The organism is Anaerostipes sp. MSJ-23 (assembly GCF_018918155.1).
GTDB lineage: Bacteria > Bacillota > Clostridia > Lachnospirales > Lachnospiraceae > Anaerostipes.
In genome coordinates this window covers 1-57671 of the sequence record NZ_JAHLPY010000015.1, presented here as the reverse complement: position 1 = coordinate 57671, position 57671 = coordinate 1, and the positions used below count along the sequence as shown (strand labels likewise).

The window sequence follows — 57671 nt, the reverse complement described above, 5'->3', positions numbered from 1 at the left end:
GATAAGATGACACATATCTCAACAGGTGGTGGAGCATCTCTTGAATTCTTAGAAGGAAAAGACCTTCCAGGTGTTGTAGCAGCCAACGATAAATAAGAAATATCACACAAAATATATGTGTAATAGAAATGAATTTAAGAAAGAAGGATAAGTCTTATGCGTAAAACAATCGTAGCAGGAAACTGGAAAATGAATAAAACTCCTAGCGAGGCAAAAGCACTGATCGAAGAATTAAAACCATTAGTAGTAAGTGAAACTTCTGATGTTGTATTTTGCGTACCAGCAATTGATATTCCTGTAGCCATCGAAGCAACAAAAGGAACAAACATTGCAATTGGTGCTGAAAATATGTATTTTGAAGAAAGTGGAGCTTATACAGGAGAAATCGCTCCAAACATGTTAACAGATTTAGGTGTAAAATATGTTATTCTTGGACATTCTGAAAGAAGAGAATACTTTGCTGAAACAGATGAAACTGTAAACAAAAAAGTATTAAAAGCTTTTGAACATGGAATTACACCAATTGTATGCTGTGGAGAGACTCTTGCACAGAGAGAACAGGGAGTTACTATTGATTTCGTTCGCCAGCAGATTAAAATCGCATTCCAGGGTGTAACAGCAGATCAGGCAAAAACAGCAGTGATCGCTTACGAACCAATCTGGGCAATCGGAACAGGAAAAGTTGCTACAACAGAACAGGCTCAGGAAGTATGTGCAGCAATTCGTGCATGCATCGCTGAAGTTTATGATGAAGCAACAGCAGAAGCAATTCGTATCCAGTATGGTGGATCTGTATCTGCAGCAAGTGCTCCAGAATTATTTGCACAGCCAGATATCGACGGAGGATTAGTTGGTGGAGCATCCTTAAAACCAGACTTTGGAAAAATCGTAAATTATAAATAATTTTTTTAAGAAATAAAACCCCTTCAGGATTTTTTCCTGAAGGGGTTTTTTATATAATAGATATTTTTTAAGATAGAATGCTTTATATTTGTTTGCGAAAGGGAAGAAATATTGGTACAATAAGGAAAAATTATGGAATAGTACAGTCAGGAGGAGTATTTTGACGCTTCAACAATTAAAATATGTTCTTACCGTAGCTCAGGAAGGTACAATGAGCGGTGCAGCTAGAAAGTTGTTTATTTCTCAGCCAAGCCTTACGAAAGCAATTAAAGAACTAGAAAAAGAAATGAATATTACAATTTTTGATCGAACGAATAAAGGTGTGATTATCTCAAAGGAAGGAGAAATTTTTCTTGGATATGCCAGACAGGTTTTGGAACAGGCTTCTCTTTTAGAAGAAAAGTATAAGCAACAGCCTGGTGGTAAACAACAGTTTTGTGTTTCTACACAGCATTATTCATTTGCAGTAAATGCATTTGTGGATCTAATCAAAGAATATGGAAATGAGCAATATGATTTTAGCTTGAGAGAAACACAGACATATGAAATCATTGATGATGTAGCAAGGATGAAAAGTGAGCTTGGAATTTTATACTTAAATGATTTCAATAAGGTAGCCCTAAAAAAGATTTTAAAAGCAAATCATTTGGTTTTTCAGGAACTTTTTGTAGCGAAACCGCATATTTTTATTAGCTCTGCTCATCCGTTGGCTCATAAAAAAACAGTAACGATGGAAGAATTAGAAGAATACCCATACCTTTCTTTCGAACAAGGGGATCATAATTCGTTTTATTATTCAGAAGAAATTTTTAGCACTATTGAACGTCCAAAAAATATTCGTGTCAGAGATAGAGCGACACTTTTTAATCTTTTGATTGGATTGAATGGATATACCGTATGTAGTGGTGTTATCGATGAAGAATTAAATGGTGAAAATATCATTGCGGTTCCCTTAGATCATGAAGGAGATATGCATATTGGTATTATTAAACATGATAAGGTAAAATTTAGTCGTCTTGGTGCAATTTATATGAAAGCATTGGAAAAATACGCTGGAAAATAATGAATGATTTTGACGATTTGGTATAGATATAAATTATGACAAACTATGTTTTTTGGATATTTTACAGAAAAATAAAAATTCCATATAATGAATGAAAGTAGACAAAAAAGTTAAAAACTCATGATTTATGGAGGAAAAAATAGATGAGCAAGAAAAATGCACCATTTCGTTTTGATATTGTTGGAAGTTTTTTAAGACCACAGGCTTTAAAAGAAGCAAGAGCACAGTTTAAAGAAGGAAAGATTACAAGAGATGATCTTACTAAGGTAGAAAATGAAGAAATTTGTAAATTGGTAGAGAAACAGAAGGCTGCAGGTCTTCCTGTAATTACAGATGGAGAATTTCGAAGAAGCTACTGGCATCTTGATTTTATGTGGGGATTCCAGGGAATTAAAGAAGTTGAATTAAGTCATGGATATTTTTTCCATGGAGAAGAGACAACTCCTGGTTCTATTGAAGTAACAGGAAAGATTAGCGGAGAAAATCATCCATTTGTAGAACATTATAAATTTGTAAAACAGCTGGAAGATGAAAATACAATTGCAAGACAGACAATGCCAGCACCGGCACAGCTTCTTGCAGAATTATACAGAGAAGATAATGGAAAAATTACAGATAAAATCTATCCAGATCAGGAAGAACTGTTAAAAGATATTGCCAATGCATATCGTCAGGTAATCAAAGATTTGTATGATGCAGGATGTCGTAACGTCCAGTTTGATGACTGTACATGGGGAATGTTCTGTGATACAAAATATTGGGAAGCAAGACAGAAAGATAGCAGTGTTACGGTAGAAGAAGAGGCAAAAAAATATCTTCGTTTAAATAATATGGCAATTGAAGGTAAACCAGATGATCTTGTCTTGACAACGCATGTATGTCGTGGAAATTATCATTCTACATGGGCTTCTTCTGGTGGATATGCACCAGTTGCACCATTTTTATTTGCAGATGAAAATGTGGATGCATATTATTTAGAATTTGATGATGAACGTTCTGGAGGTTTTGAACCATTAAAATATGTTTCTGACAATAAGAAGGTTGTGCTTGGATTAGTTACAACAAAATCTGCAAAATTAGAAGATAAAGAAGCAGTGATAAAAAGAATTCATGAGGCTGAAAAATATGTACCATTGGATCGTTTGTGCTTAAGCCCACAGTGTGGTTTTGCATCTTGTGAGATTGGAAATAAATTAACAGAAGAAGAACAGTGGGCAAAACTTGCACTTGTAAAAGAAATTGCAGAAGAAGTTTGGGGATAAAAATGAAAAAAGAAGGCTGCCGCAATCTCACTGGATTTAGACAATGAGTAGGTAGTTCACATATTTCACTAAAGATCGCAAGAAAATGTGAAAATAACTGATAAAAATAGCATATTGAATTTATATTTGAAAATCGTTATAATATTAACAGGCAAATAGGCCATAAATATAACAAGGTGAAGGAGATAATGATGAGTAAAAGACCAACCGTTCTTATGATTTTAGATGGATATGGATTGAATGAGAACAAGGAAGCAAATGCAGTAGCAGAAGCAAAAACTCCTGTTATGGATAAATTAATGAAAGAATGCCCATTTGTAAAAGGAAATGCATCTGGTATGGCAGTTGGACTTCCAGAAGGACAGATGGGAAATTCTGAAGTTGGGCATATGAATATGGGTGCCGGACGTATTGTATATCAGGAACTGACAAGAATCACAAAAGAAATCCAAGATGGAGATTTCTTTAAAAATGAAGCAATGCTGGAAGCAATGGAAAATTGTAAGAAAAACAATACAGCGCTTCATTGTTTTGGATTATTATCAGATGGTGGTGTGCACAGCCATAATACACATTTGTACGGTGTTCTTGAAATGGCAAAGAGAAATGGTTTAGAAAATGTTTATGTGCATCTGTTTCTTGATGGACGTGACACAGCTCCAACTTCAGGAAAAGGATTTATCGAAGAACTGATCCAGAAGATGGATGAAATTGGAGTTGGAAAGATCGCTTCTATTTCAGGACGTTACTATGCAATGGATCGTGATAACCGTTGGGATCGTGTACAGAAAGCTTATAATGCGATTGTTTTAGGTCAGGGAAATACAGCAGATAATGCCATTGATGCCATTGATGCTTCTTACAAAGAAGACGTAACAGACGAATTTGTAGTACCAACTGTTATTATGGAAAATGGTGCACCAGTTGCAACATTAAAAGAAAATGATTCTGTAATTTTCTATAACTTTAGACCAGACCGTGCAAGAGAAATTACACGTTCAATCTGCGATGATAAATTTGATAGTTTTGATCGTCCAAACGGATACTTCAAAACAACATTTGTATGCTTCACAGAATATGATGTAACAATCCCTAACAAATTAGTGGCATTCCACAAAGTAGAGATCAAGAATACATTTGGAGAATTCCTTGCGAAACATGGATTAAAACAGTTACGTTTAGCAGAAACAGAAAAATACGCTCATGTAACATTTTTCTTTAATGGTGGAGTTGAAGAACCAAATGAAGGAGAGGACAGAATTTTAGTAAAATCTCCAGCAGTTGCAACATATGATCTTCAGCCAGAAATGAGTGCCCCTGAAGTCGGAAAGAAATTAGTAGAGGCAATTAAATCAGACAAATATGATGTTATCATTATAAACTTTGCAAATAGTGATATGGTAGGTCATACAGGAATCGAAGAAGCTGCAATCAAAGCAGTGGAAGCTGTTGATAAGTGTGTCGGAGACGCAGTAGAGGCAATCAAAGAAGTAAACGGACAGATGTTCATTTGTGCTGACCACGGAAATGCAGAACAGTTAAAAGATTATAAAACTGGTGCACCATTTACAGCACATACAACAAATCCAGTACCATTTATTCTTGTAAATTATGATGATGGTGTAAAATTAAGAGAAGGCGGATGCCTCGCAGACATTGTTCCAACACTGATCGAAATGATGGGAATGGAACAGCCAGCAGAAATGACAGGAAAATCTCTTCTGGTAAAATAAGATTGTCAAAGAACGATATCTTGAAAAAGTCTGGTAAAAACTATATAATAATAGTAACAGCAAAGGCGCTTATGCAACAATGCATGAGCGCTTTTTTTCAAAGGAGGGATTTTTCATGGATGTATACGAAATGCTGGAAGAATTGCAAGAAAAAGCATTGCATGATGAAACGATCAAGCAAGCATTATTAGAAACAAGAAAAGAAAAAGAACCAATTATCGCTTTCTGTAAACAATGTCAGGAATTAGGATATGAAATCTATCCGATGGAACTGATCAATGCCGGAGAAGAATTTTATGCAACTATGCGAAGAAGCACCAATGGCGGAGGCGAAAATTCACCAAAACTTAGCGGTGAAGATGATATGTATGAATTATTTATGACAGCAATTGAAAGAGGACATGAGTTTTAATAACAATATATAGGAAGAACTTGACGCAAGAAATAAACTTTGTTAAAATACCACTCAGTGAGAAAATCAAATAAGATAGGGCATTGTATTCACAGTGCTACGGTTGGACATCCATAATCCATTGCAAACAGGGATTATGGATGTTTTTTAAACTATGACAATTTTATTCAGAAAGGAGTTTTATGGAAAACTATTTATTTGAGAAAATGGATGTGCCAAAAGCCTATATGAAACTGGCATTGCCAGTGGTATTAAGCATGATTGTATCCCTTGTTTATAATATGGTAGATACATATTTTATTGCATTAACAGGTGTACAGGAACTGGTGGCAGGTGTATCCTTGGTTGCACCAATGTTTACTTTGATGATTGCATTTGGAGATATTTTCGGACTTGGGGGAAGTTCCGTGATTTCAAGATTACTTGGAGAGAAGAAAGACAAAGAGGCGAAAAAGACATGTGCATTCTGTATCTGGATTTCGATTGTATTTGGAATAAGCATCAGTGTCCTTTTATTACTGTTTCGTACACAAATTTTAGGAATTCTTGGAGTAAGTAAGGAAACATATCCATATGCAAATGACTATTACACATGGATCGCGATCGGAGCATTTGCAGTGATTTTCAGCATGGTACCAAGTAATATTTTACGAACAGAAGGGCTGGCAGTTCAGTCTATGGCTGGATCAATCATAGGATCGATTGTAAATATTATTTTTGACCCGATCTTCATTTTTGGATTCCACCAAGGGGCAGCAGGAGCTGCTATGGCAACGGTCCTTGGGAATATTATTGCAGATATTTACTATGTATATGCAATAATTAAAAAGTCAAAAAGATTATCTTGTTCACCTTCTAACATGAAGGTTACAGGAAGAAGAATCAAAGATATCCTGATGATCGGAATTCCAGCATCTATCACAAATATCATGCAGACCTTTATGATGATCATGACAAATCATTTTCTTCTGCCATATGGAACAGATAAGGTCGCAGCGATGGGAATCGCTTTAAAAGTTAATATGATCACAGCCCTTATTTTAGTCGGATTTGCGTTTGGAGGACAACCATTGGTCGGATATAATTATGGTGCAAAAAATGAAAAAAGACTCAAAGAAATCTTGAAATTCGCATATTTGTTTGAAATAGGACTTGGGTTATTATTTACGATCATCATGTGTGTATTTGCACCACAAATTATAAAAGTATTTATGGACAAACCGGACATCATAACCAATGGAGCCATGATGTTAAGATTTCAACAGATGGGAATGACATTTATGTCTGTTATCTTAATTTCAACCTGTGTCTGCCAGGCAGTTGGAAATGCAGGAGGAGCCTTTGTACTATCCATTAGCCGACAGGGAGTGTTATATGTAGTGGTACTTCTGATCATGTCAAATCTATTTGGATATACAGGAGTTTTGATATCACAGGCATGTTCTGATGTAGTTACTGCATTGATCGCAGCAGGCATTATGCTAAAGATAATGAAAAAAATTACAAATAAATAAACAAAAAGCTGACTCTTATTTTATCTCTATGTTTTTTCCATATCGATAAAATAAGAGTTTTTCTATATGTTAAAAATTTATAAGAAAAGCATTGACAAGTTACCAATCGTTAACTATAATAAAGCTACCAAGTGGTAATCAGGCAGAAAGGGAAGGCAGATATGAGAAGAAAAGAAAGAGAAGTGAAAGATACAAAAGAGATCAAAGCAATCTTAGAAAGGGCAGATGTGTTAAGGCTTGCATTGAACAACGGAGTTTACCCATATGTGATTCCAGTTAATTTCGGATTTACAATGGAAGCTGATCAACTGATTTTATTTTTTCATGGAGCAAAAGAAGGAACAAAGAATCAGCTAATCGAGAAAGATCCGCATGTGACCTTTGAGGTTGATGGTGGACATCAGCTGATACAGCCCGAAGGGGAAGAATCCTGTACGGCAAGTTTTGCATATGAAAGCGTGATCGGTCATGGAATTGTAGAGGAAGCAGCGGAAGAAGAAAAGGAAAAATTACTGACATTGCTTCTTGCACACTATGGAATAGATTTAAAGAAGTTTCATTCGGGACTTTTCGCCAGCACGGCTGTATATAAGATTAAAGTTGAAAGCTATACAGCAAAACACAGAATCTAAGTTTGTTCATTGACAGAAGGAAAGATATATGAATACAAAGGAACGAATTCTGCAGGAAGCCTTAAAACTTTTTGCACAGAAAGGTTATATGGCGACTTCTATGAATGATATTGCGAAGCAGTTAGGGATCACAAAACCAGCATTATATAAACATTATACAAACAAACAAGCAATTTTTGATAGTATTATCAAACGAATGAATCAGTTAGACGAAGAACGGGCCAAAGAATATGAGATGCCAGAAGGTACGATAGACGAGGTGGCACAAAAATATGCACAGACATCACTTGAGAAGATTAAGATATACAGTGAAGCTCAGTTTTTACACTGGACGGAAGATCCATTTGCAAGTGCATTCAGAAGAATGCTGACCTTAGAACAGTACCGAAGTCAAGAGATGCAGCAGTTATATCATCAGTATTTATGTGGTGGACCGGTGATATATATGGCAGATCTATTCCGTTCTATGACGGGAAGAGACGAGGACGCAATGGAACTGGCTTTGGATTTTTATTCTCCGATGTTTTTGTTATACAACATGTATGATGCAGCAGATTCAGCAAAGAAGAAAAAAGAAATTATGGATTGGCTGAAAAAACATATTGATCGCTTTTCAGAAGATCTGAAGAAAACAATGAAATTATAAAGTCAGAGAAAGAAGGTTCAGACATGATATTTCATGAAAATGATCAGCATAAACCACTTTTATGTCCATTGTGCGGCAAAAAGACAAGGCTAAAGTTAAGACAAGATACGGAATTAAAAAATTTCTTATTATTCTGCTCGAAATGTAAACAAGAAACATTAGTCGATGTTAAAGACTTTCAGATTACAGAAATTTTATAAAAAAAGGTAAGAAACAGCGAGACGCAAAGACGCAGTACTGAAGATAGCAAAATCAGATACTGCGTTTTTATTTTTTATAATGTTAGGAGGAAAATAAGTATGATAAAAGCAATTGTATATACATCAAATACAGGAACAACAAAAGAATATGCCAGATTATTAGGAGAAACAACAGCACTTCCATATTACTCACTGGATGAAGCAGGTAAAAAATTAAAAAAGCAAACAGAGATCATTTATCTAGGGTGGTTGATGGCGGGGACGATCAAAGGATATAAGAAAGCAAAGAAAAACTATAAAATCTGTGCAGTCTATGGTGTTGGAATGGGAAGAGCAGGAACACAGGTAGAAGAAATCACGAAGAAAGCAAAGATACCAAAAGGAATCAAAGTCTTTACGTTACAAGGTGGATTTGATCTTAAGAAACTTACAGGGGCATATAAATTTGCGATGAATGCAATGGTGAAAGTGTCAGGAAAGGCATTACAAAAGAAAGTGGATAAAACAGAAGAGGAAGAAGAAATGTTAGATATGATGCTGCATGGTGGAAACAAGGTTTGTATTCAAAATTTAAAAGAAATATTGGATTGGTATAAAGAATAAAATCAAGTAAATGGAGGAAAGAGATCTTTGTTTTTATTTACATATGGATTATTGATTTGCTGTTTTTTGACAACTAGAGATGGATTGGATAAAACAATTCAGTATACAATGGATGGCAGTGGTGCATCAGGAATTTTTCAGTTGGTAAGTGTGCCCAATATTGTTGGATGTATTGGTGCAGCAATGATTCTAATTTCAGGAATTGCCGTCATTTTCGCTAAAAGACAGCATATCAAAGAAATCTTGTTTTTTGCAATGTCATCTGGAGCTATGCTTAAGATGATCACGATAGAAGAAAAAATTAAAACTTCCAGGATAGTTAGTTTAAGTTGACAGATAAATACAAACGGAATAAAATAAATGTGTTTATTGATAAACGCATTTATTTTATTTGAAAAGGAAGGAAGATGAAATATGCCAGCAAAAAAACGGATTACAAAAGATATGATTTTGCAGACAGCGATGAAGATTCTGAAAAAAGATGGTATGGATGCTGTAAATATTAAGAACTTAGCAAAAGAATTGCATTGCTCTACACAGCCTGTCTATTTATCATTTAATGGAATGGATGAATTACGCGGTGAGCTTACAATACAGGCAGTGCATGAATTTGAAGATATCATGAAAGTAGAAAGTAAAGAAAATGAGGTTTGCCTTTATGGAATGGAATATATTTATTTTGCAAAGAAAGAACCGGCGTTGTTCTGTTTTTTGTTTATGAGATCAAATGCATATAATGAAATGAAAAAGATGCTGTCACCGATCATAGAACATTCCATTGACAAACTAATGAAAGAATATAAGATCCATCACGAAGAAGCGGATCAGCTCCATGATCATTTATGGATGCACACTCACGGAATCGCAGCGATGATCGCAACTAGTTTTTGTGACTGGAATCTTGAGAAAGTACAACTTATGCTTGTACAGAGCAAGGAAGCTTTCACGAAGAAATATGAGGTATAGATGATGTTTTCAAATAAAGATTTAAGGAATCTTATATTTCCTCTGTTTGTCGAACAGTTCCTTTTGATGTTTGTAGGAATCGCAGATACGTTTGTTGTCAGTTTTTCGAGTGAAGCAGATGTATCTGGTGTTTTATTAGTAACTTCATTTAATACAGTTTTAATTTTTTTGTTTACAGCACTATCTTCTGGTGGGGCGGTTATTATCAGTCAATATATCGGAAGTAAAAAAGAAAAGGAAGCATCACAGACAGCAAGTCAGCTGTTACTTATTTCGATTGTGATCTCTGTTGTTCTTTGCACATTGATCTTAATCTTTCGACATTCATTATTAAGCTTACTGTTTGGAAAGATTGAACCAAAAGTTATGGATGCCTGCGAGATTTATCTGGTGATTACAACATTTTCACTGCCCTTTCTTGCAATCTATGATGCGGGGGCAGCTTTGTGTAGGAGCATGGGAAAGACAAATATAACCATGTATATTTCCACAGTGACAAATGTGATCAATGTGATTGGAAATTGTATCGGAGTTTTCGTGTTACATCTTGGGGCAGCAGGACCTATCCATCACTGATCACAAGGCTTTTATCAGCGTTGATCGTTACATGGTATTGTTTTAGCAAAAAGTTATCGGTTCATTATCATGTAAAAGATATTTGGAAATGGAATGGAGATCTACAAAAGAAGATCATGGGGATTGCGTTGCCAAATGGAGTTGAAAACGGAGTTCATCAGCTGGTAAAAGTAGCATTATCCAGCATGGTAGCACTCTTTGGAACTTACCAGATTGCAGCCAATGGGGTAGCGCAAAGTATCTGGTCACTAGCATCAATCATGGGACTTGCAATGGCGCCGGTTTATACGACCGTCATCGGACAATGCATGGGAGCAAGAGATATTGATGCACCGAATTTCTATTTTAAGAAATTAAATAAGATTACACTTGTATTGTCTATCTTATGGAATGCCTTGATCTTTGTGATTACACCATTGATCGTTCGTTATTCTGCAATCTCAGCACAGGCAAAATCATTGGTCATCTGGCCGGTATTGATCAATAATATCTTTAATGGAATCGCCTATCCATTTGCAGGGTCTCTTGGAAATGGATAGGCGATGTCAAGTTCACCATGATCGCATCCATTTCACTGACGATTGCGGCAAGATTATTTTTCTCAGTACTCTTTGGTTTGGCCTTTGGATGGGGAGTGATTGGAGTTGCGATTGGTATGAGTATGGATCTGGTTTTTCGAGGAATACTTTTTATTTGGAGATACCGTTCTCAGAAATGGACAGAGTTTCATTTAATTTAGGAAAATTTTATAAAATCTTGACTTTTTATATTTACTATGATATTGTGACATTAATATCCCATCTTTGACAGTTGGAAAGGAATAAAGCACCCAAAAAGCTCGTAAATCAGGGTTTTCTGGATGCTTTTTATTTTGCAGCGATTTGTGCTGTTTTACTTGTTTTCTTTCTTAATTGCTTTTGTCTGTTTGATGATATTTCTCATGGATGCTTTTGTGATAAATTCATAGTCTGTTCGAAATCCAAAAGTTTTATGGAGATCATCCGTTAGTTCAGTTCTTGTATAAGATGGGATGTAACCGCTGGCTGTATTTAATAACGTCATATTCATAGAATGGAGAGTTTCTATGATCTGGTTGGAAGTATAGGTATTTCCTAGTTTCTTCTCTAAAAGGCGGTAGAGCAGAAGGCTTATATAGCATGTCATAAAATGTGCTTTGATACGATCTTCTCTTCTTACATACACAGGATGAGCTTCAAAATCTGTTTTCATGATCCTGAAATTCTCTTCAATCTCCCATCGCTGTTTATTGATATTTATGATCTCACGGATATCACCTTCCAGATTTGTGATCACAGCATAAAATCCATCATACATTTCTTCTTTTTTGATCTGTTCCAGATCGATATCATATACTTTTTTCTCTGCGATCTCGCCATCCGGTGTTACGGATGTTTTTTTGACAAAACGCATGGGATCATTCTGATTTTTCCCTTTATGTTTTCGGCCAGGTGTTTCAATGATCTTTTTTGCACGTTCGATCTGACGGGAACGGATCTTTCGCTGATAAGCTTTATATTTCGGAGAATAAGTGATGATCAGATTTTCATCCATGTTTCCAGTGACAACAGGGATTTCTTTATAGTAGATGGAATTGAACACATCATCATCTTCTTCGTCAAGTGTCCGGAAAAGTGAAAGAAAAGAAAAACGTATGGAATCAGGATGTAAAAAAGAAAGAAACCTATGCAATGTTTATTTCTAAGAAACATGGAGTGAAAATGACAATATTTACAATTCATCGTATTCATGGAATGATTTCTGAGGAAGAAATGGATCAAAAGATTCCAATGATGCAATATGTGGGATATTATGGAGGATGTACTTACGGAATTGAATATGGAGAAATTCAAAATAAAGGTAAAAATCGTGAATTTTCAGATATTTTAAATAAAGATATGAAGAATCTAAAATTTTACTTTGAATATGTAAAATAGTAAAGAAATGAAACTTCTGGTGCAACATAAAAGAAAGCGAGAAAAGGCGTATGATTACCGAAAATAGAAAAAAGTATATTAACAGATTAGAAATATCGAAGGGAAATTGTATGCGGGGACAATATCTTTTAAGACTTCAGATACCGATAAAATTTCAGTCGAAAATGTAGGAACATATGAGAAGTTGGGATTGGACAGATCAACATAGATTATGTGGCAGAAGTGTAAAAGCCAACGTATAAAATCATATTTTTCAGGAAATAATACCATTATTATTTTCATAAGAAGGATGTGACAAAAATTGAAAAATCGTTTATGCATTGAGAACGTCATCGGAAGGGAAATCTTAGACTCCAGAGGAAATCCAACGGTAGAAGTTGATGTACTTTTAGAAAATGGGGCCTTAGGAAGAGCCATTGTTCCTTCCGGTGCTTCCACAGGAAAATACGAGGCATTAGAACTAAGAGACCGAGAAAAAAGATACAGAGGATTAGGGGTTGAAACAGCGGTTAACCATGTCAATCACAAGATTGCAGATCGCCTCATCGGGAAAAATGCACTCAATCAAATTGAAATCGATCAGATTATGATAGAGGCAGATGGGACATCAAATAAAGAACGATTTGGGGCGAATGCGATTCTTGGAGCTTCTCTTGCGACAGCGAGGGCAGCGGCCAATGGCCTTAATCTGCCATTATACCAATATCTTGGAGGCAGTTTTGCATCAAAACTCCCCATTCCAATGATGAACATATTAAATGGAGGAAAACACGCAGATAATACTGTCGATTTTCAGGAATTTATGATTGCACCAGTAGGAGCAGATTCCTTCAAAGACGCCTTAATGATGGGAACCGACGTGTATCATACATTAAAAGATATTCTGAAAAAAGATCATTTCAGTACTGGAGTTGGAGATGAAGGAGGTTTCGCACCGAACCTTGAAAGCCCTGAGCAAGCATTGGATCTCTTGGTTCGAGCAATCGAAATGGCAGGATATAAGACCAAAGAAGAGATTGCGATTGCTATGGATTGTGCAGCTTCTGAAATTTATAATGAAGATGAGGATATTTATTATTTTACTGGTGAAAGTCGGATGAGTGGCAAAGAAATTCGAAGAAATTCAGAAGAAATGATTCAGTATTATGAGAAATTAGTAGAACAGTATCCGATTTTTTCTATTGAAGATGGGCTGAATGAAGAAGATATTCCGGGATGGAAGGTGCTTACGTATCGGTTAGGAAAGAAAATATTCTTGGTTGGGGATGACCTTTTTGTTACCAATGTAAAGAGGTTAAGAGAAGGGATCAAAGAAGAGATCGCTAATACGATTTTAATTAAACCGAATCAGATTGGAACATTAACGGAAACATTAGATACGATTGAAACGGCAAAAAATGCCGGATATCATACAATTATTTCACATCGTTCTGGAGAAACAGAAGATACAACAATTGCGGATCTTGCAGTTGGAGTAAACAGCGGATTAATCAAAACAGGAGCGCCTTGCCGTTCAGACCGGGTGGCAAAATATAATCAGTTGCTTCGAATAGAAGAAGAGCTTGGAAACTGTAGACGTTATGGATTGTATGAATCATGAAAAATCATTGTAAAGCTTTTTGAGTTTCCCTTGCATCCATTGACATTGTATGATAAAATGTTTCACAGTGAGTAGAAAAAATTAGGAGGCATATCGTGAAAACGGCATTAACTGTAGTATTTATCATAGCGTCAATTTTATTAATTATATTAGTATTAATGCAAGAGGGAAAAGAAGCAGGATTAGGTTCTCTGACAGGGGCAACTGAATCTGGAACTTACTGGAGCAAGAACAAAGGTCGTTCGAAAGAAGGAACATTGATTCGTATTACAACAGTACTTACAATTATTTTCTTTGTAACAGCAGCAATTCTTTGTTCCAAATTTATTTAATGAAGGAAAAGGAGACACTTCTTAAAACTTGTTTTTAAGGAGTGTCTTATTTATTAGGAGAGAAAAATGGCAGATAAAAAGAGATTAGAGAGAAAAAAGAAAATTCGGGCGCTGATTTATGATAAACATTATCAGCCAATGAAACAAAAAGAAATTGGATACCTAATGCAGGTAGATCCAGATGAAAGAGAAGAATTTGTAAGCATTTTAAATGAATTAGTTGATGAGGGAAGCATTGAAGTAACCAAACGAGGAAAATACAAACCGATGGAAAAAGAAGTGCTGAAAGGAACGTTTACATGTACACAAAAAGGGTTCGGTTTTGTTAGTGTAGAAGGGAAAAGTGAGGATTATTATATTCATGAGCGAAATATGAATGGTGCTTTCCATGAAGATACCGTTTTAATGGAAGTTCTTGATGAATCTCCAGGAAATGGTCGAAGAAAAGAAGGAAAGATTATTAAAATTTTGGAAAGAGGGATGACAACCATTGTTGGAACTCTTGATAAAAACCAAAACTTTGGATTTGTTATACCAGATAATCAGCGGTTTGATAGTGATATTTTTGTACCAAAAGAACAGTGTAATCATTTAACTAGTGGATTTAAGGTATTAGTAAAAATTACAAATTACGGAGATGAGCGTCATAGTCCGGAAGGAAAAATTGTGGAAGTTCTTGGGCATAAAGACGATCCAAGAGTAGATATTCTTTCTATTGTGAAAGCATATAATATTCCAACACAATTTGATGAAAAAGTAAAAAATCAGGTAGATACAATTCCTTCCGAAGTAGATGCTTCATTATATAGTCAAAGAAAAGACATTAGAGATTGGCCAATGGTTACCATTGATGGAGAGGATGCAAAAGATCTTGATGATGCAATTACGTTGACAAGAAAGGGAGATCATTATCTATTGGGCGTTCATATTGCAGATGTATCGGAATATGTAACTGAGTATTCACCATTAGATAAAGAAGCATTAAAAAGAGGAACAAGTGTATATCTCGTTGATCGTGTCATTCCAATGTTGCCACATCAGTTATCCAATGGAATTTGTTCATTAAATGCAGGATATGATCGTCTGGCTTTAAGTTGTATTATGGAAATTGATGCACAAGGAAAGGTTTTGGATCATGAAATTGCAGAAACCTTAATTCGCGTAAACGAGAGAATGACCTACACCAGTGTTGCAAAAATTTTAGATGGAGATGAAGAAGAAAGAAATCGTTATGAAACACTTGTACCGATGTTTGAACTTATGAGAGAATTATCTGATATTTTGAGAAAACGTCGTTATGCCAGAGGAAGTATTGATTTTGATTTTCCAGAATCTAAAATTATCTTAGATGAAAAAGGAAGACCAATAGATGTTTTCCCGCAGGTAAGAAATGCAGCAACAAAGATCATCGAAGATTTTATGTTATGTGCCAATGAAACAATTGCAGAAGACTTTTATTGGAGAGAAGTTCCATTTCTTTATCGTACGCATGATAATCCAGATGGGGAAAAAGTAGATAAACTGCAGGCATTTTTGCAAAACTTTGGTATTTATTTAAAAATCAATCGTGATGAACTTCATCCAAAGGAAGTGCAGAAACTTTTGACAAAAGTGGAAGGAACACCGGAAGAATCTTTGATTAGCCGTCTGACACTTCGTTCTATGAAGCAGGCTAAATATACGGTACAATGTTCGATGCATTTTGGATTATCTACCAGATATTATTGCCATTTCACATCACCGATTCGCCGTTATCCGGATCTTCAGATTCATCGAATTATTAAGGAAAATTTGCATGGAAAATTCACAACAAAACGGGCAGAACATTATGATGCAATTTTACCGAAAGTAGCAGAACAGACATCAAAAACTGAGCGGCGTGCGGATGAAGTAGAACGAGAAGTAGAAAAATTAAAAAAAGCAGAATATATGAAACGCCGAATTGGAGAAATTCATGAAGGAATTATTTCAAGCATTACAAGCTGGGGTGTTTATGTAGAACTTCCGAACACAGTAGAAGGAATGATCCATGTGTCCAAACTTCCTGGAGATTACTATTATTATGATGAAGAAACATATTCCATGATTGGGGAACATACAAATCGTCAATTAAAACTTGGAGAACATGTAAAAATAAAAGTAGCAGGTGTTGATATGCTATTAAAAACAATAGATTTTGATTTGGTAGAAGGTGAGGAGGATTACGATGGCCAAGATGAGTGGAACAAAACTGATAGCAAATAATAAAAAAGCAAGGCATGATTACTTTGTAGAAGATTCTTTTGAAGCAGGGATTGTCCTTCATGGAACGGAGGTAAAATCTTTAAGACAGGGGCATTGTAGTATCAAAGAAGCCTTTATTGATATTGAAAATGGAGAAGTAATGGTTCATCAGATGCACATCAGTCCGTATGAAAAAGGAAATATTTTTAATAAGGATCCATTGCGTGTCCGTAAACTTCTGCTTCATAAATCTGAAATTTCAAGAATTGTTGGACAAGTAAAACAAAAAGGATATACATTAATTCCTCTGAAAGTTTATTTCAAAGGAAGTCTTGTAAAAGTGCAGATTGGTCTGTGTCGTGGAAAGAAATTATATGATAAGAGACAAGATATCTCTAAGAGAGATCAATTAAGAGAAGCACAAAGAGATTTTAAAGTAAGAAATTTCGGATAATTCAAAAAATATCTTGACAACTATCAGAAAAAACAGTATAATAAGTTTTTGAGACTGGGAGAAGTTTCGGTCTCGAAAACCTATATCTGGGCTAGTACTGGTTTCGACAGGGATTTTGAAGCTTGAGGAGCCATTGGGAGGGACCACCTTACGGTACAAACTTAAATATAAACGCAGATAATAATAAATTAGCGTACGCTGCCTAGTTTTGCAGCAGTCAGCTCTGGGTCACCTACAGCCTGGAATCCTGGCTTCAAACATGTAGGACACTCGTTTGTCTAAGCTTTGCGACAGATGAAGTATTTATGAAGCTACTAAAGCAGTGATCCTGTCGGTCGGAGCATTGTAGAGGGAATGTCAAAAGATTGACTGTAATGGGAGAGCCTCAGGTGAATGGATTTTTGGACGCGGGTTCGACTCCCGCCTAGTCCATTTTTAAACCTCACGTATTTGCGTGGGGTTTTTGTTGTATATAGAGAAAGAATCAAAGAAAAAGGATAATAAGATGAAGTTAGATTTATATTCCATCTGCCGCCTAAATTCATAAAATCCCTGTTGTTGAACTGCTTTGGATAAATGTCTATTTTTCATCATTCCCTTTACATTTAGATCTTCGATACAGATAAAACTTGGTTCTCGTTTTACGATCTCTGATGTTATATGATGTAAATGATCATGACGGATATTGGTTAGTCTATGATTTAATATCAATAAAAGTTTTTCCTTTTTGATCACATTCTTCGTTTTACAGTATTCCTTTCCTTGTTTATTGTTCTCGTATGAACGAGAGATGCTACGCTGTAATCTGCGTTTTTGTTTCTCTAGTTTCTTAACTTTTTTCGTTTTATTGATGTTCTTATATTTATTGCCATCAGAACATATCGCTAAATCTTTAATCCCTAGATCAATTCCTATCCCATCATTGGAGGGAACGGTAACAGAGTCTTCGTATTCAATGCCTACTGTGATCCACCAGTTGATCCCATCATATCTAATACGGGGATTACTATAGTTACAATCCGTAGGTATCCGATTCTTTTCCGCAAGTCTGATCCAGTTTATCTTTTGCTTATTCTTCTTTTTGGAAGCAGCAAAACCCTCAATTTTTACATGCGTATCTGAAAATTGGATCTTTACATTATCTTGATAAAAAGATGGTATAGAAAATTTTCGGCTTTTGAATTTAGGAAACTTTGAACATCCTTTGAAAAATCTCTTATATGCATGACAAGCATCTTTGATCGCTTGTTTTGTTACATTATTTGAAACTTCATTTAACCAGGAATATTCCTCTGTTTTCTTTAATTGTGTGAATTCTTTTCTCAGATCACTATCCGATAGGAACTTACCACCATTTTTATAGTTTTCTTTTTCTCTTCCTAACGCCCAGTTATAAGCGAATCTGGCAGTATTGGTATATCGAAAAAGTTTTGTATTCTGTTTATTATTTGGGATCAGCATGACTCGCATTGTTTTTATCATCTTCTTCACCACCATCATCTATCAGTTCTTTTACAAGTTTTCTTGCTTTATTGGCACGTTTACCTTGTAATTTACAACTAAATACAGTTATTATCTGAACTAAATCTTCAACAAGTTCTTGTTGCTCTGTTTTTTCAGTATGATCGATGATCTCAATATCACAATCATATAGACTTGCAATATATTCAACTAATTCAAATCCAAATCGTAACAATCTGTCTTTATAAAAAACAACCACCTTGTCCACTTTATTTTGAGATATTCGTTTCATAAGTTCTTTTCTATCTAAATTAGGTTTTACATTCATAACTTGATTTAATTGCTCATGCGAATAATATCTATATCCATTGCTGGAAGTGTGATGTGGATGAAGTTTACCCTTTTTATCCCAATTCCTTAATGTTTGAGCCGATACACCTAATATTTTTGAAAATTTATTGATAGAATAATATTTACTCATAAACAAATCCTCCATATAATATTTATAATTTATTCTACCAATAAAAATTTATAAAATCCAACATATATTTATAATTTTTTATAAGATTATTTTAACAGTTAAACACCTCCAGAATACAAAAAATAATGAAAATTACATCTGTCCAAACAAAGTTTTCGAAGAATCTTCTACAGTGACTTCAGATTGAAAATTAAAATCATCAAATAAAGAAAGTTGCCGATAAGTCTGCGGATGATCGATCTCCCAGTTCTGCTTTCCATCTTCACCGATCAGCTGGCGTGTAATAAAATCTTCCTCGATCGGTATCCGGTGCATCATCTTCCCGCTGCAAGTAATAAAATACTTCGCACGTTTTAGAACAACCACCATCTTTTTTAAATGTTCAAAATTAAGAGTTCCATGTTTGCGTGCCTTCACAATACGAAACGCAGACTTTGTCCCGATTCCAGGAACACGAAGCAACACATCATAAGAAGCCCGGTTGATCTCAACCGGATAAATATCCAGATGACGAAGTGCCCAGTCACACTTTGGATCAAGCATCGTATTAAAATTCGGCCGGTCTACAGAAAGTAATTCATCTGCCTTAAATCCGTAAAACCGTAGCAGCCAGTCTGCCTGATACAGACGGTGTTCCCGAAGAAGCGGCGGTGCGGTTCCAAGAGCTGGCAGATTAGAATCCTCATTCAAAGGAACATAAGCAGAATAAAACACACGTTTCAAGTCATACTGTTGATATAATTTCTGCGTTGTCGATAAAAGCTGCAGATCACTCTCCCCAGTTGCGCCAATGATCATCTGTGTACTCTGACCGGCAGGAACAAAAGAAGCTGGTTTCCCATTATTTTGCAAACGTAAAGTATTCTTAAGAGAAGGATCTGCAAGTGTTAACGGGGAAGAACCAGTCTGAATCCGCTGATAAGGATTCTCTTGAAAGATCGTATGCTTCAAATACTTATTACTTTGAGAACGTTCCATAGAGGCATCTTTTCCGATCATCAACCGATGATCCACGATTCCATTCTGAATCTGACGAATTGGAGCAACAAGTTTCTTCGGATTCTTATGAGGAGCCAGTCTCTTAAGCCCGTCAATTGTAGGAAGTTCTAGATTCACACTCATACGATCGACAAGATATCCCATATTCGTGATCAATTCATCCGAAGTGCCAGGAATCGCTTTCACATGGATATATCCATTAAAATGGTACTTTGTACGAAGCAGATAAATCGCTTGATACATCAATTCCATCGTATAAGTCGGACTCTTCACGATCCCAGAGCTTAAAAACAATCCCTCAATATAATTTCTTCGATAAAATTCCACAACAAGTGTACAGATCTCGTCCGGAGTAAATGTTGTACGAACCCTGTCATTACTTACTCGGTTTAGACAATACTTACAATCATAAATACATTCATTGCTAAGTAAGATCTTAAGCAAAGACACACAGCGCCCATCCGAAGAAAAACTATGACAGATTCCAGCAGCCTCTGTATTCCCGAGCATTCCTTTCTTTCCACGGCGGGAAGAACCACTGGAAGTACAGGCGACATCGTATTTTGCTGCATCAGCTAAAATCTTCAATTTTTCATTTAAAGATAAATCTTTTGATGAGATTTCCATATCAGACAGTTCCTTTCGAATATATGTTCTAGTTTAACATAAATAAACGTAATTTACAAATTATATTTTGATCTGATCATCATCACATATATTTGAAAAAAACCACCACATTAGTGACTATTAAGATCATAAATGTGATGGCTTTTTTCTAGCCAAGAATCTTCTTATTCGATACAGTTGCATCCTGATAAGAATAGGACTTGGTTGTCAGAGATTCTAAAATCTGTTCAGGATGAACAATGGCATCTTCTAAAGATGTGACATAAAGCTTTTTATTACCGAAGCGGGAAGCTTCGTCGATCGCAACATCAGCAGCGATCACAATATAATCAGCTTCGTCGATCTGTTCAGGGGAAAACTTATTTTGAATTCCCATAGCTCCCTGTGTTTCCACAGAAAGATCAACACCAAGTTTCTCACCTGCCTGTTCTAGTTTCTCTGCCGCAACATAGGTTTGAACCATTCCAGTCGGGCATTTTGTTACACACAAAATTTTCATGAAATCCTCCAATCGTATGTTACTCCTTCTTGATAGTCAGTATAGCATGAGATAGTAGAAAAGGAAAAGCAGAATGATAGAAAAAATAGTTTTTGTTAAAAGTGCATAGAAATAAAGTGAAAATATTGTTAATACCGACCATAAACAACAACTTGTAAAGAGGACCATACAAGTTTTAAAATGAGAACCATAAGGAAGGAGGATGTCAAACATGGGAAAGAACAAAGGAGAAATGAAATATCACACATTAAAGGAATCACTGAAGAATGATATTTTATCTGGTGTCTATCAACCGGGAGATAAGATGCCGTCAGAGAATCAACTGGTACAGGAATATGATCTTAGCCGCCATACCGTACGTAAAGCGCTGTCAATTCTGGAAGAAGAAGGTTATATCATTGCAGTTCATGGAAAGGGAACGTTTTGTACAGAACGGGCACTTCATAAAAAGGAATCAAAGAACATTGCAGTGGTTACAACCTATATTTCTGATTATATATTCCCTAGATTGATCCAGGGAATCAACAGTGTTCTTTCCAAAGATGGATACAGCATTATTTTTAAGACAACAGAAAATAGCAGACGAGGAGAGACAGCATGTCTTGAAGATATTCTTACAAAAGATATTGATGGCTTGATCATTGAGCCAAGTAAAAGTGAGATTGTATGCAGACATCCAAAACTTTATGAGAACCTTGATAAATATGAAATTCCCTACATTTTCATTCATGGAGTCTATGAGGAGATGAAAGACAAACCCCACATTCTTATGGACGACTGTAAAGGAGGTTATCTGCTTACAAAATATCTGATCGATATGGGACATCAACATATCGCAGGAGTTTTTAAAGCAGATGATCATCAAGGAAGAGAACGACATAAAGGTTATGTGAGGGCACTTCAGGAAGCAGGATATCAATATGATCCAGATATGGTTGTCTGGTTTCATACAGAAGATCGTCAGACGAAACCAGTAACATCAGTTGTTCAGATGATAAAGGATCAAAGAAAGATGGATGCAGTTGTCTGTTACAATGACCAGATCGCATTTTCGATCATTGGAGGATTGCATCAGATTGGTGTTTCAATTCCAGAAGACTTGTCGATTACAGGATATGATAATTCAATGCTTGCACATCAGCATCCACTTTCTCTAACGACCATTGCTCATCCACAGGAAAAACTTGGCAAGATGGCAGGACAGTTGTTGCTAGAAAAGATACAAGGTGGATCAGACAAAGATATGAAAACAGAGTATTTGATCGAACCGAAATTGGTGATCGGAAACTCATGTAAAAATAGGAATCAAGAATAGATATAAAACTGGGAGGCAGAAAAATGGAACTTAGAAAGAATTACAAATTTTGGTTTGCAACAGGATCACAGGATTTATATGGAGATGAATGTTTAAGTCATGTGGCAAAACATGCACAGATCATTGTGCAGAATTTCAATGAAAGTGGTATCTTACCATTTGAAGTTGTATGGAAACCGACATTAATTGATAGTACTTCGATCAGAAGAACATTTGAAGAAGCAAATGCAGATGAAGAATGTGCCGGTGTCATCACATGGATGCACACATTCTCCCCAGCAAAATCATGGATCGCAGGATTACAGGCATTTAAGAAACCATTATTACATCTTCACACACAGTTTAATGAAGAAATCCCATATGACACGATTGATATGGATTTTATGAATGAAAACCAGTCAGCACATGGTGACAGGGAATTTGGACATATCGTAACAAGAATGGGAATCCCAAGAGAAGTTGTTGTTGGATATTATGAATCAAAAGAAGTGAAAGAAAAGATCGCATCTTGGATGAGAAGTGCGATCGGAATGGTGGAAAGTAAAAATATCCGTGTGGTAAGGATTGCGGATAATATGAGAAATGTTGCGGTTACAGAAGGTGATAAAGTCGAAGCACAGATTAAATTTGGATGGGAGATCGATGCATATCCAGTCAATGAAGTTGTAGATTATGTCAATGCAGTCAGCAAAGGTGATATTGATGCACTGACACAGTTATATTATGAAAAATACAATCTTTTATTAGAGGGCAGAGATCCAATCGAATTTAAGAAACATGTAGAGGTACAGGCAGGAATCGAGATCGGACTGGAAAAATTCTTAAAAGACCATGATTATCAGGCAGTTGTTACACACTTTGGCGATCTTGGTGGATTAAAACAGCTTCCAGGACTTGCGATTCAGAGATTAATGGAAAAAGGTTATGGATTTGGTGCAGAAGGTGACTGGAAGACAGCAGCAATGGTACGACTGATGAAAGTTATGACAGCAGGAAAGAAAGATGCCAAAGGAACATCATTTATGGAAGATTATACATACAATTTTGTTCCGGGAAAAGAGGGTATCTTAGAAGCTCATATGTTGGAAGTATGCCCAACGATCGCGGATGGTCCTGTTTCAATCAAAGTAAATTCATTATCCATGGGAGATCGTGAAGATCCTGCAAGACTTGTATTTACGGCAAAAGAAGGAGAAGGAATAGCCACTTCTTTGATCGATCTTGGACATCGTTTCCGTCTGATCATTAATAAAGTGGATTGCAAAAAGACAGAAAAACCAATGCCAGAGCTTCCAGTAGCTACGGCATTCTGGACACCAAAACCAGATCTTTATAAAGGAGCAGAGGCATGGATATTAGCTGGTGGAGCACATCATACAGCATTTTCTTATGATCTTAGTGTAGATCAGATGGTTGCATGGGCAGAGGCTATGGGAATAGAGAGTGTTGTCATTGATGAGAATACAGATATCAGAACATTAAAGAATGAATTAAGATGGAATGAAGTAGTTTATCGTTAGAAAATGGAGGTAGTACCATGGAAACAAAGCAAATGATCGCAGATGGAAAAACAGCATTGGGAATCGAATTTGGATCAACAAGGATCAAAGTTGTACTGATCGACAAAGATCATCATCCGATTGCATCCGGAAGCCATGACTGGGAAAATCGTCTGGAGAATAATATATGGACTTATACATTAGAAGACATCTGGAGTGGACTACAAGACAGTTACCAAAACTTGGTAAACGACGTGAAAGAAAAATATGATATTACACTAACTAAGGTTGGAAGTATCGGATTTAGTGCGATGATGCATGGATATATGGCATTTGATAAAGATGGAGAATTGTTAGTGCCATTCCGAACATGGAGAAATACAATGACAGAAGAAGCTTCTGAGAAATTAACGGAAGCATTTTCTTATCACATTCCTCAAAGATGGAGTATCGCACATCTGTATCAGGCAATTTTAAAAGAAGAAGAACATGTAAAAGATATTGATTATCTGACAACACTGGCAGGATATGTCCATTGGAAATTAACAGGTGAAAAGGTGCTCGGTGTTGGAGAAGCGTCTGGAATGTTCCCAATCGATATCGAAACAAAAGATTATAACCAGACGATGATCAAGACATTTGACAACCTGATCAAAGATAAAAAATTTGGATGGAAATTAGAAAATATCTTACCAAAAGTTTTAATAGCTGGAGATAAAGCGGGTATCTTAAGCGAAGAAGGAGCAAAATTATTAGATCCATCTGGTAATCTGGAAGCTGGAATTCCTTTATGTCCTCCAGAAGGAGATGCAGGAACTGGAATGGTTGCGACAAACAGCGTGACAAGAAAAACAGGAAATGTATCTGCAGGAACAAGTGTTTTTGCAATGATTGTTTTAGAGAAAGAATTAAAGAAAGTTTATGATGAGATCGATCTTGTCACAACGCCATCAGGTGATCTTGTGGGTATGGTACATTGTAATAACTGTACATCAGATCTGAATGCATGGGTCAACTTATTTAAAGAATTTGCACAGAACTTTGGTGTGGAAGATGTAGATATGGATCAGCTTTATGGAACTCTTTACAATAAAGCATTAGAAGGTGACAAGGATTGTGGTGGATTACTTGCATACAACTATTTCTCAGGAGAACATATCACAGGATTTGAAGAAGGAAGGCCATTATTTGTAAGAAAACCAGATAGTAATTTTAATCTTGCAAACTTTATGAGAGTTCATCTATACACAGCACTTGGAGCTTTGAAGACGGGGCTTGATATCTTGATGAAGGAAGAAGATGTCAAAGTTGATAAAATGCTGGGACATGGTGGATTATTCAAAACAGAAGGTGTTGGACAAAAGATCATGGCAGCAGCTGTGAATGCACCAGTATCAGTTATGAAAACAGCTGGAGAAGGTGGTGCATGGGGAATGGCGATCCTTGCAGCCTATATGCTGGATAAAGCAGAAGATGAGACACTTGATACCTATCTTTCTGACAAAGTATTTGCAGGGGAAGAAGGTACAACGATCGCTCCAGATGAAAAAGATGTAGAAGGTTTTGATGAATTTATCAAACGATATCAAAAAGGTCTTGCACTTGAACGAGTTGCAGTTGATGTGATGTAAAAAGGAGACGAAAGATGTTAGAGCAATTAAAAAAAGAAGTCTATGAAGCAAATATGGAACTTCCTAAAAGAGGTCTGATCACATATACATGGGGAAATGTCAGCGGAATTGATAGAGAAAGTGGTTTATTTGTTATTAAACCAAGTAGTGTGGATTATGATAAACTTTCTCCAGAAGATATGGTTGTCATGGATCTTGATGGAAACAGAGTGGAAGGAGATTTAAATCCATCTTCTGATACACCAACGCATATTGAATTATATAAAGCATTCAAAGATTTAGGAGGAATTGTACATACACATTCCCCATGGGCAACATCATGGGCACAGGCGGGGAGAAGTATTCCATGCTATGGAACAACACATGCAGATTACTTCTATGGAGAAATTCCATGTGCAAGAAGTCTCACAAAAGAAGAAATTGAAGAAGCCTATGAGAAGAATACAGGATTGGTGATCATTGAGACATTTAAAGATAAGGATCCAGTTTATGTTCCAGGAGTACTTTGTACAAATCATGGACCATTTACATGGGGAGCTGATGCAGCCGAGGCAGTTCATAATGCCGTTGTCTTAGAAGAAGTCGCAAAGATGGCATACCGTTGCGAGCATTTAAATCCAGAAGCAAAGCCAGCACCACAATATCTGCAGGATAAACATTTCTTCAGAAAACATGGGGCAAATGCTTACTATGGCCAAGGCAAATAATGAAAATGGATCAATAAAGATATCAGATAAAATTTAAAAGAAAGTGTTGTAAAATGATGAAAGTAAAAATGATCGAAAAAAGACAAAATGGAGTCTGCTTATTTGAATTACAAAATGATGAGATAAAAGTGATCACGAGTAACCTTGGTTGTCATATTTTATCTGTGTTCACAAAAGACAGAGATGGAAATTATGGAGATGTCGTTCTTGGATATCAAGATGTGGAAGATTGTCATAAAGATGATAAATTTTTAGGATGTATCATCGGACGTGTTGCAAACAGAATTGCAAATGGAGAGTTTCAGTTGAATGGAAAGACCTATAAACTTGCAGTAAATTCCGGACCGAATACGCTTCATGGTGGTATAAATGGATTTAATCAGAAGATTTTTAACTATGAGATCTTAGAAGATGGAGTCCGTTTTATCTATCTTTCTCCAGATATGGAAGAAGGATTTCCGGGAAATCTTTATTTAAAGATCGTATATCGTCTATCTGGAAATGAATTAAAGATGGAATATGAAGCAGTGTCAGATCAGGATACATTGATCAATATAGCCAATCATTCATTTTTTAATCTTTCAGCAAAAGACAGTAAGATCTATGATCATCAATTGATGATCAAATCAGATCAGATTGCATGTGCAGATGAGAATGGTCTTCCAACAGGTGAGTTTTTGGATGTAGAGAATACACCATTTGATTTTAAAAGTTTTCATGAGATTGGAGAACGGATTCATGATGATGATGAACAGTTGAGATTTGTTGGAGGCTATGATCATTGTTTTATGCTAAAGGATGAGAAAGATCAGGCAGTCTTATATGATAAAGAAAGTGGACGAAAATTAACGATCACGACAACACTTCCATGTATGCAACTGTATGCAGGAAACTTTCTGGCAGAAGGAAGTGATGGTAAATTTGGAAAACCATATGAGAACAGAGATGGTGTTGCATTAGAACCACAATTCTTGCCTAATTCTATGAATATAGAGAAAAAGCCAAGAGTTATCTTAAGAAAAGGCGAAGAGTATGAAGCAGTGACAACATACCGATTTGAAACAGAATAATATAGATTGAAATAAAAAAATAAGAATCATATCCATACAATATCCCCTTCCCTTTTTATTTGTATGGATATGTTCTTGTTTATTTCTGGAAGATAATTCTATAAGAGAGTATAATAATATTTTAGAAAAGAGGAAGGTAATATGATCAAAGTATTTTTAGTAGAAGATGAAAAGATCATTCGTGAGAGCATAAAGAATAACGTAAAATGGGAAGAAAATGGTTTTGAATTTGCGGGAGAAGCACCAGATGGTGAGATGGCTCTTCCAATGATCGAAAAACTACATCCAGATATCGTGATCACAGATATCAAGATGCCATTTATGGATGGACTTGAATTAAGTGATATCTTAAAGAAAAAAATGCCCAAAATACAGATCATCATACTTTCTGGATATGGGGAGTTTGACTATGCAAAAGAAGCGATCAAGATCGGTGTAACAGATTATCTGACCAAACCAGTAACTGGTGAGCAGTTATTAGAAGCACTAAATAAAGTAAAACAAAAGCTTGATAAGAAAAAAAGACAGGAAGAAGATATAAAAAAATTACAAAAAAATATAAAAACACAAATGAAAAATATGAGATATCAATTTTTCGGGAATCTGATTCGTGGAAAGATATCTGTATCTAAATTAATGGAACAAGGGAATGAACTTGGAATAGATCTTATGGCACCGGCATACAATTTTATGTTATTTAAAATATTTTCAAAGAATGAGAATGATACAGAGGCAGTATATGATCTTCGCACCAAAGAAGATGCGATCGTAGAAGAAGTAAGCAGCCAGTTTGAAAATATGATTGTTTTTCACCGTGTAACAGAGGGCTATGTTTTAATGATCAAGGCACAGAATACAGAGGAAACCATACAAGTGGCAAAAGATTATGTTGCAGCATTGACAAAGCGTATGAAAAAAGAGAAAGAACTACAATGGTTTGCAGGGATTGGACATGCAGTGGAACGATTACATAACCTTTCGGAATCTTACGACAGTGCAAGCAAGGCTTTTGCATACCAGTATCAGTCTTCTGGGAATGAAGCGGTGTTTTTTGATAAATTAGATAATGAAAAGATAGAAAGAGCAGAAGATCTGCAGCAAGTAGATTTTACCAAAGTAAATTCAGAATCGCTGGAAGAGTTTTTGAAAAATGGAAAAGAAGAAGCTGTACATTTATTTGTAGAGGATTATACCAAGACATTAGGAAAATCTAATATGGATTCCTTTATGTTTTGTCAGTATATGCTGATCAATATACAGGTAGGTGTTATGAAATTCGTTGAGAAAATGGGAGTTGAGAAAGCAAATATCGATCGCACGTTTAAGGATTACAAACAACAGATCGCTGCAGTTTCAACAGGAGAGAAAGCAGCGGAGTATATCGAAGAACTTATCATACAAGCGATCAGAATGCGAAATGAAAGATTAGGGAAGAAACATTCTTCATTGATAACGGAGGCAAAAGAATTTATTGTGAAAAATTATCAAGAAGAAACATTATCGTTGAGTGATGTTGCAGATCAGGTTGGATTAAGCAGCAGTCATTTTAGTACAACGTTTAAACAAGAAACAGGGAAATCTTTTGTGGAATTTTTGACATCAGTCAGAATGGATAAAGCAAAAGAAATGCTTTGTTTTACAGATATGAAAGCATCACAGATCAGCTATGAAGTGGGATATAAGGATCCACATTACTTTAGCTACCTGTTTAAAAAAACGCAAGGATGTACTCCAAGTGAATATAGATCAAGGAGGATGTAATGAAAAAATATGTGAGAGAATCTATTGCTCGATTTCGGCAGTTCTCAATAGAAAAAAAACTAAAATGGTTAAGGATGGTCGTGATAATTCCTGCGTTAGTGGGGATTATCACGCTTCTTGTTATCATGATAAATTTTAATGAAAGCTATAATGAGGCAGTAAAAAACGTATCAGTAGCCAGCAAGTTTAATTTCTCATTTTCAGAAGATATGGATTATAAAATGTATCGTATTGTTATCGGTGCAGAGAGTTTTGATGCGATGAAACCATATGAGGAGATTAAGGAAGCGAAGGAGCTGGTAAAGGAACTGAATAAAAATGCTGTAACAGATGAAAGTAAATTAAGAACGAGACAGATAGGAAAACTGTTGGATAATCTGAAGATTTCCATTAAAGAAATTGAACACTCAGATCTAAAAAACGATTATATGGAAAATAATCAGAGATTAAGATTAAATGTGAATGTATTTACAGAGATCATTAAAGAAAAAGTATCCGAATACATTTACTATGAGATTGGGAATATGGAGAGTATGCGTGTAAAACTGGAAAAAGAAATCATGCATACGATCACGATCACATTGATCGCTGTGCTGTTTTTGTCTCTGATAACATGGAAATTATCGAAATTGATTTCGCAAAGCATTAGTTATCCAGTCAGACAATTATGTGAGATGACAAAGGAAGTGGCGCAGGGAAATTTTGATGTACATGGACCTCAAAATACAACAGAAGAGCTGCAGATCTTAACAAATAATTTCGAACATATGGCACAAAAGGTAGAGAGATTGATCGAAGATGTAAAAGTAGAACAACAAAATCTTCGAAAAAAAGAGATGCAGTTACTACAAGAGCAAATTAATCCACATTTCCTTTATAATACATTGGACACGATCATGTGGCTTGCCATTGATCATCAGGATGACAAAGTGGTAGAAATGGTAGCTGCCTTGTCTGGCTTTTTCCGTACAAGTTTAAGTCACGGAGAAGATAAGATATCGATCAGGGAAGAATTAGAGCATGTTGAAAATTATTTAAAGATACAACAATTAAGATACGGGGATATTATGGAATATTCTATTGATGTCCCAGATGAGATCAAGAAAAATGATATTGTAAAGATCACTTTACAGCCATTAGTAGAAAATGCATTATATCATGGATTGAAAAAACAAAGAGAAAAAGGAATGATAAAGATTTCCAGTGTAGATGATGAAAATAATATATTCCTGATCGTTGAAGATAATGGAGTTGGTATGCAGCCTGAGCAGGTAGTTCAGATCAATAAAGAAATGTATGAAGATATATGGGTAAACAGGACAACAGGGTTTGGAATTGCAAATGTAAATCGGCGGATTAAATTATATTATGGAGAAGAATATGGGTTGATCCTTGAAAGTGAACCAGATATTGGAACTAAGGTGATCGTAGTTGTACCGAAGACTAGACAAGCAGAGAAAAAATAATCAAAAATCAAAAAAATTCAAACCATTATCAAAAAAAATCAAACTTTAAACAGACAAGATAAAAATTTCATAAAATAATCCACCGAATGCAAAAGAAATTGCATTGAAAGAAATACAATTTCAAGTAAAATATAACTTGTAATTAAGGAAAACGAAAAAATCAAAAAAGAAAAAGGAGGAAATCATAATGAGAAGAAGTATTAAGAAGGTGGCTGCAGGTTTACTTGCAACAATGATGATCGGAACAATGCTTACTGGTTGTGGTGGAGGAAACAAGAAAGACAGTGCTTCTTCAAAGAAGGAAACTTCAGAGATCAACATCGGATTTTCACAGGTTGGAGCTGAGAGTGATTGGCGTGTAGCGAATACAAAGTCTATGAAATCTGCATTAACAGCAAAGAACGGATTTAAATTATCATTTGCAGATGCTCAGCAGAAACAGGAAAATCAGACAAAAGCGGTCAGAGAATTTATCACACAGGGTGTTGATGTGATCGCAATCGCACCTGTAACAGAAACAGGTTGGGAAACAGTTTTAAAAGAAGCAAAGAAAGCTGACATCCCAGTTATCACAGTTGACCGTCAGATCAAAACTTCTGATGATTCACTGATCACAGCATGGGTTGGATCAGACTTCAAAAAAGAAGGTGTGAAAGCGGCTGAATGGTTAATTAAAGAAAAGGGAAAAGAAAAAGGTGACGTAAACATTGCTGTATTACAGGGAACGATTGGTTCTTCTGCAGAAATCGGACGTACAAAAGGATTTAAAGAAGGAATCAAAGATCAGAAAAACTTCAAGATCATTGCTTCTCAGACAGGAGAATTTACACAGGCAAAAGGTCAGGAAGTTATGGAATCTTTCTTAAAACAGAACAAAGACATTGATGTTGTAGTAGCACAGAATGATAACATGGCATTCGGAGCAATCGATGCATTAAAAGCAGCAGGAAAAACACCTGGTAAAGACGTAACGATCATTTCTTTCGATGCGATCAAAGCAGCATTAAAGAAAGTTCAGTCTGGAGAGATCAATGCTGAATTTGAATGTAACCCACTTCATGGACCTCGTGTAGCTGAATTAGCTAAGAAGATCATGAAAGGTGAAAAAGTAGATAAGATCCAGTATGTAGATGAGCAGGTATTTACAAAAGATAATACTACAAAAGAAGTTATTAACAAACGTGCATATTAATAAACATTGTTGAAAATCCCCTTAAGTATACACATGTAACTATTAACAATCGCACTACAAATAAAGATTGCAGGCTCTGGGTCAGAACAATCTGACTTATCCTGTAATTTTTATACCAAAAATCAGGGCATTTTCATTAAAATCGGCTCAAAAATCATGAAAAGAAAGGAGAATTGTCATGAGTGATGAAAAGAAGACAGTTCTATCCATGCGACATATTAATAAAACATTCCCGGGAGTGAAAGCACTGTCCGATGCACAGCTTACATTGAGAGAAGGAGAGATTCATGCCTTAATGGGAGAAAATGGTGCAGGAAAATCTACACTGATCAAAGTTCTTACAGGAGTTGAGGAATTTGAGACAGGTGAGATCATCATGGATGGAAAAAGTATTATTAACACATCCCCTCAAGAAGCGGGAAACAATGGAATCAGCACCGTTTATCAGGAAGTAAACCTGTGTCCAAATCTAACGGTAGCAGAAAATATCTTTATCGGAAGAGAACCAATGAAAATGGGGAGGATCGACTGGAAGACGATGAATACACAGGCACAGAAGATCCTTGATAATCTGGAATTAGAAATTGATGCCACACAGGAATTGGAAAACTATTCCGTAGCGATTCAGCAGATGGTGGCGATCGCAAGAGCAGTTGACATTCAGTCAAAAGTATTGATCCTTGATGAACCAACATCAAGTCTTGATGAAGGAGAAGTTGAGAAATTATTTAAGGTTATGAATATGTTAAAGAAACGCGGAACAGCGATCGTATTCGTAACACACTTTTTGGAACAGGTCTATGCAGTCTGTGACAGGATCACAGTACTTAGAAATGGACATTTTGTAGGCGAATATAAGACAGAAGAGCTTCCAAGATTTAAATTAGTTGCAACAATGATGGGAAAAGAATTTGATGATCTGGCAGACATCAAAGGAAGTGGAACATCATCAAAGAAACAAAGCGACGAAGTTGTGATCGAAGCAAAAGGTCTTTATCATAAAGGAACGATCAAACCATTTGACATTAAGATCCATAAAGGAGAAGTTGTTGGATTATCTGGATTATTAGGATCTGGACGTTCTGAACTTGTAAGAGCAATTTATGGAGCAGATAAACCAGATGGAGGAGAATTATATGTCAAAGGAGAAAAATTAGATGTCAAAGCACCAATTGATGCAATGCATAAAGGAATGGCATATTGTCCGGAAGATCGTAAAGTAGAAGGAATCATTGCAGATCTTTCTGTAAGAGAAAACATGATCTTGGCACTTCAGGCAAAACGAGGAATGTTCAAACTGATGAGCAGAAAAGAACAGGAAGAGTTGACAGATAAGTATATTAAGATGCTGCAGGTTAAGACAGCAAGCAGAGAAACACCGATCAAATCATTAAGTGGTGGTAATCAGCAGAAAGTAATCCTCGGAAGATGGCTGATGACAGAACCAGATTTCCTGATTCTTGATGAACCAACCAGAGGTATTGATGTTGGAACAAAGACAGAGATTCAGAAATTAGTCGTAAAACTTGCAAATGAAGGAATGTCTGTTGTATTTATTTCATCCGAAGTAGAAGAAATGCTTCGTACCGTGACTCACATGGGAATCTTACGAGATGGTGAGAAAGTCGGAGAATTGGAAGAAAGTGAATTATCACAGGAAAATGTAATGAAAGCAATCGCAGGAGGTGACAAATAATTATGGATAAATTAAAAAAGATGACATCATATCGCCTCTTCTGGCCAATTGTATGTCTGGCACTTGTATTATTATTTAACCTTATAAAATCCCCATCATTTTTTGAAATCTCAATTAAAAATGGTGTGTTATATGGATATCTGGTCGATATTTTCAACCGATCCAGTGAATTGATCATCTTAGCAGTTGGTATGACACTTTGTGTAGCATCCAGTGCAGGAACTGATATCTCTGTCGGAGCGATCATGGCATTATCAGGAGCTGTATCTGTTTATCTTCTTGGAAGTGGAGAAACATATGCAATTCCTTGGATCGCAGCAATCCTGATCGGGCTTGTGGTATCTGTATTATGTGGTATGTGGAACGGATTCTTAGTTGCGAATATGAAGATCCAGCCAATGGTAGCAACCTTGATCTTATTTACCGCAGGACGAGGAATGGCACAGTTGATCACAGGTGGAAACAACTTATATGTCAAAGTGGACAGCTTTAAGTATTTAGGAGGATTTCTGCCACATATTCCAGTTCCAACACCGATTCTGGTAGCGATCATCGTAGTCATTTTAGCAACATTATTCTTAAATAAGACAGCAACAAAATTGTATATTGAAAGTGTAGGTATCAACCCAAGAGCCAGTCGTTTGTTTGGACTGAATTCTACAAAGATCATCTTTATCACATATGCAGCCTGCGGACTTTGTGCAGGAATCGCAGGAATGATCGCAACATCAAGAATCACATCCATTGATGCAAATAACGTAGGAAACTTGATGGAATTAGATGCGATCTTAGCAGTAGCACTTGGAGGAAACTCTCTTGCAGGTGGTAAATTCTCAGTCGCAGGAAGTGTTATTGGAGCGATCACGATCCAGGCATTATCTACAACATTATATGCAATGAAAGTAACTGGAGATCAGCTCCCACTTTATAAAGCGATCGTGGTTATCATAATCGTGACATTACAGTCTCCAGAATTTAAGAAATACTTAAATCGTATCAAAGCAAAACGTGCAGCAAAAACTGCTGGAGAGAAGGTGGCATAATGGCAATGGTAGAGAAAATTAAAAATAAACTTAGAGGAAATGGATTTTTGCTTGCAGTTACGATCGTATTATTCTTCGTGCTCTATATTGCAGGTGCGATCCTTTACGGAGATCGAAACTTTACAAGCCCACAGGTGTTTTTAAACTTGTTTATTAGTAATGCTGGATTGATCATTGCAGCCGTTGGTATGACATTTGTACTGATCACAGGAGGAATCGATATTTCGATCGGTTCTGTCATCGGTGTTGTTTGTATGATGCTTGCATGGATGATGGAAGTGAAGCATATGAGCGCAGTCGTTGCAATTATTCTGGTATTAGTATTTGGTGTGATCTTCGGATTGGTTCAAGGATTTTTAGTAGCTTATTTAAAAATACAGCCATTCATCGTAACACTTGGAGGAATGTTTTTTGCCAGAGGTCTTACAGCATTGATCAGTTCCGATATGATCAGTATTGAAAATCCTACATTTTTAAGTCTTGCAAACTATCGAATTTATTTTGGATTTATTACATATTACAACAACCGAGGAGTTGCAATGCATCCTTATATCTACCTAAGTGTTGTCATTGCATTATTGGTTGTAGCGATTTCTTTTGTGATCCTTCGATACACAAAATTTGGACGTGCCGTATTTGCAGTAGGTGGAAATGAACAGTCTGCATTATTAATGGGATTAAATCCTAAAGTTACAAAGTTAAAAGTTTATGTGTTAAATGGATTTTTAGCATCATTAGCTGGATTTGCTTTCTGCTTAAACTCTTGTGGTGGATTCGTAGAGCAGGCCAGAGGATTTGAGATGGATGCGATCGCAGCAGCAGTTATTGGTGGAACACTTTTAACAGGAGGTGTTGGAACTGTCGTAGGATCACTATTTGGATCACTGATCAAGGGCATCATTGAAACGATCATTACATTCCAGGGAACATTATCATCCTGGTGGACAAGAATCGTGATCGCATTACTTCTTTGCTTCTTCGTAATCTTACAGAGTGTATTTAAATCAATTCGTGAGAAGCGTCTTGCACAAGGTAATGAAAAGTAGATAGTTATATTTGGTTGATGTATTAAAGGAGGAAAACAGTATGAATAATATGCCAAAAACAAAGATCGGGATCGTAGCAGTCAGTCGTGACTGCTTCCCAGAAAGTTTATCAGTTACAAGAAGAGAAGCATTGATAAAAGCATATAAAGAAAAATATGATCCTGAGGACATTTATGAATGTCCAGTCTGTATCGTGGAGAGTGAGATTCACATGGTACAGGCATTAGAAGATATTAAAAAAGCAGGATGTGATGCATTAGTTGTTTATCTTGGAAACTTTGGACCAGAAATCTCAGAAACACTTCTTGCAAAACACTTTGATGGACCAAAGATGTTTGTGGCAGCAGCTGAGGAAAGTGGTGATAACCTCTTAGATGGAAGAGGAGATGCATATTGTGGAATGTTAAATGCAAGTTATAATCTGAAATTAAGAAATATAAAAGCATATATTCCTGAATATCCAGTAGGAACAGCAGAAGAATGTGCAGATATGATCCATGAATTTTTGCCGATCGCAAGAACAGTAAAAGCATTAAGTGAATTGAAGATCATAAGTTTTGGACCAAGACCACTGAACTTCCTTGCATGTAATGCACCGATCAAACCATTATATGATCTTGGAATCGAAATTGAAGAAAACTCAGAATTAGATTTATTTGAAGCATTTAATCAGCATGAAGGGGATGAAAGAATTCCTGCGATCATAAAAGAAATGGAAGAAGAACTGGGTGCAGGAAATAAAAAACCAGAGATTCTTTCCAAGCTTGCACAGTATGAATTGACACTAAAAGACTGGATCAGGGATCATAAAGGTTACAGAAAATATGTAACAATTGCCGGAAAATGCTGGCCAGCATTCCAGACTCAGTTTGGATTTGTACCATGTTATGTAAACAGTCGTTTGGCAGCACAGGGAATTCCAGTATCCTGTGAAGTAGATATCTATGGTGCATTAAGCGAATTTATTGGAACGGTTGTAAGTCAGGATGCTGTGACATTATTAGATATCAACAACTCCGTACCAGCAGATATGTATAATGAAGAAATTAAAGATAACTATGACTATACACAAAAAGATACATTTATGGGATTCCATTGTGGAAACACAGCAAAATCTAAATTATCTTTCTGTGAGATGAAATATCAGAAGATCATGGCAAGAACATTACCGGAAGAAGTGACACAGGGAACATTAGAAGGTGATATCGCGCCAGGAGATATTACATTCTTCCGTTTACAAAGTACAGCAGATACAAAATTAAGAGCGTACGTTGCACAAGGAGAAATCCTTCCAGTAGCAACAAGATCTTTCGGATCTATTGGTGTATTTGCTATCCCAGAAATGGGAAGATTTTACCGCCATGTACTGATCGAAAAGAATTTCCCACACCATGGAGCTGTTGCTTTTGGTCATTTTGGAAAAACTTTATATGAAGTATTCAAATACATTGGTGTTGATGTCGATGAGATTGGATTTAATCAGCCAAAGAATATGCTTTATAAGACTGAGAATCCATTTTCATAAATAAATTTTACCTATTAACTTTTTACTCCTTCTTGGGAAAAACTGCATGCGGTTAGCATGCAGTTTTTTTCTGATATATGGAAGATTTATTGAGATTAGTTATGAAATTAATTACTAAGAACAGTTCCAGAAGCTCTCTTCTGCTTTCGATATTTCGAAGGAGACATAGATTTCCAACGCTTAAATGCTTTGGAAAATGTTGCAGGGTCTCCATACCCGCAGGAATTACTAATGCTTTCAATAGAAAGAGTCGTTGTACTTAATAACTCAGATGCTTTCGTGAGTCGAAAAGTCGCAAGATAATCTTGAGGACTTTGTTGGAAATATTTTTGAAACAATAAGTAAACATAACTTCGATCAATACAAAGATATTTCGCAATGTCATAAATATGAATCCCATCCCAATAATTATTTTTAATATATTCGACTGCTTTGTTGATATAAACATATTCAGAATCTGTCTGTGTATCTGTCTCCATTGGATTTTCTGCAAGAATTGAAAGAAACTCATATAAAAGACCAGTTCTTCGAAGATCTGAAGCAAAACCAGATCTTGCATGAACTAGCATATCATTGACAAGCCAGTATAAATCTTTCCCTTTATCACAATGAAAAACTGGCTGCGAAGAAGAAAGACCAATCTGTTTTAATAATTCAGGAACCATCGTTCCGTTAAATCCAACCCATAAATATTCCCATGGTTCTTTTGCATCAGCTTGGTAAAAAGTAAGCTCATCTGGTTCGATAAAGAATCCTTGCCCAGTTTCTAAATGATAGGTCTTATCACCTTTTTGAAAAATTCCTTTCCCGTTTAAAATAAAATGAATTAAATAATGTGGGCGGACGGCTGGTCCAAAACTATGGAGAGGAGCTGTCGTAGAATATCCGCAAAATTGTAATAAAAGATCTCGGTCTTCATTATTTAAAAAAGTTAAAACTTGTGCTTGTTCCATAAAAAATCCTCCTAAACATGATCTGATTATAAAATATTCTGATGATTTATTCAACATTTTGACAAAAATATAAAACAAAACTTCATAACGCAAGATAAAAATAGATGCTATACTTTAAGTACATCATGAGAGAAGAAAAACAAAGGGCCTTACAATTAAAAAAGGAGAAAAACGATGAATTTAACAAAAAAAGAAAAATTTTCATTTGGCTTTGGAGCGCTTGGAAAGGACGCTATCTGTTGCTTTGTAGGTAATTTTCTAATGTTCTATTTTACAGATGTTTTGTTTTTGGCACCAGCTTTTGTAGGAACATTATTTTTTGTAGCAAGAATATGGGATGCGATCAATGACCCGATGATGGGACTGGTTGTTGATAACACTCATAATCGATTTGGCAAATTTAGAACGTGGTTATTGGTTGGAACACTTTTAAATGCAGTTGTATTTTTTGCAATGTTTAATACATTCGGACTTCATGGAAAAGCACTGTATATTTATGTATCAATTGCATATATTCTTTATGGAATGACATATACGATCATGGATGTTCCATACTGGTCATGGCTTCCAAACTTAACAAATGATCCACATGAAAGAGAATCAGTATCAGTTATTCCAAGATTTTTCGCAAGTTTAGCAGGATTTTCTATTGGTGTTTTTGGCTTAAGTATGATCAATGGAATGGATAAGATTTTTGGAAATGGCGATAGAACCGCTGGTTTCCGTATGGTAGCATTAGTAATTTCTATTTTATTTGTATTTACGATCAGTGTAACAATCGTTAATGTAAAAGAAAAAGTAACTGAAAAAGCAGCAGAACATACAAGTTTTAAACAGATCATCAATATTTTATTTAAGAATAAACAGTTAATTGCATATATTGGATTATTATTAGCTTATAATCTTTGCATGCAGATTGTAAATGGAATCATCATATATTATTTCAAATATGTTGCAGGAAAAGAAGGATTATTCTCTATCTTTAGTGTATGTATTTTAGCAGAAATGGGAGGACTTGTTGTATTCCCTAAAATCGTAAAAAAATTAGGCAGAGAAAAAATGTTTGCAATGGCTTGTGCATTTCCAATCATTGGTCTGATCGTTATTGCAGTCGCAGGCTTTGTGGCACCAACAAACCCATTATTCGTAATCTTAGGAGCTGGAATCTTAAAACTTGGTTCAGGATTTGAACTTGGAGTTGTAACAGTTTGCATCGCAGATGTTATTGATTACAACGAATTATTATTTGGAACAAGAAATGAAAGCATTATTTGTTCTACACAGACATTTTTAATGAAAGCATCTCAGGCAGTATCTGGTCTGTTAACAGGTGTAGGACTTGCAATGGTAGGCTATAATGCATCATTACCACAGCAGTCAGCAGCAACATTAAATGGAATTAGAATCATCATGATCGTCATTCCGATGGTATTTGCAGTGATCAGTTATCTGATTTATGAAAAAGCATATAAATTAAAAGGTGATTATTTAAATAACATGGTCAAAGAATTCAATGTAGTTCATGAGGCCTAAAAATTAAAACGAGTAGGAGAACTTTTATGAGTATTTTTTATCACGAGACATCACAGGAATTTCATCTGAAAAATGAATCTGTCAGCTATATTATGAAAGTACTGAAAAATGGACAGATCGGACAGCTTTATTATGGAAGTGCGATTCCGGATAAAGAAGATTTTGGATATTATATAGAAACAATGCATCGTCCAATGTCATCTTATTTGTTTGAGGGAAATCTTACATATTCCCTCGAACATTTAAAACAGGAATATCCATCATATGGAACAACAGATTACCGCGAACCTGCTTTTGAGATCTTGCAGGAAAATGGAAGTCGTATTTCGGATTTTGTATATGAAAGCCATAGGATTTATGATGGAAAACCAGAACTTCAAGGATTACCAGCTGTTTATGTAGAAGAAAAAGAAGAAGCACAGACATTAGAGATCATTTTAAGAGATTCGCTTACTGGGGCAAAAATGACATTATACTATACGATCATGAGAGATTTTCCAGTGATCACAAGAAGTATGAACCTTGAAAATGATGGAGATCAGTCTTTTGATCTGACAAGAGCGATGAGTGCGTGCTTAGATCTTCCGGATAAAGACTATGAGTGGATACAATTATCAGGAGCCTGGGCAAGAGAACGAGAGATTAAGACAAGAAAATTAGAACAGGGAATACAATCTGTAGGAAGTCTTCGAGGAAATTCAAGTCATAACCATAATCCGTTTATTGCATTAAAAAGACAATCTGCGGATGAATTTCAGGGAGATGTCATTGGTATGAGTCTTGTATACAGTGGTAATTTCTTAATGCAGGCAGAAGTCGATACCTATGATGTGACAAGAATACTTATGGGAATTCATCCAATGGGATTTCAATGGCATTTAGAGCCAGGAGAATCTTTCCAGACACCAGAAGCGATCATCACATTTTCAGAAGATGGGCTAAATGGAATGAGTCAGACATTCCATAAATTATTCCGTACAAGATTGGCCAGAGGATACTGGAGAGATAAGGAACGTCCAATTTTGATCAATAACTGGGAAGCAACGTATTTTGACTTTAATGAAGATACGATCGTAGAGATTGCAAAATCAGCAAAAAAAGCTGGAATTGAAATGTTTGTTTTAGATGATGGATGGTTTGGAACAAGAAATGATGATAAGCAGGGACTGGGAGATTGGTTTGCTAATTTAAATAAATTAGAGCATGGTATTTCTGGATTATCCAAGCGAATTGAAGAAGAATGTGGTATGAAGTTTGGATTATGGTTTGAACCAGAAATGGTAAACGAAAACAGTGATCTATTTCGTAAACACCCAGATTATCGAATCGAAACTCCAGGAAGAAAATGTTCTCATGGAAGAAATGAATTTGTATTAGATTTTTCAAGAAAAGAAGTTGTTGATTGCATTTATGATCAGATGGAAAAATTATTGGCAGATTCAAAAGTATCTTATATAAAATGGGATATGAACCGAAGTATCACAGAATGTTTCAGTAAAGGATGGGCAGCGAATAAGCAAGGAGAGATTTTCCATCGTTATATTCTTGGTGTGTATGACCTTTATGAGCGTCTGACCAAACGTTTTCCAGAAATTTTATTTGAATCTTGTGCAAGTGGAGGAGGACGTTTTGATCCAGGAATGCTTTATTATGCACCACAAACATGGACAAGTGATGATAGTGATGCGATTGAGCGTATTAAGATTCAATATGGAACAAGTATGGTATATCCATTAAGTAGTATGGGTGCTCATGTATCGGTAACACCAAATCATCAGCTGTTTAGAAATACACCATTATCTACAAGAGCGAATGTTGCATATTTTGGAGCGTTTGGATACGAATTAAATATTGCAAAGTTGTCCAGAGAAGAACAAGAAGAGATAAAAAAACAGGTAGAGTTTGTAAAACAGTATCGAGGATTGATCCAGAAAGGAACATTTTATCGTCTGTTAAGTCCATTTGAAGGCAATATTGCAGCGTGGATGGTTGTCTCTGAAGATAAAAAAGATGCGATCATGGGATACTATAAGATCTTAAATGATGTCAATTGTCCATATCGCAGATTAAGATTACATGGATTAGACGAAACAATGGAATACACGATCGAAGGAATCGAGGGAAAATATTCTGGACGAGAACTTATGAAAGCGGGAATGATCACTTCAGATCCATCTGCTGGTCAGGTTATTGATGGTGGAGAAACATGTACTGATTTCTGGTCTAAGATTTATCTATTCCATGGAGAGAAGTAGAATCATGAGATCAAATGTAAAAAAAATAAAGTTTATAATGATGATATTTGGAAATCTTTTTATGGGAATTGCGGTTGCAATCTTAAGAATGTCAAGATTCGGGACAGATCCATTTACCTGTATGAATCTTGGTGTCAGCAGTTTTTTAAATATCTCATTTGGAACGTATCAATTAGCGGTTAATGTTGTGATCTTTTTATTTGTATTATGGAAAGGACGACATTGTATCGGACTTGGAACGATCGTCAATATGGCAGGAATAGGTTATGTTGCAGATTTTGGTGTCTTTGTTTTGACAAAGATTTTGGGAAATGCACAGATTTTGCCACTTGCGATGAGGATTTTTATGATGATCCTTGCAGTTATTTTGTGTTCCTTTGCAGCGGCTATGTATATGGAAGCAGACATGGGAATCGCACCATACGATGCATTTGGAGTGATCATTGAAGAATCTACAAATGGAAAGATTCCATTTAAAGCAGCAAGAGTTGTTACAGATGTTATCTGTGTAGTGATTGGATTCTCTTTCGGAAGCATTATAGGTGTAGCAACACTGATCACAGCGTTTTGTATGGGTCCACTGATCGGATGGTTCAGAGGTACTTGTATGGAAAAACTTATTATAAAATATAGTAACTTATAAACAAATTTAAATAATAAACAACTCCTTAAACACATAGGAAAAATTCCAGAATGGTTTTATGAAAATAGAACTTTTCTGGAATTTTTCATTTTGAGAGAGTCTTCAATCTAAAATATATGTAGATAAAAGTGAATTGATCACAAAACCAGGAGCAGATAATAAGAAAGAAATCTAGTCAAAGAATCACTAATAAATTTAATAGTAACTTTAAAATCATCACCTTCAAGCTATAATAAAGCAAAAGAATAGTTAGAAGGGGATTTTTATATGGCGAAATATCAAAAGAAATTAGAAGAAGACATAAGGTGCCCTCTGGAATATGGATTAACAAGAGTTTTAGACGATATAGAAATGCTAGCACAGGTTCATTATGTGCTTGTAAATCCTGATTATCAAGGAATGGGGATTGTAGGAAAGATGATCGAATATATCAAAGAAAAATATAAAGACTTTATGTATATTGAAGGAATGCCAGAAGATAAAAATAATGTACCATTTTACCAAAAACATGGATTTTCTCTTATGGAAAATGGTGCGGCAATCCAGATTTGTAATTATGATAATGTGCATTAAATATTAATTAATAAATTGCGGGGATTTAATGATCAACACGTAAGCTGAAGGAATAATTTTATTTTTTTCAGAATGTTTTTTGTAGATTCCTTTATCTAGCTCTAATATTTTTTTATCAATATTGGAAATCATATCGTTAATATCACCATTTTTTAAATTACAATAAATAGGCAAGGAGAAACGAGAATGAGGAATGAGAATGAATTACTAGAGTTGATGCCAGTACCAAAAGCCTTTTTGAAACTTGCACTTCCAGCTATAGCAGCACAGCTTATCAATATTTTATACAATCTGGTAGACAAGATGTTCATTGGACATATTGAAGGGGCAGAAAAAGTGATGGGAAGTTGTACATGGATGTTGATTGTATTATCAGTCATATTAACAGTGATCATGTTGCTTTTTGGAAAAAATATTTTACAGTTGTTTGGTGCAAGTAATGATACGATCATTTATGCAGTGGACTATATGAATATTTATTGTCTGGGTACGTTATTTACACAACTAACATTAGGATTAAATGTATTTATTACAGCACAAGGAAAAACATTGATCAGTATGTGCAATGTGGCAGTTGGAGCTGTGACCAATATAGTGTTGGATGCAGTATTTATGAATGGTTTTGGTTTCTCCAGCATTGATGCAGTTAACAGAAAATATGGTAGCGATCAGTTTTAACACATCATTGCAAAAATACGGTGGAGATATGGCGGTTGCATCAATGAGTATTTTAACTAGTGTTATGCAGTTTGTTATGCTTCTTTTGCCAGGACTGGTTCAAGGAGCACAGCCAAAAAATATCGATAGGGTAAAGAAAACATTTCGTTTATTGTTGATCAGTTGTGTCAGTGGTTCCTTTTTGATCTGGCTTATTTGCATGATTTTTCCAGCAGCAGTTTCATCGATTTTTACAAATGATACAGCTTTGATCGTTTATACAAATAAAAGTATGCGGGTGTATCTGGCAATGATTTTGATCTATGGAGTACAGGTTGCATGCCAATATAGTTTTGTGGCATTAGATCAGGCACCGAAGGCAATTTTTCTTACGATCTGGCGAAAGATTATTATATTGATACCATTGATCTTTCTTTTACCTCATTTAATTCCAAATGCAGTAATGGGCGTTTATCTGGCAGAACCGATTGCAGATACGATTGCTGTTTGTACGAAAGGACCTATGTTTTATGCTTATTATCGGAAATTGGAATAATGATTTCTGATAAACGAGCCATCAATGACACATATGATTAATTCTGTCATAGAAAAAGAAATTATCTTAATGCTAGCTATGTACTATTATTTAATGGGAATATAGCATAATGGTATATTTTAACAAATATGTAGTCATGTACATGATTGTTCCTATAATGATACAATATGAAAAACAAAAAGTATTGATAAGATAGGAGAAATTTATGAAATTAAATAACAAAATCATGTTGATCACTTATGCAGATAGTTTAGGAAATGATTTGAATGAATTGAAATCTGTTGTAGATAAATATTATGCAAAAGCTGTTGGAGGAATTCATATTCTTCCGTTTTTTCCGTCCTCAGCAGATCGAGGATTTGCTCCGATGCAATATGATCAGGTAGATGTACGTTTTGGAAGTTTTGAGAATATTAAGGAATTAAGTAAGAATTATTATCTAATGTTTGATTTTATGGTAAATCATATTTCAAGAAGTTCAACATATTTTAATGATTTTAAAGAAAAAAAGGAAGAATCAGAATATAAAGATTTTTTTATTCGTTACAAAGATTTTTGGGAAAATGGGGAGCCAACACAAGAACAGGTAGATAAAATTTATAAGAGAAAACCGAGAGCACCATATATAGAAGTAGAATTTGGAGATGGGACAAAAGAAAAGATATGGTGTACTTTTGATGCGGAACAAGTGGATTTAAATGTACAAAGTCCTGTTGTAAAAGAGTTTATTAAAAATACACTGATCAATATGTGTAAAAAAGGAGCTTCGATCATTCGTTTGGATGCCTTTGCTTATGCAGTAAAAAAAGCCGACACTAGCTGCTTTTTTGTAGAGCCGGATATATGGAATCTTTTACATGAGATTGAAGATATATTAGAAGAATATCAGGTAGTTATTCTTCCTGAAATCCATGAACACTATAGCATTCAGATGAAAATTGCGAAACAAGGCTTTTGGATTTATGATTTTGCACTTCCTGTATTAGTTTTGAATGCATTATATAATGGAGAAGGAAAATACTTAAAACACTGGCTAGAAATGTCTCCTAAAAAGCAATTTACTACGTTAGACACACATGATGGAATCGGAATCGTTGATGTAAAAGACTTACTTCCGGATGAAGAAGTAGAAAAAACAAAAGAACAGATGTTTGTAAAAGGAGCAAATGTAAAAAAAATCTACAATACAGAAGCCTATAATAATTTAGATATCTATCAAGTAAATACAACCTATTATTCAGCACTTGGAAATAATGATGCAGCATATCTGCTTGCGAGAGCTATTCAATTTTTTGCACCAGGAATACCACAGGTATATTATGTAGGAATGATGGCAGGGGAAAATGATATTGAACTTATGGAAAAGACAAAAAATGGTAGAGATATCAATCGACATTACTTTTCAATGGAGGAGATAGAAGAACAACAAAAACGAAAAGTTGTTAAGGAATTAAAACGATTGATGGAATTAAGAAATACGGAATCTGCATTTGCTCTGGAAGGAGAAATTGAAGTGAAAATTCCAAGAGAGCATTCACTGGAAATTACAAGAAGTTATGGGAATGAATCTATTACATTAAAAGCAGATTTGCAAACATTTGATTTTTGTATTGTTAAAGAGGAAAATGTAATTTATCAAAATGATTTGCTGGGAGATTAAGCAATGGCATTGGAAGAATATGAAAAGGCAAGAAAGTTAGGGTTAAAAGAATATCGAGGGGATTCTGTCAAAGGCAGATATCCCTATGTTCAGGTGTTAGATGAGATATTATCATTTACAGATATTGTAGCAGAGCAAGATATAGGTTTGCTGTATATCCCGATCGACCTGATCATTGGGACAAAGACAAAAGGAAGAACGAATGCTTTTTCAAGGAGCTTTTATCCACTGCTGGACGAAAAATCAGAATTCGCTATAAAGTGGGATGCTTTGTATCAAAGTCATTTACAAGAAGGAATTCGTGAACCAGTTATCGCTTATGAGTTTATGCATCAGTTTTATATTCAAGAAGGAAATAAGAGAGTCAGTGTATTAAAGTATGAAGGAGCAGACAGTGTTTTAGCCAATGTCATAAGACTCATTCCTCAAAAAGATCATACAGAAGAAAATCAGATTTATTATGAGTTTTTGGATTTTTACAGATTATCCCAAAATTATAATATCTATTTTCAAAAATCACAAAGATTTTCAGAATTAGCGAATTATTTTTTGAATATATTTGAAGTTCCATGGAGTGAAAAAAATCAGAAAGATTTTCAGTCATCCTATTATAATATGGTTATGGCTATGAAGAAAATGAAAAAATATCCAGGAACAATAGGAGATGTAATATTATCATATATTAAAATCTTTGGGGCCAAAGCATGGTTGGAAGAAGATAAAATGCAAATGCAGAAAAATATGTTAAAAGCATGGGATTATATGGTTTTGTTTGGAAAAAAGAATGATACAAAATTGTTGGAAATGCCTGAAAAATCTGAAGCAAAAATGGGATTACTATTTCAGAAAAAGCATCTTAAAATAGCTTTTATTAATGTAAAGTCAGCAAAAACAAGTATATGGACATATAGCCATATGGAAGGGAAAAAACAACTGGAGAAGAAATTTGGGGATAAAATTTCAGTGATAACATATGATGATATAAAAAATGAGGAACAAGCAATTCATGCTATAAAAAATGCAATTGAAAGAGGATGTCAGGTGATTTTTACAACAACACCTGTTCTTTTAAATGCAAGTCTGAAAATGTCAGTAGAATATCCTAAAATTAAGATTCTTAATTGTTCTTTAAATATATGGTGCGGACACATGAGAACCTATTATGGAAAGTTTTATGAGACAAGATTTCTTCTAGGTTTACTTGCAGGAATTTTAACAGATACAGATCAAATAGGTTACATAGCAGATTATCCGATATATGGAATGATTTCAAATATTAATGCTTTTGCGTTGGGAGTAAGGATGACAAATCCTAGAGCAAAGATACATTTAGTGTGGTCTACAGTAAAGAATGACACAAAGAGAATATTGGATGATCAGAATATAACTTATATTTTGGGACAGGATTTAACAACACCGGATCAGCAATGCAGCGAATTTGGATTATTTTCTAAAAAAGGAGATGAAATTCAACATATTGCAATACCGATATGGAATTGGAATGTTTTTTATGAAAAGGTTATAAAAAGTATTTTTGATAAAAGCTGGGATCGTAATAATTTTTTGAAAGAAGGGAAAGCAATCAGTTATTGGTGGGGATTATCTGCAGGGGCAGTTTCAATTGCTTATACTAGTTGCTTAGATGAAGAAACAAAACGATTCATAGAATTTGTAAAACAATCAATTGCGGATGGAAGGTTTCGGATTTATGAAGATATGTGTGCGACAGATATAATTGAGATGGATTTCCTTTATGAAAATATTATAGGAGAAATTCCGTCGATTGATAATTTGGAAGAATCAGCAAAAAAAATTGTAGAGTTGCAAGGAACAAAAACAGCCAAAAAAGGATTGTAAGATGAAAATATTAGTAATAGCCGATGTAGAATCCAAATCTTTATGGGATTATTTTCATCCAAAAAAGTTAGAAGGAATTGAATTGATCATTTCTTGTGGAGATTTAAATCCGAAATATTTATCATTTCTGGCTACTTTTTTTCATGGGGATGTGCTATATGTTCATGGAAATCATGATGAAATTTATGAGAGTGATCCACCGCTTGGATGTGTTTGTGTAGAAGATCGAATTGTTGTATATAAAGGGATCAGAATTATGGGTCTGGGAGGATCGATTGATTATAATGGAGGAAAATTTCAATATACGCAAAAAGAAATGAATCGTAGATGTCGAAAATTATGGTTTGCCTTAAAAAAGCATAGTGGAATTGATATTTTAGTGACACATGCACCAGCCTTTAAGATGAATGATGGAATAGATTATCCACATCAGGGATTTCAGGCATTTCAAAAAATCATAGATTACTGGCATCCAAGATTCTTTGTTCATGGACATATTCATTTGAATTATGGACACGATATGAACAGAGTATCACAATATAAAAGTACGGTCATTGTAAATGCATATGATCATTATGTGATTGAATGGTGAAAAATAAGTAAGAAATCTAAAAAAAGCTGTCCTATGTGGCAGCTTTTTTAGATTATTCATCATCTTTTTTGATAATATGGTTTTGTTTTCGATATTCACTTGGAGATATATCATATGTATTTTTAAAAGCCCGTGAGAAATGTAGCTGATTTGGATAGCCAACATTTTCACAGATATCTTTGATAGGAAGGTCTGTTGTTTTTAATTGATCAGCGGCTTTTCCCATGCGATAAGAAATTAAAAATTGTTGTGGACTTTTCCCGATGTTATCATGAAATATCTTTCCAAAGTAACTTCGATTAAGATTACAAAATTGTGCCATATTTTCAACAGTAATATTGCGCATATAATTTTGTTCAATAAATGAAATCGCCTCTTTTATATAAAAATCGCTTAATTTTCCAGATTGAACATCATGTTTGGAACTGGAAGACTGAATCAACTGATTTAGTATCAGATACATATAACCAATTAAATGAAGGGGAGGTTCATTCGAGTGATGAGCTATATATAAAATTAGATCACGAAGTTTGTGAGCTGATTCTATAGAATTAGGGTGATAAATAGGTTTTTTGAAAGTAACCCCAGATTGATCAAGAAATTCTTTTACTTTCATACCATCAAATTCAACCCAAGTATATTCCCATGGATCATTTTCATCGGCGAAGTAGTGGTTGATCGTATTCGGACAAATCAGAAATCCCATATCTTTTTCTAATTTATATTCTCGTAGTTGGTTTTGGTAAGTAGAAAGAAGAGTTCCTTTTCCTGAAATTATATAATGAAAGAGATAATGATTCCTGACAAATGGTCCAAAGGAATGTAAGGGGGAACATTGTTCATAACCAAATTGGTATATATTAAGATCAATAAATCGTTCATTCGGGAACATGGAAAAAGTATTTTGGCTCATAAAGACTCCTTTCATAAATAAATATAAGGTTTTTTTTTATTATATATCAAAATGCTAGATGAATTCAACAAAAAAAGGAATAGATAGTATTTTGCTATATAACATCTTAAGTTAATCCATTCCTTATTTTTGTGTATAATGCTATAATAAAACCAGTTTCTCGAGGAATAGTTGTACAAAGATTATAAAAAGGAGGATAAACATTTGAAAAAACAATGGATAAGAATTATCTCATTTATTATGATGATATGCATGATTAGTATGGTATCGATAGGATGTGGTCGTTCGAATCAAGATTCAGGCAAAAAGGTAACTATTAATATATTAAATTATAAAAGGGAAACCGTAGACATCTTGCAGAAGATGATTGATAAATTTGAAAAAGAAAATCCTAATATTCACATTCAGATGGATTCGCCAAGTGATGCAATGACAATTTTGAAAACTCGTTTGGTAAAAGAAAATCCACCAGATATAGCGATTTTAGGTGGTGAACGTTCTTATGCTGATTTTGTAGATGCAGATACGATAGTAGACATAAGCGATTATAAAGGACTTGATAAAGTAAAAGATGTCTATAAAGATATGGCAAAGCAATTGGAACTGAGTAAGAAAAAAGGAACATATTGTGTACCATATGCAGCAAATGCTGCGGGTGTTCTTTATAATAGAGATATGTTCAAAAAATATGGATGGAAGATTCCTGAAACATGGGATGAATTTATCTCCCTTTGTAAACAAATTAAATCAGATGGAGAGACACCTTTTTATTTTATGTTAAAAGATTCCTGGACAGGAATTACTCCATGGAATGCATTAGCAGCAAACCTTACTTCAACAACAATTTATGATGAGGTTAATCAAGGAAAAGATTCTTTCTCAAACCATTATGGAGAGCCGGCTAAAAAATTGAAAGAACTTTTAAAATATGGGCAGAAGGATCCATTTGCATATTCTTATAATGATGGAACGACCGCTTTTAGTAAAGGTGATTCTGCAATGCTTCTTACTGGAAACTTTGCAATTCCTCAGATTCGAAGTACAAATTCGGATATAAATCTTGGTGCGTTTACATTACCAGTACTAAATGATGCATCAAAAACAAAACTGGTATCAGGAATTGATGTCATGTTTAGCGTTATGAAGGCAGATCATAAAAAAGAATGTTTAAAATTTATTGACTTTATGTTACAAGATGAAAATGTTGCAACCTATATGAAACAATCTAGTTCTGTTTCCTGCATCAAAGGAAAATTCCCTGTTCCAGTTGATTTAAAAGAAATGGAAAAATATTTTAATAATAATAGGGTCGTTGACTTTCCAGATCATCATTATCCAGCAGATCTTCCAGCAGGTGATATGATCCAAGGATACTTAATGAACAATGATATGCAAACATTTTTAAATAAGTTTGATACAGAATGGAAGAAGAGTAATCGAAATTTAATTCGAAAACTTCAGAAATAAAAAGGAGGATGTTATGAAGAAAGTTAAACTTGGAAAAACCTATAAATTATTTGTACTTCCCATATTAATCTGTTTCTTTGCATTTAACACTTTCCCGTTAATTAATGCAGTTGTGTACAGTTTGACAGATTCCAGAGGTTTTGGAGATTTCAACTGGGTAGGGTTTCAGAATTATTTCGATATGTTTAAGGATAGCAGAATTTTGAATTCATATTTATTTACATTTAAGTTTGCAATAACAGCAACAATCATAGTAAATGTGATCAGTATCTGCCTTGCAGTTTTGTTAAATTCAAAAATTAAAGGAAAAAGTTTTTTCAGAGGTCTGTATTTTTTACCAAATATTCTTGGAGGATTAGTTGTAGGTTATGTATTTAATTTCTTTTTTACATTTATTCTTCCAAGCTTTGGAAAATTGATCGGAAATGAATTTTTAAGTACCAGTCTTTTAAGTAATGAAAGTACTGCGTGGTTTGCAATCATTATATGTACAGCATGGCAGGCAATTGCCTTCAATACGATCATTTACATTTCTGGTTTACAGACAATTCCTGGGGATGTATATGAAGCAGCAGCCATTGATGGAGCTGGTCCATGGCAAAAATTCTGGCATATTTCATTTCCTTTGATAGCACCATTTTTTACGATTAATATGGTATTATGTATGAAAAACTTTTTAATGGCTTTTGATCAGATTGTAGCAATGACTGGAGGAGGACCAAATAGTTCTACAGAATCCATATCATATCTTATTTATAAGACAGGACTTAGCGGAAGTCAGTTTGGATATCAGTGTGCAAACTCAGTAATCTACTTCATAGTAATTGTATTAATTTCTGTATTTCAGATGAAGTTTTTAAATAAGAGGGAGGTACAGTTATAATGGCAACGATTAAGAAAAAAATAAAAAATAAAGGAAATATAGCAGTTTGGGGAAGGACCTTATTGCTGATTCTGTTGGCATTGACAATAGTTTTTCCTTTATATATGACAGTGATAATTGCATTTAAACAGCCTACAGAGATGACAAATGATGTTTCTGGAGCATTGGCGCTTCCACGACATTTCAGTTTTCAAAATTTTATTCAGGCGATTCAGACAACAGATTTCTTTCATACAATAGGTAATTCTTTGTTTATCACAATCGTGACATTGATCGTTGTTGTTATCTTTCATTCTATGGCAGCATATGCGATTGGACGAAAAATGAATAAACATAAGAGCTTTAATTTCCTTTATTTATACTTTATCAGTGGAATGTTTGTTCCATTTTCAATGTTGATGCTTCCGCTTGTAAAAGAGACAAGTATTATTGGAATTGATAATAAACTTGGATTGATCATACTGTATACGGTATTTTTCTTCCCAATGAATTTATTGTTATATACAGGGTATTTAAAGAATATACCATTAGCGTTGGAAGAAGCGGCTTATGTAGATGGTGCAACGACTTGGACAACATTTTGGAAAGTGATCTTTCCATTATTAAAACCGATGCATGCCACAGTTATTGTTTTAACGGCACTGAGTGTATGGAATGATGTTATGACGCCACTGGTTATTCTAAGTGGTGGAAGTGGTAAGGATACAACATTACCTTTAGCACAGCTTTTATTCCAGACTCAGTTTGGAACTAATTATAACTTGGCATTTGCATCCTATTTATTAGCATTAGTACCTATTTTGATTTTATATTTATTTGCACAGAAACAGATTATTAACGGTGTAGTAAATGGTTCAGTAAAATAAATGTAAAATGAAAAGTTTTAGAATTGACACCATAGAAAGGAAGAAGGATGAGTATTCACTTTAAAAAAGATAATAAGATCATACAAATAGATACAGCAAATTCGATGTATCAAATGCAGATTGATAAATATGATAGATTGATTCATTTATATTATGGAAAAAATATAGGAGATGATGATTTAAGCTATCTGGTCCAAAAATATGATAGAGGATTTTCTCCAAATCCTAATGAGGTTGGAAATGACAGAACATATTCGCTTGATGTACTTCCACAAGAATATACAGGGGCAGATAATGGGGATTATAGAATTTGCTGCTTGGAAGTTTGTAATAAAAATGGGAACAGACAAGTTGATCTGAAATACAAATCTCACAAGATATACAATGGAAAATATTCATTAGACGGATTGCCGGCATTGTTTGATTATAAAGGGGATGCACAGACATTAGAAATTTTAATGCAGGATGATGTCATAGGACTTGAAGTAAGATTATTATACGGAGTGTTTGAAAAAGAAGATGTCATAACAAGGTCTGTGATCGTAAAAAATCATAATAAAGAAAAAGTGCAAATTGAGAAAATTCTTTCTGCCAATCTTGATTTTTCATATGGAGATTTTGATATTATCAATTTTACAGGACGACATACTATGGAACGACAGATGCAAAGATCAAAAGTAACACAGGGAATTTACCAAATAGGAAGTATTCGAGGAACTTCTAGTCATCAGCAGAATTCATTTGGAATTCTTTGCGAGAGAAATGCATCAGAAACATATGGAGATTGTTATGGACTCTCATTTTTATATAGTGGAAACTTTGTAATAGAAGTTGAACAAGATCAATTTTTTCAAACAAGAATGGCAATGGGAATTCATCCGCATGATTTTAGTTTTATCTTAGAATCAGAACAAGAATTTATTGCACCAGAAGTAGTTATGAGCTATAGTAGTTGCGGTTTTGAAAAATTATCACATAATTATCATAAAATTTTTAGAGAGAATCTTTGTAGGAGTAATTATATCAACAAAAGACCACCAATTCTTGTGAATAATTGGGAGGCTACCTATTTTGATTTTACAGGGGAAAAATTGATAGAAATTGCAAAGCAGGCAAAAGATCTTGGGATTGAAATGCTTGTTATGGATGATGGTTGGTTTGGAAAGCGTGATGATGATAACAGTGGACTTGGTGATTGGTTTGTAAATGAAGAAAAATTAGGATGCAGTTTGTCAGAGTTTGTAAATCAGATTAATGAGATCGGTTTGAAATTTGGACTATGGTTTGAACTAGAGATGGTAAGCGAAGACAGTTGCCTGTATCGAGAACATCCAGAGTGGTGTCTTACAGTTCCAGGGAGAAAACCATTTAGAGGAAGAAATCAGTTGTTACTTGATATGGGAAGAAAAGATGTGCAAGAATACATTAAAAAATGCTTTTTTGATATAATGGATCAAGCCAATATTGAATATGTCAAGTTAGATATGAATCGAAGCATTGGAAATGTATATGCAAATGATCTTCCAGCACAACGTCAAGGGGAAGTACTTCATCGATATGTATTAGGTTTATATAATGTGTTAAATGCTATCGTAGAACGATATCCAGATCTTTTGATTGAGTCTTGTTCTGGAGGTGGAGGAAGATTTGATGCTGGAATGTTGTATTATGCCCCACAGGCATGGTGTAGCGATAATACAGATGCTATTGATCGAATAAAAATTCAATATGGAAGTTCCTTTGGCTATCCAATCAGTTCTGTTGGCTCTCATGTGTCAGTGTGTCCAAATGAACAGACCGGAAGGACGGTTCCGATTGAAACAAGAGGTGCTGTAGCTATGGCAGGTACTTTTGGTTATGAGCTGGATTTAACACAGATGAATGATGAAGACAAAGAAGCAGTAAAGATACAGATTGAACAGTATAAAAAATATGCTGATATAATTCGTCAGGGACAATATTACAGGATTACAAATCCAATGGAAAATACTGAATTTGCTGCATGGGAATTTGTATCAGAAGAAAAAGAGCAAGCATTGATGTTTTATACGGCATTAAATAGTAACAGCAATGGAAGAGTTCATTTATTAAAATTTAAAGGATTGGATCCAGAAAAAATCTATGTGATAGAAGGAAATACGAGAAAATATTATGGGAAAACTCTTATGTATGCAGGAATACCAGTTCCAATGAGAGTGAAAGAATACGAAACAATGACATTTTATGTAAAAGAAGCTTTGTTTTAAAGTGAAAGGAGATTTATATGGCAAATTTATCATTATCTCATGTTAATAAAGTATATGACAATGGGTTTGAAGCAGTAAAAGATTTTAATTTAGAAATAGAAGATAAAGAATTTATTATTTTTGTAGGTCCATCTGGATGTGGAAAATCAACAACATTACGTATGATAGCAGGATTGGAAGATATTAGTAGTGGAGAATTAAAAATTGATGGAAAAGTAATGAATGATGTAGAACCGAAAGACAGAGATATTGCGATGGTATTTCAGAATTATGCATTGTATCCACATATGACTGTATTTGATAATATGGCTTTTGGGTTAAAATTAAGAAAATTACCGAAAGAAGAAATTAAAGAAAAGGTTGTTCATGCAGCAAAAATTTTAGATTTGGAACATTTACTGGATAGAAAACCAAGTGCATTATCAGGTGGACAGCGACAGAGAGTTGCAATGGGACGTGCTATTGTAAGAAACCCAAAAGTATTTTTAATGGATGAACCATTGTCAAATCTGGATGCAAAATTAAGAGTACAGATGCGTCAAGAAATTTCAAAACTTCACAGACAGCTAGGAACTACTATTATTTATGTAACTCATGATCAGACAGAAGCTATGACATTGGGAACAAGAATCGTAGTTATGAAAGATGGAGTCGTACAGCAAATTGATACTCCATACAATTTATATAACAAACCTAAAAACATGTTTGTTGCAGGATTTATTGGGTCACCACAGATGAATTTATTAGATGCAACATGTAAAGTTAAAGATGATGAGGCATACTTAGAAGTTGGAAATAATAAAATCAACCTTCCAAAAGAGAAATCAGAAAAGCTGATTAAAGAAAATTATGCTGACAAAAAGATTGTTATGGGAATTCGTCCTGAAGATATTTATGATAGAGAATCTTTAGAGAGTGATGTTGATAAGGTAATGCTACATGCGAAAGTATCAGACATGGAAATGCTTGGAGCAGAAACATTCTTATATTTTGATATCAATGGAAATTCAATAACAGCACGAGTTGATCCCAAAACAACAATTAAAACAGGTGATACAGCAGAAATTGCATTAGACATACATAAAATACACCTTTTTGATAAAGAAACATCAAAAACGATCATTAATTAAGTAGGATCAGATGATCTGAAAGTAAAATTTTAAATAAATATAAACAACTCATTTTTTGAATAATTATATTTGTACTTTTTCAAAAAATCAAAATATAATAAAAACCAAACGAGTAGCAAACTAGCGTAAATCCAGTTTTGCTGCTCGTTTTTTTGTTGCTAAAAAGAGACTAATAAATACGATTAATTCTGTCACAGGGAAAGAAATCCAGATTCCATTTATTTTAAAAATATAATTGAAGATCCACATAAAAGGAATCAGCAAAATTCCTTGACGCAAAAGCTGGATCATCATACTTGGAAGAACCTGATCGGTTGCCTGTTCGTAGGTGGCGATCATTGTGGAGAGTCCGCTGAACACAAAACTTAACGACATAATACGCATTGCAGGGATACCCAAAGAACACATTTCCTTTGATGCAGAGAAAAGAGAGAGGATTGCATTTGGAAAGCATAGCAGCAATAAAGTTCCAGTAAGCATCATGATCGTTGCGATTAGTACTCCAGTCTTATAAGTCTTGCGCAGGCGATCTTCTTTTTTCGCTCTGTAATTGAAACGCATGATCGGGAGGCATCCTTGTATCAATCCATTGACAGTCATAACAATGAGTTGCTGTACTTTAAAATATGCCCCGAAAAAGGCAACAGCGGTATCCGAATAATGGACCAAAAACATATTTGCAAAATTTACCATAAAAGAACCCAAAGCATTCATAATAAATGAGGGCAGACCATAGGAAAAGATCATTTTAAGCATTTTAAGATCAAAATGATATCCTTTTCGTATTGGTTTTACTTTTTGTTTTGTGAAAAATAGTTGGATGATGGCAATGATCATTGACAAAGTATACCCTAAAACTGTTGCAAGCGCTGCACCAGCAATCCCCATTTCAGGAAATGGTCCAATACCGAAAATCAGCAGTGGGTCAAAAATAAAATTAAATAATACACCTGCAATTTGAAACCACATTGGTGTGAGCATGTTGCCAGTTGCCTGAAGAATTTTTTGGATTGCGATATGTACCATATTGGGAATCTGCATAAAGGCACACACCTTCATATAGGATAATCCATATTCATAAATCGTAATATTTTTAGTAAATGCAGCATAATAAGGTTTCATGAAAAAAAGAACGATAATATTGACTGTCGCACCAATCAAAAAAGATAACATGAGACCAAGAGTCGTTGCAAAATCAGCTTCTTTCTGCCGTTTCTGGCCTAGATATCCAGCAATCAGAACATTCAGACCAACTCCGATCCAGATGGATAAGGCGTTCATCAGTGTGGAGATTGGAAATGAAAGGGAAACCGCTGCCAGTGCCGATTCATTGATTTTAGCGACAAACATACTGTCCACGAGATTGTATGAATATTGTAAAAACATAGAAATAAGAGGCGGGGCAGACATTTGTAATAGTAGTTTGTTGACTGGCATATATGCCATTTTATTTTCTTGTGCCATCTTCGTTATATCCTCCCTCGATTCTAATCTATATTGACATGATTTCTTCTTTAAATTATGATTATAGCGTGAAAATAGACATATTTCAGTCTGTTGTGGTCAAGCTTTTTTGTAACACTTTGACCTAATTTTTATTGCTACAGGATTTATACCCCGTAGCGTGCCTCAAAAGGCGTTTGATAATTGTTGTAAGAATGCGGTCGTTCGTGATGGTAATGAACGTACGCAAATTCTTCAATGGATGTATATAATTCTTTCTCAGAATGATAGGAATGATGATGAACCAGTTCATTCTTGAGAGTATTGTAATAACGTTCCATAGGAGCATTAT

54 protein-coding genes, 1 other RNA gene and 2 pseudogenes (1 of these 57 running past the window's edge) are annotated in these 57671 nt (G+C 34.9%); 48 read left to right on the top strand and 9 right to left on the bottom strand.

Features of this window, described 5'->3' with window-relative positions; translation table 11 throughout:
* The 16 genes from KQI71_RS12565 to KQI71_RS12545 all read left to right on the top strand — a co-directional run.
* Positions 1-96, top strand: the 3' portion of a protein-coding gene (locus KQI71_RS12565) for a phosphoglycerate kinase (protein ID WP_253288025.1). 1110 nt of this gene lie to the left of the window's left edge; only the last 96 of its 1206 coding nucleotides appear in the window; its start codon lies beyond the left edge, outside the window; the stop codon is at positions 94-96.
* Between the two features lie 60 nt (positions 97-156).
* The gene (gene tpiA, locus KQI71_RS12560) at positions 157-903 is read left to right on the top strand and encodes a triose-phosphate isomerase (RefSeq protein ID WP_253288024.1); all 747 of its coding nucleotides are present in this window, start codon (positions 157-159) and stop codon (positions 901-903) included.
* 160 nt (positions 904-1063) lie between these two features.
* Positions 1064-1966 (top strand): LysR family transcriptional regulator, encoded by a 903-nt coding sequence (locus KQI71_RS09695; RefSeq protein WP_216435763.1) that lies wholly within the window; start codon positions 1064-1066, stop codon positions 1964-1966.
* A gap of 143 nt (positions 1967-2109) precedes the next feature.
* Positions 2110-3228 carry a 5-methyltetrahydropteroyltriglutamate--homocysteine S-methyltransferase gene (locus KQI71_RS09690; RefSeq protein ID WP_216435762.1) on the top strand — a complete coding sequence of 373 codons (1119 nt, stop codon included), beginning with the start codon at positions 2110-2112 and terminating at the stop codon, positions 3226-3228.
* A gap of 191 nt (positions 3229-3419) precedes the next feature.
* Positions 3420-4961, top strand: a complete 1542-nt coding sequence (gene gpmI, locus KQI71_RS09685) for a 2,3-bisphosphoglycerate-independent phosphoglycerate mutase (RefSeq protein ID WP_216435760.1) — start codon at positions 3420-3422, stop codon at positions 4959-4961.
* A gap of 115 nt (positions 4962-5076) precedes the next feature.
* Positions 5077-5373 carry a hypothetical protein gene (locus KQI71_RS09680; RefSeq protein WP_216435759.1) on the top strand — a complete coding sequence of 99 codons (297 nt, stop codon included), beginning with the start codon at positions 5077-5079 and terminating at the stop codon, positions 5371-5373.
* A gap of 182 nt (positions 5374-5555) precedes the next feature.
* The gene (locus KQI71_RS09675; RefSeq protein ID WP_216435756.1) at positions 5556-6887 is read left to right on the top strand and encodes an MATE family efflux transporter; all 1332 of its coding nucleotides are present in this window, start codon (positions 5556-5558) and stop codon (positions 6885-6887) included.
* A gap of 161 nt (positions 6888-7048) precedes the next feature.
* Complete coding sequence (locus KQI71_RS09670) at positions 7049-7519, top strand: pyridoxamine 5'-phosphate oxidase family protein (protein WP_216435755.1); 471 nt, start codon at positions 7049-7051, stop codon at positions 7517-7519.
* A gap of 28 nt (positions 7520-7547) precedes the next feature.
* On the top strand, positions 7548-8165 hold the full coding sequence (locus tag KQI71_RS09665; protein ID WP_216435753.1) for a TetR/AcrR family transcriptional regulator: 618 nt from the start codon (positions 7548-7550) through the stop codon (positions 8163-8165).
* Between the two features lie 23 nt (positions 8166-8188).
* Positions 8189-8365 (top strand): cysteine-rich KTR domain-containing protein, encoded by a 177-nt coding sequence (locus tag KQI71_RS09660; protein ID WP_216435751.1) that lies wholly within the window; start codon positions 8189-8191, stop codon positions 8363-8365.
* 99 nt (positions 8366-8464) lie between these two features.
* Entirely contained in the window at positions 8465-8968 is a 504-nt protein-coding gene (locus KQI71_RS09655) for a hypothetical protein (protein WP_216435749.1), read from the top strand.
* Between the two features lie 27 nt (positions 8969-8995).
* A complete protein-coding gene (locus tag KQI71_RS09650) occupies positions 8996-9301 on the top strand; it encodes a hypothetical protein (RefSeq protein ID WP_216435747.1) in 306 nt (101 codons plus the stop codon).
* Positions 9302-9382: 81 nt separating this feature from the next.
* Positions 9383-9934 (top strand): TetR/AcrR family transcriptional regulator, encoded by a 552-nt coding sequence (locus KQI71_RS09645; RefSeq protein WP_216435745.1) that lies wholly within the window; start codon positions 9383-9385, stop codon positions 9932-9934.
* On the top strand, positions 9935-10510 hold the full coding sequence (locus KQI71_RS12555) for an MATE family efflux transporter (protein ID WP_253288023.1): 576 nt from the start codon (positions 9935-9937) through the stop codon (positions 10508-10510). It begins immediately after the preceding gene.
* A complete protein-coding gene (locus KQI71_RS12550; RefSeq protein ID WP_253288022.1) occupies positions 10456-11049 on the top strand; it encodes an MATE family efflux transporter in 594 nt (197 codons plus the stop codon). The genes KQI71_RS12555 and KQI71_RS12550 overlap by 55 nt, the downstream gene beginning before the upstream one ends.
* 17 nt (positions 11050-11066) lie before the next feature.
* The gene (locus tag KQI71_RS12545) at positions 11067-11249 is read left to right on the top strand and encodes a hypothetical protein (RefSeq protein ID WP_253288021.1); all 183 of its coding nucleotides are present in this window, start codon (positions 11067-11069) and stop codon (positions 11247-11249) included.
* Positions 11250-11401: 152 nt separating this feature from the next.
* Here the strand turns inward: KQI71_RS12545 and KQI71_RS09635 are convergent.
* Positions 11402-12157: pseudogene (locus KQI71_RS09635) on the bottom strand (IS1634 family transposase); the annotation flags it as partial.
* Positions 12158-12162: 5 nt separating this feature from the next.
* Here KQI71_RS09635 and KQI71_RS09630 point away from each other — a divergent pair.
* The 6 genes from KQI71_RS09630 (at position 12163) to ssrA (ending at position 17509) form a co-directional block, all read left to right on the top strand.
* On the top strand, positions 12163-12465 hold the full coding sequence (locus tag KQI71_RS09630; RefSeq protein ID WP_216435773.1) for a hypothetical protein: 303 nt from the start codon (positions 12163-12165) through the stop codon (positions 12463-12465).
* Positions 12466-12766: 301 nt separating this feature from the next.
* Positions 12767-14065: a phosphopyruvate hydratase gene (gene eno / locus KQI71_RS09625; protein ID WP_216435744.1), complete on the top strand. Its 1299-nt coding sequence runs from the start codon at positions 12767-12769 to the stop codon at positions 14063-14065.
* 95 nt (positions 14066-14160) lie between these two features.
* Positions 14161-14397 carry a preprotein translocase subunit SecG gene (secG, locus tag KQI71_RS09620; protein ID WP_216435742.1) on the top strand — a complete coding sequence of 79 codons (237 nt, stop codon included), beginning with the start codon at positions 14161-14163 and terminating at the stop codon, positions 14395-14397.
* 66 nt (positions 14398-14463) lie between these two features.
* Positions 14464-16641, top strand: coding sequence for a ribonuclease R (gene rnr, locus KQI71_RS09615; protein ID WP_216435740.1), 2178 nt, complete (start codon positions 14464-14466; stop codon positions 16639-16641).
* Complete coding sequence (gene smpB, locus KQI71_RS09610; protein ID WP_216435738.1) at positions 16604-17074, top strand: SsrA-binding protein SmpB; 471 nt, start codon at positions 16604-16606, stop codon at positions 17072-17074. The genes rnr and smpB overlap by 38 nt, the downstream gene beginning before the upstream one ends.
* An 88-nt stretch (positions 17075-17162) precedes the next feature.
* Positions 17163-17509: a transfer-messenger RNA gene (gene ssrA / locus KQI71_RS09605) on the top strand.
* Here the strand turns inward: ssrA and KQI71_RS09600 are convergent.
* The 4 genes from KQI71_RS09600 to KQI71_RS09585 form a co-directional block, all read right to left on the bottom strand.
* Positions 17510-18556: an RNA-guided endonuclease InsQ/TnpB family protein gene (locus tag KQI71_RS09600; RefSeq protein WP_253288020.1), complete on the bottom strand. Its 1047-nt coding sequence runs from the start codon at positions 18554-18556 to the stop codon at positions 17510-17512.
* A complete protein-coding gene (locus KQI71_RS09595; RefSeq protein ID WP_216435736.1) occupies positions 18519-19016 on the bottom strand; it encodes a MerR family DNA-binding transcriptional regulator in 498 nt (165 codons plus the stop codon). Before KQI71_RS09595 ends, KQI71_RS09600 begins: the two co-directional genes overlap by 38 nt.
* 132 nt (positions 19017-19148) lie before the next feature.
* Positions 19149-20642, bottom strand: coding sequence for a putative DNA modification/repair radical SAM protein (locus tag KQI71_RS09590; protein ID WP_216435734.1), 1494 nt, complete (start codon positions 20640-20642; stop codon positions 19149-19151).
* 148 nt (positions 20643-20790) lie between these two features.
* Positions 20791-21141 (bottom strand): PTS fructose transporter subunit IIB, encoded by a 351-nt coding sequence (locus tag KQI71_RS09585; RefSeq protein WP_216435732.1) that lies wholly within the window; start codon positions 21139-21141, stop codon positions 20791-20793.
* Between the two features lie 211 nt (positions 21142-21352).
* Here KQI71_RS09585 and KQI71_RS09580 point away from each other — a divergent pair, with 211 nt between their 5' ends.
* The 12 genes from KQI71_RS09580 (at position 21353) to KQI71_RS09525 (ending at position 37092) form a co-directional block, all read left to right on the top strand.
* On the top strand, positions 21353-22456 hold the full coding sequence (locus KQI71_RS09580) for a GntR family transcriptional regulator (RefSeq protein ID WP_216435731.1): 1104 nt from the start codon (positions 21353-21355) through the stop codon (positions 22454-22456).
* A gap of 23 nt (positions 22457-22479) precedes the next feature.
* Entirely contained in the window at positions 22480-23976 is a 1497-nt protein-coding gene (gene araA / locus KQI71_RS09575) for an L-arabinose isomerase (protein WP_216435730.1), read from the top strand.
* A gap of 17 nt (positions 23977-23993) precedes the next feature.
* On the top strand, positions 23994-25586 hold the full coding sequence (locus KQI71_RS09570) for a xylulokinase (RefSeq protein ID WP_216435729.1): 1593 nt from the start codon (positions 23994-23996) through the stop codon (positions 25584-25586).
* A 14-nt stretch (positions 25587-25600) separates the two neighbouring features.
* Positions 25601-26293 (top strand): L-ribulose-5-phosphate 4-epimerase, encoded by a 693-nt coding sequence (locus tag KQI71_RS09565; protein ID WP_216435728.1) that lies wholly within the window; start codon positions 25601-25603, stop codon positions 26291-26293.
* 53 nt (positions 26294-26346) lie between these two features.
* The gene (locus tag KQI71_RS09560; RefSeq protein ID WP_216435727.1) at positions 26347-27363 is read left to right on the top strand and encodes an aldose epimerase family protein; all 1017 of its coding nucleotides are present in this window, start codon (positions 26347-26349) and stop codon (positions 27361-27363) included.
* A 141-nt stretch (positions 27364-27504) separates the two neighbouring features.
* Complete coding sequence (locus KQI71_RS09555; protein WP_216435725.1) at positions 27505-29124, top strand: response regulator; 1620 nt, start codon at positions 27505-27507, stop codon at positions 29122-29124.
* Positions 29124-30590, top strand: coding sequence for a sensor histidine kinase (locus tag KQI71_RS09550; protein ID WP_216435723.1), 1467 nt, complete (start codon positions 29124-29126; stop codon positions 30588-30590). Before KQI71_RS09555 ends, KQI71_RS09550 begins: the two co-directional genes overlap by 1 nt.
* Positions 30591-30777: 187 nt before the next feature.
* On the top strand, positions 30778-31782 hold the full coding sequence (locus tag KQI71_RS09545) for an ABC transporter substrate-binding protein (RefSeq protein ID WP_216435721.1): 1005 nt from the start codon (positions 30778-30780) through the stop codon (positions 31780-31782).
* 178 nt (positions 31783-31960) lie between these two features.
* Complete coding sequence (locus KQI71_RS09540; RefSeq protein WP_009204424.1) at positions 31961-33478, top strand: sugar ABC transporter ATP-binding protein; 1518 nt, start codon at positions 31961-31963, stop codon at positions 33476-33478.
* Positions 33479-33480: 2 nt separating this feature from the next.
* The gene (locus tag KQI71_RS09535) at positions 33481-34521 is read left to right on the top strand and encodes an ABC transporter permease (protein ID WP_008391962.1); all 1041 of its coding nucleotides are present in this window, start codon (positions 33481-33483) and stop codon (positions 34519-34521) included.
* Positions 34521-35567: an ABC transporter permease subunit gene (locus tag KQI71_RS09530; protein WP_330655390.1), complete on the top strand. Its 1047-nt coding sequence runs from the start codon at positions 34521-34523 to the stop codon at positions 35565-35567. Before KQI71_RS09535 ends, KQI71_RS09530 begins: the two co-directional genes overlap by 1 nt.
* Before the next feature lie 40 nt (positions 35568-35607).
* Complete coding sequence (locus tag KQI71_RS09525; protein WP_015530365.1) at positions 35608-37092, top strand: L-fucose/L-arabinose isomerase family protein; 1485 nt, start codon at positions 35608-35610, stop codon at positions 37090-37092.
* A gap of 107 nt (positions 37093-37199) precedes the next feature.
* Here the strand turns inward: KQI71_RS09525 and KQI71_RS09520 are convergent, their stop codons facing one another.
* Positions 37200-38045, bottom strand: coding sequence for an AraC family transcriptional regulator (locus KQI71_RS09520; protein ID WP_216435719.1), 846 nt, complete (start codon positions 38043-38045; stop codon positions 37200-37202).
* A gap of 174 nt (positions 38046-38219) precedes the next feature.
* On the opposite strand from KQI71_RS09520, the gene melB reads away from it, so the two are divergent.
* The 9 genes from melB to KQI71_RS09480 all read left to right on the top strand — a co-directional run bounded on the left by melB (position 38220) and on the right by KQI71_RS09480 (position 48371).
* The gene (melB, locus tag KQI71_RS09515) at positions 38220-39578 is read left to right on the top strand and encodes a melibiose:sodium transporter MelB (protein WP_216435717.1); all 1359 of its coding nucleotides are present in this window, start codon (positions 38220-38222) and stop codon (positions 39576-39578) included.
* Positions 39579-39604: 26 nt separating this feature from the next.
* Positions 39605-41833: an alpha-galactosidase gene (locus tag KQI71_RS09510; RefSeq protein ID WP_216435716.1), complete on the top strand. Its 2229-nt coding sequence runs from the start codon at positions 39605-39607 to the stop codon at positions 41831-41833.
* Between the two features lie 4 nt (positions 41834-41837).
* Positions 41838-42476 (top strand): YczE/YyaS/YitT family protein, encoded by a 639-nt coding sequence (locus KQI71_RS09505; protein WP_253288019.1) that lies wholly within the window; start codon positions 41838-41840, stop codon positions 42474-42476.
* A 267-nt stretch (positions 42477-42743) separates the two neighbouring features.
* Positions 42744-43049 carry a GNAT family N-acetyltransferase gene (locus KQI71_RS09500; protein ID WP_216435714.1) on the top strand — a complete coding sequence of 102 codons (306 nt, stop codon included), beginning with the start codon at positions 42744-42746 and terminating at the stop codon, positions 43047-43049.
* Positions 43050-43235: 186 nt separating this feature from the next.
* Positions 43236-43727, top strand: coding sequence for an MATE family efflux transporter (locus KQI71_RS12540; protein ID WP_253288018.1), 492 nt, complete (start codon positions 43236-43238; stop codon positions 43725-43727).
* Positions 43666-44262 carry a hypothetical protein gene (locus tag KQI71_RS12535; protein ID WP_253288017.1) on the top strand — a complete coding sequence of 199 codons (597 nt, stop codon included), beginning with the start codon at positions 43666-43668 and terminating at the stop codon, positions 44260-44262. Before KQI71_RS12540 ends, KQI71_RS12535 begins: the two co-directional genes overlap by 62 nt.
* A gap of 205 nt (positions 44263-44467) precedes the next feature.
* Positions 44468-45922 (top strand): sucrose phosphorylase, encoded by a 1455-nt coding sequence (gene gtfA, locus KQI71_RS09490; protein WP_216435713.1) that lies wholly within the window; start codon positions 44468-44470, stop codon positions 45920-45922.
* Between the two features lie 3 nt (positions 45923-45925).
* Positions 45926-47779 (top strand): BMP family ABC transporter substrate-binding protein, encoded by a 1854-nt coding sequence (locus KQI71_RS09485; protein ID WP_216435712.1) that lies wholly within the window; start codon positions 45926-45928, stop codon positions 47777-47779.
* A gap of 1 nt (position 47780) precedes the next feature.
* Positions 47781-48371: a metallophosphoesterase family protein gene (locus KQI71_RS09480; protein WP_118352345.1), complete on the top strand. Its 591-nt coding sequence runs from the start codon at positions 47781-47783 to the stop codon at positions 48369-48371.
* Positions 48372-48423: 52 nt separating this feature from the next.
* Here KQI71_RS09480 and KQI71_RS09475 read toward each other — a convergent pair whose 3' ends face one another.
* Positions 48424-49284 carry an AraC family transcriptional regulator gene (locus KQI71_RS09475; RefSeq protein ID WP_216435711.1) on the bottom strand — a complete coding sequence of 287 codons (861 nt, stop codon included), beginning with the start codon at positions 49282-49284 and terminating at the stop codon, positions 48424-48426.
* 204 nt (positions 49285-49488) lie between these two features.
* Between KQI71_RS09475 and KQI71_RS09470 the strand changes: the two genes are divergently transcribed.
* The 5 genes from KQI71_RS09470 to KQI71_RS09450 are packed head-to-tail and all read left to right on the top strand — an operon-like array spanning position 49489 to position 55876.
* Complete coding sequence (locus tag KQI71_RS09470) at positions 49489-50751, top strand: ABC transporter substrate-binding protein (protein WP_216435710.1); 1263 nt, start codon at positions 49489-49491, stop codon at positions 50749-50751.
* 13 nt (positions 50752-50764) lie between these two features.
* The gene (locus tag KQI71_RS09465) at positions 50765-51634 is read left to right on the top strand and encodes a carbohydrate ABC transporter permease (RefSeq protein WP_216435708.1); all 870 of its coding nucleotides are present in this window, start codon (positions 50765-50767) and stop codon (positions 51632-51634) included.
* Positions 51634-52500: a carbohydrate ABC transporter permease gene (locus KQI71_RS09460; protein WP_216435706.1), complete on the top strand. Its 867-nt coding sequence runs from the start codon at positions 51634-51636 to the stop codon at positions 52498-52500. Before KQI71_RS09465 ends, KQI71_RS09460 begins: the two co-directional genes overlap by 1 nt.
* Positions 52501-52547: 47 nt before the next feature.
* A complete protein-coding gene (locus KQI71_RS09455; RefSeq protein WP_216435705.1) occupies positions 52548-54746 on the top strand; it encodes an alpha-galactosidase in 2199 nt (732 codons plus the stop codon).
* 17 nt (positions 54747-54763) lie between these two features.
* Positions 54764-55876, top strand: coding sequence for an ABC transporter ATP-binding protein (locus KQI71_RS09450; protein ID WP_216435703.1), 1113 nt, complete (start codon positions 54764-54766; stop codon positions 55874-55876).
* A gap of 120 nt (positions 55877-55996) precedes the next feature.
* Here KQI71_RS09450 and KQI71_RS09445 read toward each other — a convergent pair whose 3' ends face one another.
* Together KQI71_RS09445 and KQI71_RS09440 are read right to left on the bottom strand one after the other, a co-directional pair.
* The gene (locus KQI71_RS09445; protein ID WP_216435701.1) at positions 55997-57340 is read right to left on the bottom strand and encodes an MATE family efflux transporter; all 1344 of its coding nucleotides are present in this window, start codon (positions 57338-57340) and stop codon (positions 55997-55999) included.
* A 146-nt stretch (positions 57341-57486) separates the two neighbouring features.
* Positions 57487-57671: pseudogene (locus tag KQI71_RS09440) on the bottom strand (integrase core domain-containing protein); the annotation flags it as partial.

Coding starts and splice junctions, on each gene's coding strand:
- tpiA (WP_253288024.1), top strand. CDS start 157: ATGCGTAAAACAATCGTAGCAGGAAACTGGAAAATGAATAAAACTCCT.
- KQI71_RS09690 (WP_216435762.1), top strand. CDS start 2,110: ATGAGCAAGAAAAATGCACCATTTCGTTTTGATATTGTTGGAAGTTTT.
- gpmI (WP_216435760.1), top strand. CDS start 3,420: ATGAGTAAAAGACCAACCGTTCTTATGATTTTAGATGGATATGGATTG.
- KQI71_RS09680 (WP_216435759.1), top strand. CDS start 5,077: ATGGATGTATACGAAATGCTGGAAGAATTGCAAGAAAAAGCATTGCAT.
- KQI71_RS09675 (WP_216435756.1), top strand. CDS start 5,556: ATGGAAAACTATTTATTTGAGAAAATGGATGTGCCAAAAGCCTATATG.
- KQI71_RS09670 (WP_216435755.1), top strand. CDS start 7,049: ATGAGAAGAAAAGAAAGAGAAGTGAAAGATACAAAAGAGATCAAAGCA.
- KQI71_RS09665 (WP_216435753.1), top strand. CDS start 7,548: ATGAATACAAAGGAACGAATTCTGCAGGAAGCCTTAAAACTTTTTGCA.
- KQI71_RS09660 (WP_216435751.1), top strand. CDS start 8,189: ATGATATTTCATGAAAATGATCAGCATAAACCACTTTTATGTCCATTG.
- KQI71_RS09655 (WP_216435749.1), top strand. CDS start 8,465: ATGATAAAAGCAATTGTATATACATCAAATACAGGAACAACAAAAGAA.
- KQI71_RS09645 (WP_216435745.1), top strand. CDS start 9,383: ATGCCAGCAAAAAAACGGATTACAAAAGATATGATTTTGCAGACAGCG.
- KQI71_RS12555 (WP_253288023.1), top strand. CDS start 9,935: ATGATGTTTTCAAATAAAGATTTAAGGAATCTTATATTTCCTCTGTTT.
- KQI71_RS12545 (WP_253288021.1), top strand. CDS start 11,067: ATGATCGCATCCATTTCACTGACGATTGCGGCAAGATTATTTTTCTCA.
- rnr (WP_216435740.1), top strand. CDS start 14,464: ATGGCAGATAAAAAGAGATTAGAGAGAAAAAAGAAAATTCGGGCGCTG.
- smpB (WP_216435738.1), top strand. CDS start 16,604: ATGGCCAAGATGAGTGGAACAAAACTGATAGCAAATAATAAAAAAGCA.
- KQI71_RS09600 (WP_253288020.1), bottom strand. CDS start 18,556: ATGATAAAAACAATGCGAGTCATGCTGATCCCAAATAATAAACAGAAT.
- KQI71_RS09595 (WP_216435736.1), bottom strand. CDS start 19,016: ATGAGTAAATATTATTCTATCAATAAATTTTCAAAAATATTAGGTGTA.
- KQI71_RS09590 (WP_216435734.1), bottom strand. CDS start 20,642: ATGGAAATCTCATCAAAAGATTTATCTTTAAATGAAAAATTGAAGATT.
- KQI71_RS09585 (WP_216435732.1), bottom strand. CDS start 21,141: ATGAAAATTTTGTGTGTAACAAAATGCCCGACTGGAATGGTTCAAACC.
- KQI71_RS09580 (WP_216435731.1), top strand. CDS start 21,353: ATGGGAAAGAACAAAGGAGAAATGAAATATCACACATTAAAGGAATCA.
- araA (WP_216435730.1), top strand. CDS start 22,480: ATGGAACTTAGAAAGAATTACAAATTTTGGTTTGCAACAGGATCACAG.
- KQI71_RS09570 (WP_216435729.1), top strand. CDS start 23,994: ATGGAAACAAAGCAAATGATCGCAGATGGAAAAACAGCATTGGGAATC.
- KQI71_RS09565 (WP_216435728.1), top strand. CDS start 25,601: ATGTTAGAGCAATTAAAAAAAGAAGTCTATGAAGCAAATATGGAACTT.
- KQI71_RS09560 (WP_216435727.1), top strand. CDS start 26,347: ATGATGAAAGTAAAAATGATCGAAAAAAGACAAAATGGAGTCTGCTTA.
- KQI71_RS09555 (WP_216435725.1), top strand. CDS start 27,505: ATGATCAAAGTATTTTTAGTAGAAGATGAAAAGATCATTCGTGAGAGC.
- KQI71_RS09550 (WP_216435723.1), top strand. CDS start 29,124: ATGAAAAAATATGTGAGAGAATCTATTGCTCGATTTCGGCAGTTCTCA.
- KQI71_RS09545 (WP_216435721.1), top strand. CDS start 30,778: ATGAGAAGAAGTATTAAGAAGGTGGCTGCAGGTTTACTTGCAACAATG.
- KQI71_RS09540 (WP_009204424.1), top strand. CDS start 31,961: ATGAGTGATGAAAAGAAGACAGTTCTATCCATGCGACATATTAATAAA.
- KQI71_RS09535 (WP_008391962.1), top strand. CDS start 33,481: ATGGATAAATTAAAAAAGATGACATCATATCGCCTCTTCTGGCCAATT.
- KQI71_RS09530 (WP_330655390.1), top strand. CDS start 34,521: ATGGCAATGGTAGAGAAAATTAAAAATAAACTTAGAGGAAATGGATTT.
- KQI71_RS09525 (WP_015530365.1), top strand. CDS start 35,608: ATGAATAATATGCCAAAAACAAAGATCGGGATCGTAGCAGTCAGTCGT.
- KQI71_RS09520 (WP_216435719.1), bottom strand. CDS start 38,045: ATGGAACAAGCACAAGTTTTAACTTTTTTAAATAATGAAGACCGAGAT.
- melB (WP_216435717.1), top strand. CDS start 38,220: ATGAATTTAACAAAAAAAGAAAAATTTTCATTTGGCTTTGGAGCGCTT.
- KQI71_RS09510 (WP_216435716.1), top strand. CDS start 39,605: ATGAGTATTTTTTATCACGAGACATCACAGGAATTTCATCTGAAAAAT.
- KQI71_RS09505 (WP_253288019.1), top strand. CDS start 41,838: ATGAGATCAAATGTAAAAAAAATAAAGTTTATAATGATGATATTTGGA.
- KQI71_RS09500 (WP_216435714.1), top strand. CDS start 42,744: ATGGCGAAATATCAAAAGAAATTAGAAGAAGACATAAGGTGCCCTCTG.
- KQI71_RS12540 (WP_253288018.1), top strand. CDS start 43,236: ATGAGGAATGAGAATGAATTACTAGAGTTGATGCCAGTACCAAAAGCC.
- KQI71_RS12535 (WP_253288017.1), top strand. CDS start 43,666: ATGGTTTTGGTTTCTCCAGCATTGATGCAGTTAACAGAAAATATGGTA.
- gtfA (WP_216435713.1), top strand. CDS start 44,468: ATGAAATTAAATAACAAAATCATGTTGATCACTTATGCAGATAGTTTA.
- KQI71_RS09485 (WP_216435712.1), top strand. CDS start 45,926: ATGGCATTGGAAGAATATGAAAAGGCAAGAAAGTTAGGGTTAAAAGAA.
- KQI71_RS09480 (WP_118352345.1), top strand. CDS start 47,781: ATGAAAATATTAGTAATAGCCGATGTAGAATCCAAATCTTTATGGGAT.
- KQI71_RS09475 (WP_216435711.1), bottom strand. CDS start 49,284: ATGAGCCAAAATACTTTTTCCATGTTCCCGAATGAACGATTTATTGAT.
- KQI71_RS09465 (WP_216435708.1), top strand. CDS start 50,765: ATGAAGAAAGTTAAACTTGGAAAAACCTATAAATTATTTGTACTTCCC.
- KQI71_RS09460 (WP_216435706.1), top strand. CDS start 51,634: ATGGCAACGATTAAGAAAAAAATAAAAAATAAAGGAAATATAGCAGTT.
- KQI71_RS09455 (WP_216435705.1), top strand. CDS start 52,548: ATGAGTATTCACTTTAAAAAAGATAATAAGATCATACAAATAGATACA.
- KQI71_RS09450 (WP_216435703.1), top strand. CDS start 54,764: ATGGCAAATTTATCATTATCTCATGTTAATAAAGTATATGACAATGGG.
- KQI71_RS09445 (WP_216435701.1), bottom strand. CDS start 57,340: ATGGCACAAGAAAATAAAATGGCATATATGCCAGTCAACAAACTACTA.